The organism is Erwinia sp. PsM31 (assembly GCF_030433775.1).
Lineage (GTDB): Bacteria > Pseudomonadota > Gammaproteobacteria > Enterobacterales > Enterobacteriaceae > Erwinia > Erwinia aeris.
Genome location: NZ_JARUWZ010000026.1, coordinates 1 through 57671, shown reverse-complemented (window position 1 = coordinate 57671; position 57671 = coordinate 1). Strand labels below are relative to the sequence as shown.

The following is a 57671-nucleotide window of genomic DNA, read 5'->3' as shown; positions in this document are numbered from 1 at the left end:
TGTGTCATCACGCTGTCGGCCAGCGCCTGAATGGCCGTATCGCCGTTCTCTACCGCCACTGCTCCATTTTTCACGCAAAGCCCCTTATTTTCCGTTTTGGTTCGGCTGTAAACCGAATTTATTCGCGAGAGAAATAAAGTAGCGCCGGAGGTAGCGATTTTGTAGACCGCATTTTTCCGTTTCAAAGTGGAAATAAGCGCGAAGCCAGGGAAATCCTTCACAAAATGGTTATTTCACTTAACAGAAGAGCAAAAGTGGAAGGTAAATCACAGTACGACAGAAAAAATGTCTGCCTGATCGGCCGATAACGGCGATCGCAGCGGCTATCCTGATGGAAACCATAGGAATTGCTTATGGTAGTGGAGAACGAAATCATTATTTAAATAAAAAAAAGAAAGATTAGCTCTATTTAAGAAATAAAACAGACATAAAGTAAATTCCCAGATAGTGAGAAGCCCCTGCGCGCTGACACAGGGGCAAAATCAGAATTCACGCTTGACAATCAAATAACCGTTAAATTCTATATTACACTCATAATCATTCGCGATGGTAGAGACAAGGAAAATATCCTCTTTTCCCTCCTTATCTTTAACAGTAAACTTAATTATGAGGTTAACAGGATTATCCTGTGAATATATTTCTTTGTTATCGCTTATCGATAAAAGGGTATCGGTTTTATAGGTTTTTTCGGCATAGTATTGTGATAACAAATCAGAGACAGGTTCGTTGAATAGCAATTCCGTGGTTACCTCATCGGGCGGTATGCTCTTAATGTCAATATGCATTTCCTCATGCATTTTATCCATCATTCTTATGGCAGTACCTGATATGGGCGACTTACAATTATTATCAAGCACCGGCGCGGCAAGCGTACAGGTGCTGCAAATAATTAAGGGGAGAAGAAAATATCTCATTCAACAATAATCTCCTTATCCTTTGAATCCCAAATTGCTTTACGGAACCTTGGATCCAGTATGATGCAGCCATTTGAGGCTTCGCCTGGATGCGTTTGACTTTCTCCATGAATTAGAAAACCACTCCGATTACACATATTGTTGCCTTTATCTGGCTCAAGGCGAAGCGTGAATCGACCCGCTTTTTTATGTGTGAATGGAACGCCTGTGATCCGGTATTTACCTCTGGGCAACGGGCCTCTATCGCGCAGACATTCATACTCAGGATTATCTTTATAGCCCGGAGCACCAGCATAAAGCGCGCTGAACTTGTATTCCCCGTTACGCTTAAAGGTCTTCATCATTACATTATACGTCCATGCCATTGTTACTCTCCTTGTTTACCTCACATGTTATAAAGCCTCTTAGCAAGATTACTTAACAGATATCGCTTAAGCGTTTCTATAGCGGCAGCAAAAAATTTAGGCCTCTTATAACCTCAATCAAAAAAGAATTGATTTTGCATAAACCTGGCGTATTATCGATTCAAGGTGGGATTTCTACGCATGCCACTTACGCATCATGAACCCTGGCAACCGACGGGGTTGTGAAGGCTATATGAGGAAGGTTATCTAATTTTTTCTATTTTACCGGCGATTTCATCGCCTCTATATTTATATAGCGGCGCTAGTGTAGGTTTTTATGGTTGGTATTCTTTGCCTGGCGGGATTTCTAAATTGATAGTTACGATAGCTATCACTTTTTGTGCATTTATTTACGGTTTCAGCATCAAAATTCATTAAAGCCCTCCAAAGCAAATATTAATCCATGCAGAAATCTCACTGTGGCGGAGATCTTTTCATTTTAAGGTTTTACAGGGCAGAACTCATCACCATCAGTAGCAGGCTGGGAAGTAAAGGGAGGCGCAGTCTGCGCCACCCTTACATTAGCCACCAGAATTATTGTCCGGCGATTTTCATTTCCGGGATCAGCACGGAGCCGCACTGAATATTGCTGCGAGTTTCGATATCGCTGCCCACCGTGACCATATTGCGCCACATGTCCTTCAGGTTGCCTGCGATAGTGATTTCGCTTACCGGATACTGAATTTCGCCGTTTTCGACCCAGAAACCGGCCGCGCCGCGCGAGTAGTCGCCGGTGATGCCGCTAACGCCCTGGCCCATCAGTTCCGTCACTACAAGGCCGGTGCCCATTTTTTTCAGCAGCTGGTCGAAGCTGTCGCCCTGACCGTTGATGCGCCAGTTATGGATGCCGCCCGCATGGCCGGTGCTTTTCAGGCCCAGCTTGCGCGCCGAGTAGCTGGTCAGCAGCCAGGTTTGCAGCACGCCGTCTTTGATGATGTCGCGCTGTTCGGTACGCACGCCTTCGCTGTCGAACGGCGTAGAGGCCAGGCCCTTACGCAGGTGTGGCTGCTCCTGGATGGTCAGCCATTCCGGCAGGATCTGTTTGCCCATCGCATCCAGCAGGAAAGTGGATTTGCGGTAGACGCTGCCGCCGCTGATCGCGCCGACCAGATGGCCAAACAGGCCTGTCGCCACTTCCGCCGCAAAAATAACCGGCGCTTTCATGGTGGCGAGCTTGTGCGGCGAGAGGCGTGACAGCGTGCGGCGGGCGCACTCTTCACCGACCCACTCCGGCGACTTCAGGTCTTCGATAGCGCGGCCGATGGTGTAGGCGTAATCGCGCTCCATATCGCCGTTAGCTTCGGCAATAACACTGGCTGAAATCGAATGGCGGCTGGATGAGTAGCCCTGGATCATGCCGTGGCTGTTGCCGAAGACCTTCATGCCGATATGGCTGTTGAAGCTGCCGCCTTCGGTATTGGTAATACGCTTGTCGGCTTTGAGCGCAGCCTGCTCGGCCCGCGCCGCCATCTCGATCGCTCTGTCAGGATCCAGATCGGTGGGATGGAAAAGATCCAGATCCGGCGCATCAAAAGCCAGCAGATCGCGATCCGCCACGCCCGCATAAGGATCGGCGGAGGTATAGCGGGCGATATCGACAGCCGCCTGCACGGTACGCGCGATGGCGTCCGGGCTGAGATCGGTCGAAGACGCGCTGCCTTTGCGATTCTGATGATAAACGGTAATGCCTAAAGCGCCGTCGCTGTTAAATTCAACGTTTTCTACTTCGCCGTAGCGGGTGCTGACGCCGATCCCCGTGGTTCTGGTGACGGCGACTTCCGCCCCATCGGTGCTGGCTTTGGCCAGCTCGAGTGCTGTTGCGACCGCCTCTTCGAGGGTTTTACGCTGTTCTGCAACTTGGGAGAGTAATTTCATCGACCTACCATATAATTAACAGAGGGCTTTTCTGGGTATACGCCACCAGATTTCCGGACTCTTCAGGGTTTCAGGTTTACCTGAGTCTAACAGACTCAGCGAACAATTTCGCAGTAGCCTGAGTTTCCTGATAGCATTAGCCTCTTTTTTAGGGAGCCTCCCATGACCAAACAGCCTGACGACTGGCTCGATGATGTACCAGATAACGAAGAAGAAGATGATGAAATTATCTGGGTCAGTAAAAGTGAAATTAAACGTGATGCCGAAGAGCTGAAGCGCCTGGGCGCCGAGCTGGTAGAACTGAGCGGTAACTCGCTGGATAAAATCCCGCTGGATGAAGATCTGCGCGCCGCCATCGAGCTGGCTCAGAAGATCAAGAAAGAGGGACGCCGCCGTCAGCTGCAGCTGATTGGCAAAATGCTGCGCTCGCGCGACGAAGATCCTATCCGGCAGGCGCTGGACAAGCTGAAGAACCGTCACAACCAGCAGGTTGCGCTGTTCCATAAGCTGGAGATGCTGCGCGATCGTCTGGTTGCCGAAGGCGATGACGCGATGGCGGACGTTTTACAGCTTTATCCGAACGCCGATCGTCAGCAGCTGCGCTCGATGATCCGCAACGCCCAGAAAGAAAAAGCGGCCAATAAGCCGCCGAAAGCTTCCCGCCAGATCTTCCAGTATCTGCGCGAGCTGGCCGAAGCCTCCTGAAAACGCTGCGGGTTTGCTTGCCCGCAGCGCCGACTGGCTGGCCCGTTACGCCAGCCGATCCAGCAGCTTCTGATGAATGCCGCCAAATCCCCCGTTGCTCATCACCAGGATGTAGTCGCCCGGCTGCGCCGTTTTAGCAATCATCTCTACCAGCGTATCCACGTCCGCGCTCCAGTGAGCGGGCTGTACGCACGCCTCTGCCACTTCGGCGACCTGCCACGGAATATGGTGCGGCTGCAGCAAAAACACCTCATCGGCCCGGCCCAGCGCAGGCGCTAAATCGTCTTTGCTGATGCCCATTTTCATGGTGTTGGAGCGTGGCTCCAGCACCGCCAGGATACGCGCTCTGCCGCCTACCTTGCTGCGCAGCGCGGTCATGGTCGCCAGAATGGCGGTAGGATGATGCGCAAAATCATCGTAAACCTTAATGCCATTGGCTTCGCCGCGCAGTTCCAGGCGACGGCGGGCGTTGATAAAGTCGTCCAGCGCCTTGCCGGCATCTTCCGGCTTCACGCCTACGTGGCGTGCAGCGGCAATGGCCATCAGGCCGTTATGCATGTTGTGCTCGCCCACCAGCGACCAGTTCACTTCCGCCACGCGCTCGCCGTCCAGCCAGACTTCCCAATGCGAGGCGTCCGGCGTCAGCTTTTTCGCCTGCCAGCGGCCGTTTTCGCCGGTGCTTTCCTGCTCGCTCCAGCAGCCCATCGCTATCACCTGCTTCAGGTTGCTGTCCTGCTCCGGCACGATAATCCGTCCCTGACCCGGCACGATGCGCACCAGATGATGGAACTGCCGCTGGATCGCTTTTAAATCATCGAAAATATCCGCATGGTCGAACTCAAGGTTATTCAGGATCAGCGTGCGCGGGCAGTAATGCACGAACTTTGAGCGCTTATCGAAGAACGCGCAGTCATATTCATCCGCCTCAATCACGAAGAATGGGCTTTTTCCTAAAGTTGCGGAAACGTCGAAGTTACCCGGCACGCCGCCGATGACAAAGCCCGGCTCCAGCCCGCACGCCTGCAGGATCCACGCGGTCATGCCCGCCGTAGTGGTTTTTCCGTGCGTTCCGGCAACCGCAATCACCCAGCGGTCGCGCAGGACGAAATCGTGCAGCCATTGCGGGCCGGAGAGGTAAGGAATATTCCGTTCCAGCACCGCTTCCACACAGGCGTTGCCGCGCGTCATGGCGTTGCCGATGATCACTAAGTCGGGCGCGGGATCGAGCTGGGAAGCATCATATCCCTGAATTAAATCAATGCCTTGCTTTTCTAAAAGCGTGCTCATCGGCGGATAAACGTTGGCATCGGAACCGGTCACTTCATGACCCAGCGATCGGGCCAGCATTGCCAGACCGCCCATGAATGTGCCGCAGATACCGAGGATGTGAATACGCATAAAAGGTCCGTTTACTGAAAGGGTCGGTGCACAGTGTAGCGTCCTCATCGTGCGGAAGAAACGGAATTTGCCCTATGTTCTTTAGCCCTCATTCGGCTAAACTGCCTCGACATACGTTGGCAGTTTGTATCGCAGGCTGCTGTTCAACCGCAGATTCAGGGATTGTGTTATGAAAACGTTAGGCGAATTTATCGTCGAGAAGCAACACGACTTTCCTCACGCCACAGGTGAACTGACGGCGCTGATTTCAGCTATCAAGCTGGGCGCAAAAATCATTCACCGTGACATCAACAAAGCGGGGCTGGTCGATATTCTGGGCGCCAGCGGCGTGGAAAACGTGCAGGGCGAACAGCAGATGAAGCTCGATCTGTTTGCCAACGAAAAACTCAAGGCTGCGCTGAAAGCGCGCGGCATCGTAGCCGGTATCGCTTCTGAAGAAGAAGATGAAATCGTTATTTTTGAAGGCGTTGAAAACGGTAAATACGTGGTGTTGATGGATCCGCTGGACGGCTCTTCCAACATCGACGTCAACGTTTCCGTCGGCACAATTTTCTCTATCTACCGCCGCATCACGCCGCCAGGCACGCCGGTAACGGAAGAAGATTTCCTGCAGCCGGGCAGTCAGCAGGTTGCCGCGGGCTATGTCGTCTACGGTTCCTCTACCATGCTGGTTTACACCACCGGCTGTGGCGTGCACGCTTTCACCTACGATCCTTCGCTGGGCGTTTTCTGCCTCAGCGCGGAAAAAATGGCTTTCCCGGAAAAGGGCTACACCTATTCCATTAACGAAGGCAACTACATCCGTTTCCCGCAGGGCGTGAAGAAATACCTGAAGTTCTGCCAGGAAGAAGATCAGCTGACCCATCGCCCTTATACCTCGCGCTATATCGGCTCGCTGGTGGCGGATTTCCACCGCAACCTGCTGAAAGGCGGCATCTATCTCTATCCAAGCACCGCCAGCCACCCACAGGGCAAGCTGCGCCTGCTGTATGAGTGCAACCCGATGGCGTTTCTGGCCGAACAGGCCGGCGGCAAGGCCAGCGACGGCAAAAACCGCATTCTGGATCTGGTGCCGGAAACCCTGCATCAGCGCTCGCCGTTCTTTGTCGGCAACACCGATATGGTTGACGACACCGAGCGTTTCCTGCGCGAATATCCGGACGCTTAAGGCCGACGGCTATGCAGACAGGGCGATCTTCGGATCGCCCTGTTTTTTTTGCGTGCGCTTTGCCAGCACGTTAAATAATCGGCCAGCGTACTGGAGCATTCTGAAAGCCCAAAAAGGGGGCATACTTTCATATCCAGTTGGCTATAATGAGCGTCACTTGATTTAAGACGATTAAAGGAATTCACCATGAGTTTAAACCAGGTTCCAGCGGGTAAAGATCTGCCAGAAGATATCTACGTTGTTATTGAAATCCCGGCCAATGCCGATCCGATCAAATATGAAGTAGATAAAGACTCCGGCACGCTGTTTGTTGACCGTTTCATGTCTACCGCGATGTTCTATCCGTGCAACTACGGTTACATCAACCACACGCTGTCTCTGGACGGTGACCCGGTAGACGTGCTGGTGCCGACGCCATACCCACTGCAGCCAGGCTCAGTGATCCGCTGCCGTCCGGTTGGCGTGCTGAAAATGACCGACGAGTCTGGCGAAGACGCCAAGCTGGTTGCGGTTCCGCACACCAAGCTGACCAAAGAGTACGATCACATCAAAGATGTGAACGACCTGCCGGAACTGCTGCGTGCGCAGATCACCCACTTCTTCGAGCAGTATAAAGCGCTGGAGAAAGGCAAATGGGTGAAAGTGGAAGGCTGGGACAACGCTGAAGCGGCGAAAGCTGAAATCATCTCCTCTTTCGAGCGCGCGAAGAAGTAAACCGCCGCCCGGACAGTAGATAAAAAAACACCGCTCAGTGAGCGGTGTTTTTATTTATGTCACGCGTGTCAGGCAGGATCCTGGTTATCCCGCAGCAGCCAGTCTCCGCTGGCTATCCGCTGCTTGCCCTCTACCGAACGCTGATAAACGTACAGCCATGCGCTGCCGTAAGGCGTCGGCATCAGCTCGCGCTTATACTCTCCGCCTTTGGTTCTGAGCGCGTCCAGCTCGCCCAGCGTGGAGGCGTCCACCCGGTAGACCTCGCAGTAAACCTGCCCGCTACCCGCGACGACGCCGGGGTAGAGACCCAGATTATATAGCTCGTAGCCGTCGATCTGATGATCGCCCAGCCACTGCCCGTTGGTCATCCAGTGACTGTTGCCTTGCTTGCGTCTCAGGCTGCCGTAGACAATTATTCGCATTGCTAGAACTCAAACTGATAGAGCACATCAAGCGCCTGGTCTACACCAGACACCGCTTCCAAATAAAGTTTGGGCATCAGGCGATAACGTAAAGTTAAGGTCGCCAGTGAATCAAATATGCCAACACCATATTTTACCTGTAGACCCGGCAGCACGTAACCGCTGACCTGAACCTGCTGGCTGTCGCCGACGCCCGCCGTGTCCAGCGCGAGATTACTTACGCCGAAAGTCTCCCCGATTTTACCCACAACCTGCCCACTTTGTGCAAGCCCTAATCCCACCAGCGCCGAGGTTAATGCGCTGCTGTCGCTGCCGGTCGCGTCCAGACCCTGTCCACGCAGCAGATAAGAGAGCGCTTCCTGCTGCGACATAGCCGGATCGGAGAAGACTTCCGCCTTCGGCTCGTCGGCCAGACCGGTAACGCGCACGCCTGCTGTGACGTCATTTTCCGTGGCTTCCGGGTTGCGGATAGCCTCGATGTTGAGGTAAGGCTGGTTGGCCGGGCCAGAGAATTGCAGCTCGCCTTTACGCACGATCAGATCCTGACCGTAGGCATGGAAACGCCCGGAAGGAATGTTGATCTGGCCGTTCAGCCCCAGCCCGCGTTTATCCTGCGCCAGCTTCAGATCGCCGTTCAGCTTCGCTTTCAGCCCAAAGGCGCTCAGACGCACGTCGTTACCGACGTGAATAACCAGGTTGCTGTTGATCGGAATCGAGGTGCTTTTCGGCGCAATCGGCTTGAGGTTTTCATCCAGCAGCACTTCATCCGACGAGACGCCGACGGCGCTTTCCGGCACTTCCTGGACGGTCACGCGCGCCCAGGGAATATCGACGCGGCCGTTCAGGTTAAACGCCTGCGGTGTGGCTTCAAACTCCAGATCCGGCGAAACGTCCATGCGGATCATCGGCGGCACCGTCACGCGGATTTTGCTGCCCTTCGCCGCAATACGCGCCCGCCAGGCGTCCAGCTGCGCCCAGTCCGCGTCGCCGCTGAGCGCCAGCTGCCCCTGAGACGTCTCGATCAGACCCTGTAGGGTAGAACTCATGCCGTTAAAGACCATGTTCAGATTGGCTGAGGTCAGATCGACCGGCATAAAGCTGCCCTGAACATCGACGTTTTTCAGCCCCAGTTGACCAAAGACCTGCGGTTTTTGCAGGCTGCCGCCCAGGCGCAGCGCGCTGTTAAGCACGCCGGCCACTTTTTCGCCCTGCATCAGCGCCGGATTGAGCAGCGTCAGATCGATGTTTTTAATATTAACGTTGCCGGAAAGCCCGCGTTTGTTCTGCGGATCGGCGATCTGCACGTTGCCATCCAGCTGGCCGTTTTTAGCGATGCGGATCAGCCAGTCGAGCTGGGCGCGACCGTTACGCAGCGCCGCGTTCAGGTTCAGCGTATCAAAGGCTACGGGCAGCGTATTGCCGTCCACATCCTGCGCGACCTTCACGCCGTTGCCTTTCAGCGAGACGCGGCCCTGCGGCAAACCGCCGTCTGCTGTCCAGCTGACGTCGGCATCGCCGCTGAAGACACCGCTGAGTTTGGTTTCATCCGTCAGGAAAGGTTTCACCATCGCCAGATCGAAACGGTTGAGCGTCACCTTCGCATGGCCGGACGGGCCGGCTTCGATGGTTTGCGGCACGCACAGTTCAGCGTTGGGGTTTTGCCAGCAGTGCGGGCCAACCGAGACCGTCTGGCTACTGTTGAGATAGTCCAGCGCAATGGCGCGCGTTAAGCGCCATTCCCCTACCGGGGTGTCGAAGCGGGTATTGTTCAGCGTGCCGCGCCAGCGCTGCTGGCTGCGATCGAAGCTGCCGTTCAGCTGGAGCTGGCCGGAAACCGGATCGCCATTGACCGTCAGCTTCAGCTGGTGCGCTTTTTCATCGCCGCTGGCGTCCAGATCCAGCCGGTTAACCGTCAGCGTGTCCTGCTTCAGCCGATCCACGCGCAGCGCCAGCTTGCCCTGGATCTGCTCGCCTGATTTCACGTCGCCCTGTAGCGCGACGCGGGCGATGCTCATCGCCTGCCAGCGGAGGCCGGTAGCGGTTAAATCAGCCAGCAGCTGCGGCGTTTTCAAATCGCCGCGCGCTTTGATGGTGCCCTTCGCCACGCCGCCCAGGCCAGGCAGCGCGTTATCCAGATGCTCAGCGTCAATATTGGCGTCCAGCGACAGCTTGTCGCCGAGCGAGCCTTTAACATCGACATTATTACGGCCCAACACCAGTTTGATGCCGGGAATATCCCACTGGTTGTAGCTGTTGCCGTAAAGCGAGCCGTCAGCGCTAACCGCATTCTGTTTCACGTTGCCGCGCAGCTTCAGTTCAGGTACGCGCATTTGCCAGCTGCCGCCGTACAGGCTGCCGCGCGTGGTGATTTTACCTTCCAGCTTCGCTGGCCAGTCGGGATACTGCCGGGCGGTGTTGATGCCGTTAAGCTGAAGCTCGCTGCGCCAGCTGATCGCCTTGCTCCAGTCCACCAGCGCCGTCAGGTCGGTGGTGCCCTCCAGCGCGGCCAGCCGCAGCTTATCCAGCGAGAACTGCTCCGCGTTACCCTTGCCGTCCAGCGTAAGCGTGGCGGGCGGAATGGCCTGGCCGCGTAGCGCGGCTTTCAGCGACATAACATAGTCCGTCGCTTTGCCTTTTATGCTGAAGTTCAGGTTATCGGCCTGATACTGCGTTTCGCCGGTCAGCGGCCAGCGCAGCTGCGCGCTTTGCATCGTCATCGCCAGCGGCAGGCCCGCTTCGGCCAGCTTCGTTTGCGCGTTCAGCTGCATCCGCACGGGGCCGGAAAGGTTCAGTGCCAGATCCAGCTGCTCACGCAGGCCGCCGCCGACGGTCATTTTGATCTTCTCGCCTTTGATCGGATCGACGTTAAGCGAGCTGGTGAGGTTGAAATTCACCGGCCAGGCATCCGCCAGCTGTGCCTGACCGCTGGCGTTGAGCTGACCCTGCGGCGAATCCACATCCAGCGTTTCCAGACGCAGCAGGCGATCCTGCGTTTGCGCCTTCACCAGCAGACGCGTGATGGCGATATCGGTATCGCCGGTAATGCGCAGCTGCTCGCCGAGGATCTGCTGTACGTTTACATCCAGCGGCATTTTGAAATCAGGCAGATCCGGCAACAGCGGTTTGGCGAACATCGCCTTCAGCGTTTCGCCCAGCGGCGGCTCGTTAGCCTGCGGCTGCTGCACTTTTGGCTGCACCACCTGCTCGTCGGCCACTTTGGCCGCCTTCGGCAGCGCAATCAGCAGGCCCTGAATATGGGTCGGCGTTAAGGTCAGCGCGCGCTGCTGCCAGCTGAGGCCAGAGGTAAAGTCCGCCAGCGAGATCGCCGTGTCGTCTACTTTTACCGTGACGTTATGCAGCGCCAGCTGGCGCAGCGTAATCGGGTACGGCGTGCTGAGATCGCCGGAAGAGGCTTCATCCTCTTTCGCTTCCGGCGCGGGCGGCCCCAGCTTTTTGCTGTCCACCACCACGCTGACGTCGCGCAGCGCAAGGTCATTGACGCAGAACGCGCTGTTTTTCAGGCAGCCCAGCTGCAGGGCCAGATGAAACTCGCCGGCATTAACCGTCACGCCAGGCATCTCATACTGCACGCCTTTTAACGTCAGGTTACGCCAGCCGCCGCTGACCTGTTTGATGTCCAGCCCCGGCACCCAGCGCGCCGCGCCGTTCAGCACCAGATGTAATCCGGTGGTGGTGCCAATTAAAAATGCCACGCTGCCGAGCAGCACGACCAGGAAAATCAGGATGCCAATAAGGACCTTTTTCCAGCGACTCATAATTCAGGCCCCAATCCGATATAAAACTGTACGTCCCGATCTTCGCTGTCGCCGACCGGACGGGCGATATCCAGCTTGATCGGCCCAACCGGCGACTGCCAGCGCACGCCGAAACCGGCGCCGGTTTTGACATTGCTCTGCTTGATGTCGTTGACCGCTTCGCCGGAATCCACAAACACCGCGCCCCACCATTTACCGGTTACGTTGTACTGATATTCCACCGATCCGGTCGCCAGCTTCGAGGCGCCGGTCAGCTTGCCATCGTCGTCGCGCGGCGAAATGCCTTTGTACTTGTAGCCGCGAATGCTGCGGTCGCCACCGGCGAAAAAGCGCAAATCAGGCGGCACGCGTTCAAAATCGTTGGTTTCAATCCAGCCGAGATTGCCGCGCAGCACGAAGCGATGTTTATCCGCCAGCGTGCGGATCCAGACGTTTTGCGCCTGCACCACGGCGAAATCGATATCCGAGGCCCAGGTCGTATCGGAGACATCCAGCGAGTAGCGCTGCGAGTCGCCCCACACGGGCATCAGGCCGCCGCGCGAACGGGTGCGGTTAACGCTGACGCCGGGATAGATCAGCATGGTGGTGTTGGTGACGTTACCCTGGGTAAAGTGATCCAGGCTCCAGTGCAGATTAATGGCGCGCTGCCAGCCCGTAGAGGATTCCCAGTAGCGGGACGCGGCCAGCGTGGTGGAGTCGGATTTGGTGTCGTTCAGGTCGGTTCTTTTCAGGCCGCCCTGCAGCAGGTAATACTGCTCGACCGGGTTTTTCAGCAGCGGGATTTTATAGCTGAAGTCGAGCTGCTGCTCCGGCGCAGAGATATTGGCGCTGGTGGTAAAGCTGTGGCCGTAGGAGTTTACCCAGGGCCTTTTCCAGGTCGCTTTAACGCGCGGGCCGACGTCGGTGGAATAGCCCACGCCCGTTTCGATGGTGTTTTCCGTACGCGGACTGACCACGCCGTGCAGCGGTAATATTTTATTTTTGCGGGATTGATCGAACTGCGGCGCGACCACCACGGAATTAAACCAGCCGGTAGAGGAAAGGCGGCGGTTCAGCTCGGCCAAATCGCGCGAGCTGTAGTAGTCGCCCTTTTTAAACGGCACCAGGTTTTGCAGGTATTCCTCGCGGATCTGCGACCCTTCAAAGGTGACGTCGCCAAAGCGGTAGCGCTGACCGCTGTCGTAATCGATATCCCAGAAAGCTTCGTGCCGCTCGACGGAAACGCCCAGCTGGCGTTTGCGGTAGTCGCCGTCAAAATAGCCTTTGCGCAGCGCCAGATTGCTGAGCGAGCTTTTAAAGCTGTCGTAGTCGCTGTGGTTAAGCACGCCGCCGATTTTGGCTTTGCCGGTGCGTACCAGCGTCTGGTAATCCTCGTCGGTGCGCGCGCCACCGCGAATAATCACCGTTTCGCCCGCCAGCTTCACCGGCGGGCCGGGCGTGACTTTCGTCAGCAGCACCGGACGTCTGCCGCCCGCAGGCGGCGGCTGCAGTTCAAATTCAATTTCCGGCTCGTAGTAGCCCAGCGCCTTAAGTCCTTCCTTAACCGCTTCGCTGACGCGCGCGCGGAAACGCCCATCGGAGGTCACTTCCTCGCTTGCGATGGTCGACAATCTTGCGCGCACGTTTTTTTGTAATTCCCCAGACAGGCCAGTGACCTGCAAACGCACCGTAGCCGCCTGAGCGGCAGGCACGGCTGCGATCAGACCTAACATGCAATAGACATGGATTCGTGGCACGCTAACTCCTGAATTTATTGCCGGCCCGGATTCCAGATGGGCGCAACTGCTGAATCTTGAAAATAGCCCGCTTAAGCATGGCAACTTTTTACGGGTTCAGAGGCTCTTTTTCACTGAAAGGCCGAAATTTGCGTTATTGTGTGCAAAGAATCGCCAGGTTACAACCATGGATCGTGAGGGAATGTTACGCTATATCAGCCTGCAATGCAGACTCGGATAAATCTCACCGCCGGTTCGCCTGCAGCGCCGTAATTGTAAGCAATCCTCACCACAGCTATAATCTCTGGCAGAGGCCGCGCTGCGGCCAGTTAACGTCTTTCTGCCCAAGCCAAATGGCGCAGACATTTTTGGCACGGATAGCCCGGTGCCGCTCACAGGTACAGAAGGTCAGCTGCTCCTCATCTGCTGCCCAGGCCAAAAATGACAGGTAATCAACTTAAGGCCTGCTTTAGCGCATTTTCCTCTGAAAGCGCCTGAAGCGGCCATTTAATGGATGTTTTATGTTAGACAGCTTGCTTGTCATCTTAATGCTGATCGCCATCAGCTCATTTTTTTCACTTTCGGAAATCTCTCTGGCCGCCTCGCGCAAAATCAAGCTGAAGCTGCTGGCGGACGACGGCAACATCAACGCCCAGCGCGTGCTGAAGATGCAGGAAACGCCGGGGATGTTTTTTACCGTGGTGCAGATAGGCCTGAACGCCGTGGCTATTCTGGGCGGTATCGTGGGCGATTCCGCGTTTTCGCCCGTGTTCCGCTCGCTTTTCGATCGCATCACCGGCCCGGTACTGGCGGAGCAGCTGAGCTTTATCGCCTCTTTTACCGTGGTGACCAGCCTGTTTATCCTGTTCGCCGATCTTTTCCCAAAACGTCTGGGGATGATCGCGCCGGAAACCGTCGCGCTGAAAATCATCAATCCAATGCGGATGTGCCTGTTTATCTTTCGGCCGCTGGTGTGGTTCTTTAACGGCGGTGCCAATATTATTTTCCGCCTGTTTAAAATCCCGCTGGTGCGCAAGGACGATATCACCTCAGACGATATCTACGCGGTGGTAGAAGCGGGCGCGCTCGCTGGCGTACTGCGCAAGCAGGAGCACGAGCTGATTGAAAACGTGTTTGAGCTGGAGTCGCGCACCGTGCCCTCCTCCATGACCTCGCGCGAGAACGTGGTGTGGTTCAATCTGCATGAGGATGAGTCGAGCCTGAAGGAGAAGATTGCCAATCATCCGCACTCCAAGTTTCTGGTCTGTAATGACGATATCGACCATATCGTCGGCTATGTCGATTCCAAAGAGCTGCTGCTGCGCGTGCTGGGCAACCAGAGCATGGCGCTTAACAGCGGCGTGCAGATCCGTTCGGCGTTGATCGTGCCGGATACGCTGACGCTCTCCGAGGCGCTGGAAAGCTTTAAAACCGCAGGGGAAGATTTTGCGGTGATCATGAACGAATATGCGCTGGTAGTGGGGATCATTACCCTGAACGATGTGATGACCACGCTGATGGGCGATCTGGTTGGCCAGGGAATGGAAGAGCAGATCGTGGCGCGCGACGAGAATTCCTGGCTGGTGGAAGGCGGCACGCCAATCGACGACGTGATGCGCGTACTGGATATCGACGAGTTCCCGCAGTCCGGCAACTACGAGACTATCGGCGGCTTTATGATGTATATGCTGAGAAAAATCCCTAAACGCACCGACTTCGTGAAGTTTCACGGCTATAAGTTCGAGGTGGTGGATATCGACAGCTACCGTATCGATCAGCTTCTGGTGACGAGGATTGATGAAACCCGACAGGGTGCCGCCGTGCTGAACAAAATGGTCGAAGAATAAAAACAGAAAAGGCGCGAATTTCGCGCCTTCTTTCTTTTGAACCGGCCTGCCGGTTGCTAGTTGAACTCGGTCTGCAAACGCAGCACCTGACGGTTCACTTCTGACATCACGCTATAGTGCTGCTTATCTTTAATGCGTGGGATCAGGATCTTACCTTTATCGAACTCAAATGCGCCTACATCTTTGATGTAGATCCGGCCACGGAATAGTGTTTTGACATATTTGGCCACCTGCAGCGGATTATAGCGCTGGAAAATCTTCATGTTACAACTCCTGAAAGATGATGCGTGCTGCGTCGTTTCCAAGTTCGGTACGAATCTTTGCAGCACAAAGTGGATACACTATAGACCAGGTTTCACTTCTAAAATTCCTAAAACCGAGTTTTTTTACTGTTTTTACACATCATGACAGTAGGCTCTTTCACCCGGCTGCATGAACGCAGTATAAACCTTCGACCTTTACGGAATTGTGCGTTGTGTTGCAAAGATGTTGTATCGCTGCGACAGACGCATCATCCACGTTTATTATTGCAGAAACATGACTAATGAGTTCAATCATGATTTTTCGTCTTTTACTGCTGCTGTTAACGTTGCTGTCGTGCGCCGCCAGCGCCCATAACCTGGTTACAGGCCAGCGCGTGCCGCCTGTCGGCATTACCGATCAAGGCGAGCTGCGTTATCAGCAGGAGCAGTTCAGCTATCGAGTCTGGAACAGCGCCGCGCTGCCGGGCAAAGTGCGCGTTCTTCAGCACATCGCCGGACGCGCCTCGGCCAAAGAGAAAAATGCGGCGCTGATCGAGGCGATTAAATCGGCCCGGTTTCCCCACGATCGCTATCAGACCACCACGCTGGTGAATACCGACGATGCTATCCCCGGCACCGGCATGTTTGTCCGCAGCAGCATTCAGAGCAATAAGAAACAGTATCCCTGGTCGCAGTTTATCGTCGACAGCGACGGCACGGCCAAACGGGCCTGGCAGCTGCAGGATGAAGGGTCGGCGATTATTGTGCTGGATAGCGGAGGAAAGGTGCGTTTCGTCAAGGATGGCGCGCTGACGCAGCAGGAAGTCCAGCAGGTGATTATGCTGGTGCGTCAGCTGTTACGCTGACGGACAGAGGGAGGCGCCGGTGCCGCCTCCCCTGGCCGATTAAAAGATCGAGACGCGGAAGCCCGGATTCAAAAAGGCTTCGCGCGGCGCATAGTCCAGCGTTTTCCCCTGCCAGTCATGCACGTGCGCGCCTGCGGCAATGGCTACGGCGTGGCCTGCACCGGTATCCCAGATATTCGTTGGCCCAAAGCGGGGATAGAGCTGCGCCTTGCCTTCCGCGACCAGACAGAACTTCAGCGAGGAGCCAATAGCAATGGTCTGATGCTCGCCCAGCTGGCTAAGGTAATCCTCCAGCTCGCTGTCGGAATGCGAACGGCTGACCACCACCAGCGGCGGGCGCGCCTCGCGCACGTGGATCTGCGTTTTTACGCCGCCCTCTTCCTTCCAGGCTTTCCCCTCGGCGGCCGAATACATCACGTCCATCACCGGCGCGTAGACCACGCCCAGCACGGGCTTGCCGTTTTCAATCAGCGCAATATTGACGGTGAACTCGCCGTTCCGCTTGATAAACTCCTTGGTGCCGTCCAGCGGATCGACCAGCCAGTAGCGCTGCCAGTGCTGGCGGATCTCCCAGCCCGGCGGATCTTCTTCAGACAAAACGGGCACGTCGGGCGTCAGCGTGGTCAGCCCCTTCAGGATCACCTTGTGTGCGGCGATATCCGCTGCGGTGACCGGCGAATCATCGGATTTTGTGGCAACATCAAGCGGCGCCTGACCATCGTATATCTGCATGATGGCAACGCCCGCGTCTCGTGCCAGCTGGCATATATTCTCTAACATTGTCCACCTCTTGATTTGCTGGCTGGCGCTGGCTATCACTTTGCCAGCGCCAGCGCTCTCTGTTGATCATAGTCGATAGCGAAGATCGAAGGCCAAACGATCCGCCAGCGCTTAATTATCAATAGCATAAATTATTTTACGCCGCAGGGGCTGCTGTTTTTCATCAGGTTGACCCCGCAACGGCCTTAATCGTTCCCGACGGGCCGGGCCATAACAGATAAATATTTGTAGCTGCTCACATAATTATGAGAAAGAAGGTATTAGTTTCATAAAACTTTGCGACGTTAGGGATTACACAAACGCTATTAAGGAGAAACAATGATTAAGTCCGTTGTGACGCCCGTTGCGCTGCTGGTCAGCTGCGCGCTACACGCTGCCACGGTCGATTTCCGCCTGCTGGAAACCACCGACCTGCACAGCAATATGATGGATTTCGATTACTACAAGGATACCCCAACGGAAAAGTTCGGGCTGGTGCGTACCGCAACGTTAATTGAGGCGGCGCGTAAAGAGGCCGCCAACAGCGTGCTGGTGGATAACGGCGACATTATTCAGGGCAGCCCGCTCGGTGACTATGTGGCGGCCAGGGGCTTACAGCAGGGCGAAATCCATCCCGTTTACAAGGCGCTGAACACGCTGGATTACACGGTAGGCAACCTGGGCAACCATGAATTCAACTATGGCCTGGATTACCTGCAAAAAGCCATCAGCGGCGCGAAATTCCCCTACATCAATGCCAATATCATTGATATCCACAGCGGTAAGCCGCTGTTCACGCCTTTTTTGATTAAGGCGACGGAAGTGACGGATCGCGAGGGCAACAAGCATCAGCTCAAAGTGGGCTACATCGGTTTTGTGCCGCCGCAGATTATGGTATGGGACAAGAAAAATCTCAGCGGTAAAATTACCGTGGAGGATATTACCGAAACCGCCCGTAAATGGGTGCTGGAGATGCGCCGCCAGGGCGCGGATCTGATCGTGGCTATCCCCCATTCTGGCCTCTCCAGCGAGCCGTGGCACGCGATGGCGGAAAACTCCGTTTACTACCTCAGCCAGGTTCCCGGCATCGACGCCATCCTGTTTGGCCATGCGCACGCCGTTTTCCCCAGCAAAGATTTTGCCGCGATCAAAGGTGCCGATATCGCTAAAGGTACGCTGAACGGGATACCGGCGGTGATGCCGGGCATGTGGGGCGATCATCTGGGCGTGGTCGATCTGGTGCTTAATAACGATGCAGGCCGCTGGCGGGTAAGCGAAGCGACCGCGCAGGCCCGGCCCATTTACGATACGGCGGCGAAAAAATCGCTGGCGGCGGAAGATCCGGCGCTGCTGAAGGTGATGGCGCCCGATCATCACGCCACGCGTGAATTTGTCAGCCAGCCTATCGGAAAATCGGCAGACGTGATGTACAGCTATCTATCGCTGGTTCAGGACGATCCGACCGTGCAGATTGTGAATAATGCGCAGCGCGATTATGCAGAGCGCTTTATTCAGGGCGATCCGGATCTGGCCAATCTGCCCGTGCTTTCCGCCGCCGCACCGTTCAAAGCCGGCGGCCGTAAAAACGATCCGGCCAGCTATGTGGAAGTGGAGAAAGGCCCGCTGACCTTTCGTAACGCAGCGGATCTTTACCTCTATCCCAATACGCTGGTGGTCGTAAAGGCCAGCGGTAAAGAGGTAAAAGAGTGGCTGGAATGCTCGGCGGGTCAGTTTAACCAGATCGATCCGGCCAGCACTAAACCGCAGCCGCTGATTAACTGGGATTTTCGTACCTATAATTTCGACGTTATTGACGGCGTGAGCTACCGAATCGACGTCACGCAGCCTGCCCGCTACGATGCGGAATGTCAGTTGATTAATGACAAGGCTTCCCGTATCCGCGATTTAACCTTCCAGGGAAAACCAGTCGATCCCGAGGCGACTTTTCTGGTGGCGACCAATAACTATCGCGCCTACGGCGGCAAATTTGCCGGAACCGGCGAGGATCACGTCGCTTTTGCTTCTCCGGATGAAAATCGCGCTGTCGTAGCGGCATACATTACGGCGCAGACCCGGGTGCATGGCGAGGTCAGTCCGCAGGCGGATAACAACTGGCGGCTGGAAAATATTAACGCTAAGGTCCCTCTGAATATCTTTTTTGAAACTTCGCCATCTTCAAAAGCAGCTGAATTTATTAAAAACCATGGCCAATATCCGCTGAAGCAAGCAGGCCAGGACGATATCGGCTTTGCGCTTTACCATATTGGCCTTAACTGACGAATCTTTCATAAAAGAGCCAGCCTGGCATACAAGGCTGGCTTTATTTATTACCAGTGGTAATAAACTTATGCGCCGGTAGAGGATTTCAGGCTATTAATGGAGTCAATACCATATTTGACCAGGCCAACCACGCCCGCACCAATATCGTTAATCGCACCGGAAATGTTTAACTCCAGTATTTTACCAATTCCGCCGCCCAGTTGGGAAACAGCGTCAACGGAAGAAGTTGTTAAGCCACCGGCAGAGGCGCCCTGGTCGATCACAGAACCGATAAGAAAGCCAATACCTTTGCCGATATCAGAAAAAAGCCCGGCGCCTGCAACCGCGGCAATTTCATTGTTGGTCAACTCGCGCATTTATAGTTCTCCTTGATAATAATATCATCAGCATTACTATGGCATTCATTGCCACGTCGAGAACTTATTTCAAAAAAGCGGCGTAGTCAAACCTTCCTTCAGGATCAAAATAATCCAGCAGGGTATTTTCAGAATCGGCTGAATATATTTTCAACGAGTGAGAAAAGGCTATTAGTTAAAGCATCCGCGTTATTTAACGCGTAATAAAATTCATATCAGGCAATATTGAGGAATAACAGGTATCCTGCCGGAACAACAACAATCGTTATCCCGGCAGGATCGGCTGTTACAGAATTTCTAACAGCTCAACTTCAAACACCAGCGTGCTGAATGGCGGAATGGAAGCGCCAGCGCCGCGCTCGCCGTAGGCCAGGTTCTGTGGGATAACCAGCTCCCACTTTGAGCCGACCGGCATCAGGGTCAGCGCTTCGATCCAGCCTGGGATAACGCCGCTGACCGGGAACTCAGCCGGTTCGCCGCGCGCCACGGAGCTGTCAAACACGCTACCGTCGATCAGTTTGCCGGTATAGTGAACGCGAACGCGATCCTGGCGAGACGGAATAGCGCCGTCGCCCTGCTTGATGACGCTGAACTGCAGGCCGGATTCGGTGCTGCTCACGCCGTCACGCTGACCGTACTCTTCCAGGAATTTCTGGCCTTCGGCGGCCATCGCCTGCTGACGCTCGCGACGAACCACGTCGGCACGCTCGTGCACTTCACGCAGCGCGCGGTGAACAACGTCAACGGGCACAGCCGGGGAGTTCCCTTCCAGCGCGTCGCGCAGGCCAGCCAGCAGCGCTTCTGGCTGCAGCCCCTGCAGCCCGGATTCCAGCAGCTGCTGGCCAACCTGTAAACCGATACCGTAGCTTGCTTGTGCTTCTACGCTGTCTAAAGAAGGGGTAGTCATGGATTTTCCTTTACTGGTAATAAAACTGAGGACGAAGCATAACAGCGCAGGCAACAGGGGTAAAACGCCATCTTCTTCAGGTGACATTTTCAGCGTAAAAGGAAACAATAACGCTGCTCCGCTTACGCTATAAAAGCCGCGCGGAGAGTGCGCTATCAGCTATATTTCAGTAGAGGTTAACATGGGCCATATTGCCCGCAGACGAAGGAAACGCCGGCCGGCTTTGTTAAAGCGGTTTATTTTATTCGCGCGAGGATCGCGCAAGGAGGACGACGCCATGCCCGTCACTAAAGCGTCACCAGCATCGAAGTGGTTCAACTGGCTCTGGCACCTGGCGGATTCCGCGCGCTGGATGGATCCGCTGCCGTCTTTCCACCGTCGCGGCATTATCCTGGCCGGGGCGCTGGTTTTGCTGGCTTTTTTGTGGCCTTCGCCGCGACAGCCGGAGCAGACGGAGCGCCCCGTTAACGTTGAGCGCACCACAACAGACGTGCCGCTACAGGCGGAGCTTAGCGGTCGGGTGGATAACAGCCAGCAGCCTAAAGGCGATGCTCAGGGACAGTGGACAAACTACCAGATTGCCAACGGGCAAACGCTGGCGCAGCTGTTCCGCGACCACAATCTGCCGGTAAATGATGTATTTGCAATGGCCCGCGTGGAGGGCAACGACAAGCCGCTGAGTAATTTGCAGGCCGGTCAGGCGGTCAGGATCCGCCAGAATTCGCACGGCGTGGTGACGGGACTGGCCGTAACTACGGAGCAGGGGGAAATTTTATTTACCCGCCAGCCGGACGGCGCGTTTCTGCAGGTTCATTAGCCAAACAAAAACGCCGACGCGATGTCGGCTTTTTACATTACAAACTTGCTCAGAAAACGCTTTTCACAAACAAAAACGCCGGCACAAGGCCGGCGTTTTTAAGCGGTAGAGAAGCGATTAAGCTTCAGTAACCACGTTTACAGTCAGTTTAGCGAAGACTTCGCTGTGAACCTGGAAGTCCACTTCGTGCTCACCGGTAGTGCGCAGAACGCCGTTCGGCAGGCGAACTTCGCTCTTGGCTACTTCAACGCCGGCTGCAGTTACAGCGTCAGCGATGTCGCGAGTACCGATAGAACCGAACAGTTTACCTTCGTCGCCTGCTTTAGACGCGATGGTAACGGTGCCCAGTGCATTGATTTTCTCAGCGCGAGCGTTAGCAGCGGACAGAACGTCAGCCAGTTTGGCTTCCAGCTCTGCACGGCGTGCTTCGAAGAACTCAACGTTTTTCTTGGTAGCAGGAACAGCTTTGCCCTGTGGTACCAGGAAGTTACGAGCGTAGCCCGCTTTAACGTTTACCTGGTCGCCCAGGGTGCCCAGGTTTGCTACTTTATCAAGCAGAATAACTTGCATTACCTTATCCTCTTAAAGTCGTTAATTGACAACAGCCGTTACTGATGACGATCGGTATACGGCAGCAGAGACAGGTAACGCGCGCGCTTGATAGCACGAGCCAGCTGACGCTGGTATTTAGCGCGAGTACCAGTGATACGGCTTGGTACAATCTTACCGCTTTCAGTAATGTAGTTTTTCAGCGTTGCGATATCTTTATAATCGATCTCTTGAACGCCTTCCGCGGTGAAACGGCAGAACTTGCGACGACGGAAATAACGTGCCATTTGGCTAGTCTCCAGAATCTATCAATTCAATCTGCTCGGCATGCAGCACCGTCTTATTCAGCCCATTGCGCCCTTGATGGCTGCTAATGAAACCTGAAACGGTGACCGGCGTGCCGACCGTTATACTTTGAGTAATGGCCTGATGGGCTTTGCCGCTGATAATCACCGGCATGCGACACCAGGCTTGCCGGGTAAAACCGGCCTCCACCTGCATCGATCTGTGCTCAAGCACGAACTGGCAGTGTGGAATACCTGAGGGGCTTACTTTACGCATCGGCGTCTTGCACACGGTGCCAGACAGCGTCAGCCGATTAGCCTCCACGGTCAATTACTCTTCAGAATCCCCAGCATCTGCTTCATCAGAGGTTTCGTTAGCAAAATCTTCACGACGCTCACGGCGCTCGTCTTTCGCTTTAACCATCGGAGAAGCTTCAGTTACCGCGTGCTTAACGCGCATAACCATGCTGCGGATAACGGCGTCGTTGAAGCGGAAGTTAGTTTCCAGCTCATCGATCGCTTCCTGCGGCGCTTCAACGTTCAGCAGAACGTAATGAGCTTTGTGCAGTTTGTTGATCGGGTAAGCCAGCTGACGGCGGCCCCAGTCTTCCAGGCGGTGGATCGTACCTTCTGCACCAGTGATGGTCGCAGAGTAGCGCTCGATCATGCCAGGAACCTGTTCGCTCTGGTCAGGGTGAACCATAAATACGATTTCGTAATGACGCATCGAATTTGCTCCTTACGGATTATTCAGCCTCCTGTCGGGGTCAACCGCGGCCCATGGAAGCAAGGAACGTTATAAGCCGTGACCTGACAACTATCGGGTCACAACCTGAGAATGCGGCTGAAAAATTGACGCGTAATCATACTGGCGGCGGGGGGGAAACTCAAGGTAAAGTCGCGGCCTGATGTAAATTATTTGTCAGCCTGAGCCAGGCTGCGGTGGGAAGCGAAAGGGATCAGGCAATTAGCCTGTTTTTTCGCCCCTAAAGCGCGACGGTAAAAAGCAAGAATTACTAATACACTTTATCGCGAACGGCGCTAAACTTACAGGGTGAAGACAAGACCCTGACGCCCGGCGTCAGATTTGTTACCTGATTGTGGAGTTGAATCATGAAAACCATCGCAATCGCCACCTTACTCGGACTCGCCCTTTCCACCCCCGCCCTTGCCGATACCGACTGTGGGCAGAGCGTAGCCAGCCAGGCGGCGAACAGCTACGTCTATGTAAACCGTATCGATTCGCCAACGGGACAGATGACGGACAAGCCTTTGGTGACGATCCCCGCTGCGCAACGACTGGCGCAGCAGCTGTGATCCCGTCTACAAATGACGTTTGAAAAATGCTGTCGTGGCTTCCAGCGCCGACGGCGTGATGCGATGCCCGATGCCCTGCTCCGTGAGAAACGTCAGCCCGGCATCGAGCTTCGCTTCTCTTAACGCTTTTTCCAGCCGCACGCTCTCTGCCACCGGTACCATCTCATCCGCTTCACCATGCCAAATCAGCAGCGGCCGATCGGCAATTTTCTCCAGCTGCCGACTGATATCATAATCCGCCAGCGGCGCCATTCGCTGAGCAAAAGCCTGCGCCTGCTCGGGCGTATGCACGGCCAGCGGCGGAAACAGCGTGTGGGACAGCGACATATAATAGCCCGACCCCATCAGGCAGGCGACGCTGGTAAAACAGGGGTAGCGCGCCATCGCGCCCAGCGCGGTCATGCCGCCCATTGAGGCACCCGCCGCCGCAAGGCGCGTACCCTCAATCAAATTCTGCTGCCGCAGCGAGGCTATAAGCTGCGGTACTTCATCAATATTGCTTTTCAGGATTTCCCAGAAGTGGGACAGGCGATATTCGCTATCGCCGTTATAGCGCGCGCCGTGCATATCCGCGTCGGGCAGGATCACGCGAAAGCCCGCCAGCGCCAGCGCCACGCCGAAATAGCTATAGACTTCTTTCGACGAGGTAAACCCGTGATAAAAAAGGATAGTAGGCAGCGGCTCGTCTCTTTTGCCTGTCGGCGCGGCGTGCAGGCATTCAATCCCCGCAAAAAATTCCGTACTGACTTCAATCATCACTTTCCCCTTAAGTCGTTGCGCTACAGGCTACAAATACAAATAGCCAGCTAATCATGCTGTTATTTGAGTTTATTGCTTATTTAATTGATCTGCATGCTGAAGCGCTCACTAAATATTTTCTTTTTCCAGCCGTTAACCGTTATGACCCCCCTCTTTTAATACAGGCTATTTTATGAAATTTCTCGCATTTGGGCGCTGGAGCCTCGGCGTTAAGCTGTCGGTAATAACCTCGCTAAGCGTAGCCGCATTATTTTTAGTTTTAACGCTGGCGCTGACCAATAACGCGTCGAATCAAATGCAGGCGTTAACGCTGGAAAATATGGAAAACCAGGTCGACGGCATCGGCGATATGGCCACCATGTTCAACAGCACGCTGAGGGAAGAAGTTGCTAACTATACCGCGCTTTTTCAAAGCTTTTTGCCGAAGCAGTTCTCCATCGATCCTGGCGAACGCGTAACGATTGGTGCCGAACAGGCGCCAGTCCTGCGTGCGGGGCTAAAAACGCTGAATCTGGACGAAAGCCTGGTTGATGATTTTCTGGCGCGCACCGGCGCTATCTCGACCGTTTTCGTGCGTACCGGCGACGATTTCCTGCGCGTGTCGACTTCCTTACGTAAAGAGAATGGCGATCGCGCTATCGGTACCCGACTGGATCGCGCCAGCCCGGCCTGGAAAATGGCGCAGCAGGGCCAGATCTTCCAGGGCGTTGCCATGCTGTTTGGCAAACGCTATATCACGCAGTATCAGCCGGTAAAAGACGCCAGCGGACAGGTGGTCGGCATTCTGTTTGTCGGCGTGGATATTACCAAACAGTACGCGTTGATTAGAGAAAAGGTGCTGGTGAAAAAGCTGGGCGAAAGCGGTCACTTCTCCGTGCTGAGCGATGCCGCAGGCAAAACCCGTGGCCAGTATGTGTTTCATCCTGAACGCGAAGGCCAGCTGCCGGCCTGGCCGGAAGCCACCCGCCAGCTGCTGCTGAGCCAGACCTCCGGCAAGGTAGAGGTAAAAGACGCCAACGGCGAAACGCAGATCATGGCCTGGCATCATCTGCCAGACTGGCACTGGATAATTCTGGGCGAAGTCAATAAAGCCAGCCTGCTGGCGCCGATCCAACATACCCGCAATCTGTTCCTGACGCTGGGCGCCGCGCTGGTTGCGCTGTTCGCGCTGGGCTTTATCACCACCACGCATCGTTGGATAAGCAGGCCGCTACAGCAGGTCATCGAGCTGGCCGAGCACTACTCTGCCGGTAATTTGCAGGCCACGCTGGAAACCCGGCGCCATGATGAAGTGGGCAAGCTGATCGTCGCAATCAACGGTATCGGCGACGGGCTGGATCGTATCGTTTCTCAGGTGCGTGAAGCCGCTCAGGAGATCAGCAGCGGAACGGATGCTATCGCCTCCAGCAGCGAAAACATCAGCGAGCAGATCACGCGTCAGGCGGCCAGCGTGGAAGAAACCTCGGCCAGCATGGAGCAGCTGAGCGCTACCGTGGCGCAAAACGCCGCTAACGTTTCCCAGGCGTTGACGCTGGTAGGCGAAGCGGCGGCGGCGGTCGGTAAAGGCGGCGAAACGGTGACGCGTTCCGTGACGACCATGACCGATATCAAGAGCGCTTCGCAGAGCATTGCCGATATTACTCAGGTAATTGAATCTATTGCTTTCCAGACCAATATCCTGGCGCTGAACGCCGCAGTGGAAGCGGCGCGCGCGGGCGAGCACGGTAAAGGCTTTGCGGTGGTGGCGGCGGAAGTCCGCGCGCTGGCGCAGCGCAGCGCCACGGCGGCCAAAGAGATTGACGGCCTGATTGAAAACTCGCTCAGCAAAGTGGTACAGGGCCACAATCTGTCCGAGCAGACGCGCCAGTCAATGGAGGATATCGTTGGCCGTATCGAGCAGGTGAAAGTGCTGATGAGCGAAATCAACATTGCGTCTAAAGAGCAGTCGGCGGGCATTGGCCAGGTCAATATTGCCATGAACCAGATTGGCCAGGCGACGCACGAAAGCACCGAGCTGGTCGCCACCTCAGAGCTGACCGCGCAAGAGCTGAGCCGCAAAGGCCATCACCTGACCGCTCTGGTGCAGGTTTTCCGCGTCAAGGCATAAAGCATCGGGATAGCTTACACTTCAGGCAGTCCATCAAGAGGAGTGCTTATGTCCAGGTTATCCCTGTTTTTCGTGCTGCTGCTTACGGGCTGTAGCCTGACCCAAACCACGCCGCAGCCGCCCCCGCCGGTACAGGCACAGGCGCAGGAGATCACGCGCGCGCAGAGCATGACGCTGACGCGGCTCGGCACCGTCAGCGTGTCGGTACGCGGCTCGCCGGACGATGCCGCGCGGGCTATTGCCGCTAAAGCCAACGAGGCGGGCGCGAAGTATTACGTCATCCAGATGGTCAGCGAAACGGTCATGCCGGGCCGCTGGTATTCAACGGCGGTGCTTTATGGGCCGTCAGCTAATGCCGGTGGCGCGCAGTAGCAAACGCTGACAGACTTTTTCCGACAGCGGCGCCGGCCCGCGCAGCTGTCGGCACCAGGCGTCGGCTATGCAGGGTTCCAGCTGCCTCATGACCTGCATGCCGCAGGCCAGGTTGAACAGGCTTTCGCAGATTGCACGCGCCTGGGCTTCCTGCGGATGGCGCAGCAGCAGCTTTAACTGGCGCCAGGCACCGTCGAAGTAGCGGCTTTGCCCTTTCACCGCCTCAAACTCTCTGGCCAGCAGCTCCATGGCGGCTGGCTGCTTACTCAGCACGCGCAATACGTCCAGGCACATCACGTTACCGGCACCTTCCCAGATGCTGTTAACCGGCATTTCACGATAGAGCCTCGGCAGCTCGCTCTCCTCGCAGTAGCCGATACCGCCCAGCATTTCCATCGCCTCCGCGACAAAGCTGATGCCGCGTCTGCACACCACGTATTTCGCCGCAGGCGTAAACAGTCGGCTGAAGAGTTTGCCCGCTTCACCGCTTTCCGCCGACCACGCGCCGGCCAGCCGCAGCAGCATCGCCGTCTGCCCTTCCAGCAGCAGGGCCTGCGAGCAGAGCTGCTGACGCATCAGCGGCTGATCGATCAGGCTTTTGCCCTGCACCTGACGCTGATGGCAATGATAAAGCGCAATGGAAAACGCGCGGCGCATCATCGCATGGCTCGCCAGCGCGCAGTCAAAACGGGTATAGCCGCCCATTTTTAAAATCTGCCGGACGCCTTCGCCCTCTTCGCCAATCAGCCAGCCGCTGGCCGCAAAGAACTCCGCTTCGCTGCTGGCATTGGACCGATTGCCCAGCTTGTCCTTCAGCCGCTCCAGATGCACGGCATTACGGCTGCCGTCCGGCAGCAGGCGCGGCAGGAAAAAGCAGGAAAGCCCGCCTTTGGCCTGCGCCAGCACCAGATGCGCATCGCTTTGCGGCACTGAAAAAAACCATTTATGGCCGGTGAGCCGGTATTCGCCGTTGCCCACGGGTTCGGCGCGTGTGGTGTTGCTCAGCACATCGGTGCCGCCCTGTTTTTCAGTCATGCCCATGCCGATAAGCAGCCCGCGCTTGTGCTCGCCCGGCTGCAAATGCGGATCGTAACGGTCGGAAAGCAGCGGCGTAAGCCAGCCGCTAAAAGGCGCAGGCAGATGGGATTTCAGCAGCGGAATAGCGCCGAAAGTCATGGTGACAGGGCAAAGCGTGCCTGCTTCCACCTGGGCGTGCAGGATAAAGCGGGCGGCCCGCGCGACAAAGGCTGCGGGCGGCGCATTCTCCTGCCACGGCAGGTTATGCACGCGGTTGCTGCACAGCCCCTGCATCAGCAGATGCCAGGCGGGATGAAAGCGCAGATCGTCCAGCCGTTCGCCTACAGCATCGTAGCGCAGCAGCTCCGGCGGATAGCTGTTGGCCAGCCTGCCCAGCTCTGACGACTCGGCGCTGCCCAGCTGCTGCCCGACGGACGCCAACAGATCGTTGTCCCAGCCCGCGCCTTCGCGCAGCACGGCCTCGCGCAGCGGCGTATCGGAAAGAAAAAGATTGCTGTTGGTCAGCGGACGGGGCTGATTAAAGACGTGGTGGGTACGGTTCATCCTGACCTCCTTCTGTAGGCACACACTCAGTATGCAAAAGAGGACGGCGCAGGCGAGGAGCAGAGAGGGATTTCGGGGCGCGGATCACGCCCCGGCGTGATTATTTCGCGCGCTGACGCACGGCCTCAAACAGGCAGATGCCGGTAGCAACCGATACGTTCAGCGAGGAAACGCTGCCCGCCATAGGAATGCTGATTAGCTCGTCGCAGTGTTCACGGGTCAGACGACGCATGCCTTCGCCTTCCGCGCCCATCACCAGCGCCATCGGGCCGGTCATTTTGCTCTGGTACAGCGTATGATCGGCTTCACCCGCCGTGCCGACGATCCAGACGTTGGCTTCCTGGAGCATACGCATCGTGCGCGCCAGGTTGGTGACGCGGATCAGCGGGACGTTTTCCGCCGCGCCGCTGGCCACTTTTTTCGCCGTGGCGTTCAGCTGAGCGGAGCGATCTTTCGGCACGATCACCGCATGAACGCCAGCCGCATCGGCGCTGCGCAGGCAGGCGCCCAGGTTATGCGGATCGGTTACGCCGTCCAGGATCAGCAGGAAAGGTTTCTCCAGCTTTTCCAGCAGATCCGGCAGATCGTTTTCCTGATACTGGCGGCCGGCTTTGACGCGCGCCACGATCCCCTGATGCACGCCGCCCTCGACCTGGCTGTCCAGCCACTGACGGCTGGCGACCTGGATCACGATGCCCTGCGCTTCCAGCGCCTTCACTACCGGCTGCAGACGGCGATCGTCACGGCCTTTAAGGATAAACACTTCCTGAAAGCGCTGCGGATCGCTGTCAAGCAGCGCCTGCACGGCATGGAGTCCAAAAACTATTTCACTCATTCACTGTTACTCAACTGGTCGTTACATGCCGCATCCGGGATGCGGCGAGGTTATGCGTCTGCCTGCCTTCAGGATGCGGGCGTATCGGTCTTTTTCGCGGCGCGTTTGGAACGCGTCGCGGCGGCGATTTTACGGCTTTTATCCGACGGCTTGCGCGGTTTTTTCTCGCTTTTCGCGCCGTCTGCCGCACCGGCCTTGCTTTTGCCGTTGCGGAAGGCGCTGTCCGGCTCGAAGTTCACCTTTTTGCCCTGGTCGCGACGGCGTTTGCCGCTGTGCTGGGCGGCGGGTTTCTTCGCCCGATCGCGCTCGGTTTTGCCTTCGCCACGCGGTTTGCGCGCGCTTGAAATCAGCGCGAAGTCAATTTTGCGCTCGTCCATATGTACCGCGTCCACGCGCACTTCAACCGTATCACCCAGGCGATAGGATTTGCCGCCGGACTCGCCAACCAGGCGCTGCCCGATGGCGTCAAAGCGGTAGTAGTCGTTGTCCAGCGTGGAAACATGCACCAGCCCGTCGATAAACAGATCGTTTAAGCGGACGAAGAAGCCGAAGCCGGTAACGCTGGAGATCACGCCGGTAAAGGTTTCGCCCACCTGATCCTGCATAAAGTCGCACTTCAGCCAGTCGGCTACGTCACGCGTCGCTTCGTCCGCACGGCGTTCGGTCATTGAGCAGTGCTGACCAAATTGCAGCATCTGCTGCATTTCATAGTGATAGCCACCGGTCGGCGTGGTGTTGCCCTGCAGCGTGTTGTTCTCTTTCGCCAGCAGATATTTGATAGCGCGATGCAGCAGCAGATCGGGATAACGACGGATTGGCGACGTGAAGTGCGCATAGGACGCCAGCGCCAGGCCGAAGTGGCCGCGGTTTTCCGGGTCGTATACCGCCTGCTTCATCGAGCGCAGCAGCATGGTTTGCAGCATTTCGGCATCGGGACGCGACGAGATCTGCGTCAGCAGCTCGGCGTAATCCAGCGGATGCGGCTTGTTGCCGCCGCCCAGCGTCAGGCCCAGCTCGTTCAGCACGGAACGGAAGCTTTTGATGTTTTCTTCACTTGGACGATCGTGATCGCGGAACAGCGCCGGCTCGTGGTTTTTCTCCACAAAGCGCGCTGAAGCGATGTTCGCCAGGATCATGCACTCTTCAATCAGCTTGTGGGCGTCGTTGCGCGCCACCTGCTCAACGCGCTCGATACGGCGATCGGCGTTGAAGATAAATTTGGCTTCGTCGGTTTCAAAGGAGATACCGCCGCGCTGCTCGCGCGCTTTTTCCAGCACCAGATACATGCGGTGCAGCTCTTCCAGATCCTTCACCAGCGGCTGGTACTGTTCGCGCAGCTCCTGATTGCCCTGCAGGATGCTCCAGACCTTGTTATAGGTCAGGCGCGCCCAGGAGTTCATGACCGCTTCGTAATGCTTGTAGCCGGTCAGCTTGCCGGTGGCGGAGATGGTCATTTCACAGACCATACAGAGGCGATCCACCTGCGGGTTCAGCGAGCAAAGCCCGTTGGACAGCACTTCCGGCAGCATTGGTACCACCTGCGACGGGAAATAGACCGAGGTGCCGCGGTTAACCGCTTCGTCATCCAGCGGCGTGCCCGGACGAACGTAATAGCTGACGTCGGCGATAGCTACCCATAAGCGCCAGCCGCCGCCGCGTTTTCTTTCGCAGAAGACGGCGTCATCAAAGTCGCGGGCGTCTTCGCCGTCAATGGTGACCAGCGGCAGATCGCGCAGATCTACGCGGCCCGCTTTGGCTTCTTCCGGCACTTCTTCCTTCAGCTGGGCGATCTGGCGCTCCAGCGCTTCCGGCCAGACGTGAGGAATATCGTGGGTACGCAGCGCCATTTCGACGGCCATGCCGGTACCCATATTGTCGCCGAGCACTTCCACCACTTTACCGATAGCCTTGCTGCGACGGGTAGGACGCTGCATCAGCTCCACCACCACCACATAGCCCATACGGGCGTTCATCAGCTCTTCCGGCGGGATCAGGATATCAAAGCTCAGGCGGCTGTCGTCCGGCACCACAAAGCCGACGCCGGCTTCGGTAAAGTAGCGGCCGACAATCTGGTTATTACGCGGCTCCAGCACGCGCACTACGCGCGCTTCACGGCGGCCTTTGCGATCGGCGCCCATTGCCTGGGCCAGGATCACATCGCCGTGCATACACATCTTCATCTGCTCGGCAGAGAGATAAAGATCGTCTTTGCTGCCCTCGGCACGCAAAAAGCCAAAGCCGTCACGATGGCCGATAACCTTGCCGCGCAGCAGATCGAGACGCTCCGGCAGCGCATAGCACTGGCGACGAGTGAACACTAACTGTCCGTCGCGCTCCATCGCGCGCAGGCGGCGGCGCAGCGCTTCGGTTTGCTCTTCGCCAGAGATAGAAAGTTCATCCGCCAGCTCTTCACGGCTGGCGGGCTTTTCGCGTTTATCTAAATGGGAAAGGATAAATTCGCGGCTGGGAATGGGGTTCTCATATTTTTCAGCTTCCCGTTCCTTAAATGGATCTTTTGACATAGCGGTTCCTCCGTTGTCATCAGCTGCGGAAAGAGGGTTGCTCAATTCGCAGCAATTGGTAGAGCGGATGGTTGTCGGTAACCAAATCGGCCAGCGTGTAGCCGTCCAGCACGGCGAGAAAACACTGTACGGCCTCGTGCAGCGCCGTTTTCAGGCGGCAGGCCGGGGTGATGTGGCAAAAGTCACTGTGGCAGTTCACCAGCTGGAGCGGCTCCATATCGCGGACGACCTGGCCTATCACGATCTCGCTGGCCGGTTTACCCAACCGGATGCCGCCGTTTTTGCCCCGTACCGCAGCGACATAGCCTGCCCGACTCAGCTGATTGATAATCTTAACCATATGATTACGCGAGACGCCGTAAGCCCCGGTGACTTCCGTGATGCTGGTCATCCTGCCTGCGGGCAGCGCGGCCAGAAAAATCAGCGCGCGTAAACCATAATCAGTGAAACTTGTTAGCTGCACGGTTACCTCAACGGCACGGCGCTAAACGCGCCAGCAATCCGCTCAAAAATGAGTGTGTTGTCAATGATGATAAACCAGCCTTCGCATTCGAGGCCATTTTATTTCAGTAAGCGCTGATAAAGAGAGGGCGGGACGAGAGAGCGGGAGAGGAAATCAGGCCGGATATTGTCCGGCCTGGCTAACATCTTATGCGTCAAAAGGGTCACGCAGGATCATCGTCTCGCTACGGTCAGGACCGGTAGAGATGATGTCTACCGGCACGCCGGTCACTTCTTCAACGCGCTTGATATAGTTGCGCGCCGCCTGCGGCAGGCCTTCCAGCGTTTTCACGCCAAAGGTAGTTTCGCTCCAGCCCGGCAGGGTTTCATAAATCGGCTCAATGCCTTCCCAGCCTTCTGCTGCCAGCGGCGTGGTGGTCACTTCGCGGCCGTCCGGCATACGGTAAGCGACACAGATTTTAACTTCTTTCAGGCCATCCAGCACGTCCAGCTTGGTCATGCAGAAACCAGACAGCGAGTTGATCTGCACCGCGCGACGCACGGCAACCGCATCCAGCCAGCCGGTACGACGACGACGGCCGGTAGTGGCGCCGAACTCGTTACCCTGCTTGCACAGGAATTCGCCGGTTTCGTCGAACAGCTCGGTCGGGAACGGGCCTGCACCAACGCGGGTGGAATAGGCTTTTACGATGCCCAGCACGTAATCCACATAGCGTGGGCCCAGACCGGAACCTGTCGCTACGCCGCCTGCGGTGGTGTTAGAAGAAGTTACGTACGGATAGGTGCCGTGATCGATGTCCAGCAGCGTGCCCTGCGCGCCTTCAAACATGATCAGGTCACCGTTTTTACGCGCGCCGTCCAGCAGTTCGGAAACGTCCACCACCATGCCGGTCAGGATATCGGCAATGGCCATGATATCGTTCAGCACTTTGTCGTAGTCGACCGCTTCTTCTTTGTAGTAGTTCACCAGCTGGAAGTTATGGTACTCCATCACTTCTTTCAGCTTGGCCGCAAAGGTTTCTTTATTGAAAAGGTCGCCAACGCGCAGACCGCGACGGGCAACTTTGTCTTCATAGGCTGGGCCGATGCCGCGACCGGTGGTGCCGATCGCTTTGGCACCGCGCGCTTTTTCACGCGCCACGTCCAGCGCGACGTGATATTCCAGGATCAGCGGACAGGCTTCGGAGATAAACAGGCGGTCGCGTACCGGAAAGCCGCGATCTTCCAGACCCTTCATCTCTTTCATCAGCGCGGCCGGTGAAAGCACCACACCGTTGCCGATGATGCTGGTTACGTTTTCACGCAGAATACCAGAGGGAATTAAATGGAGGACGGTTTTTTCACCGTTGATGACCAGCGTGTGGCCCGCGTTATGACCACCCTGATAGCGAACCACGTATTTCGCACGTTCGGTCAGCAGGTCAACAATCTTTCCTTTACCTTCGTCACCCCATTGGGTGCCCAGTACGACGACGTTCTTACCCATTTCTAAAATCACCGATTGCTTAAAAATGGATTCTACCACCGTAAAACACGTCTTTCAGCTCTTTTAGCACACGTTTGCGTACTTTTTTCCCCGTCGCGCGGTCCGGTGCCGACGGGCGCTTTTTCGTACCGTTATCCGCCGCCGTGGACGCTGACGCTATACCAGATCACCAGGCCGGCGACCACCAGCCCGCCGCCGAAACGACGCAGTAATCGGTCGGGAACCTGCGCCATCGTGAGGATCAAACGCCGCCAGATACGCGGCAGCAGCATCGGGCCAATCCCTTCTAAAATCAGCACTAATGCCAGCGCTAACCAAACATTTGCATTCATAAATGACGATCCGGAAAAAAGAGCCGTAGTATGCCACGGCTTTTTACCGGTTTGGCCGGGAAAATGAAAGAAATCATGTTAAAGCGCTAAAACTGTATTCCCGCTTTCAGCCACCACGAGCTGGCGCTGCTGGCGTGCTCGCTGCGTTGCCCTGAACCGTTATAAAAGCGGGACGAAGGCGCAAACCAGGCGGCGCTGGCCTCTATTCGGATATGCGGCGACGCTCGCCAGCCCGCCACGATATCCAGCGCCGATCCCAGCTTTTTCGTACTCAGACGATCGTATTTAGCCTGCAGCGCCGTACTGTTTTTGACCTGCTGGCCCAGGCGATCCTGACGGTAGTAATGGCCGATAACATCAAGCGAAAGACGGTCAGTGATATTCACACCCACGCCTGCGGTGAGGATATGGATATTGCTTAGTTCAGGATCGAGCGTGTCGCCATAGATTTTATATTTCGCCAGGCCGCCGAACCGGGCCTCGTTCCCCTGTAATCCAGTCTGTCGATAGCGCCTGGAAATGTTATCGCCATCGCGGTCGCCGCTGCCCCAGGCGTAGCCCAGCGTCAGCCGGGGACGTAACGCTATCTGTTTAAAGGTCAGCGTGACGCCGCCGTCCAGCGCATAGCCCCGCAGCGCCTGCCGCGCTTTTTGCCCGCGTACCGCGCCGATATCCAGCCAATGGCTGACCGGTGCCTGCGGAGGCGACCAGGATCGCAGCCCCATGTTGAGCTGCCTGTCGCCTTCTGCGGCGCGATTATACTGCCAGAAGCTATAGCCGCCGACTCGCCACTGTGGGTTGATCCCGTAACGAGAGAACAGCATCAGCAGCGTGGTCTTATCGCCGCGCGTGTGGCTATCCAGCAGGTTTCGCTGCCAGTAATTGACGCGTCCCACGCCTACTGCCGTTTTTAGCGCATCGCCAAAGCGCGCATGGACGCCATCCACGTTTTCATCAACCAGCCATTCCCGCTCGTCGCGCAGCAGCCAGCGCCCCAGCCGCAGTTCGGTTTCCGGCAGCAGCAGGTTATCAACACGCAGCCAGAGCTGGTTGAAGTTCAGCGTATCGGTGGTATTGCCGCCGCTTCCCGTCTGGCGCTTTCGTTTCTGGATCAGCTCCAGCTCGCTGAAAAAAGAGACCGGCTCGTCTTTAAATCCCCGCACGTTCAGCCGCAGCGTCGGCTCGGTTTCTGTTTGATTGCTGCGATCTTCGCCATATCTGAGCTTGCTGTTCTGCAGCGTTTTCGCCTCGTAAATCGCCCGCCAGTGAAAGCTGACCGGCTCTGCCTGCGCCTCGACCGGGTAAAAATGCGGCAATACTATAAGTACAAGCACGCCGCGCCGGATCATCAGCATCCTCTCCGTGCAGCCGCGTGCTTTAGCCGCGCCTCGCAAAGCGCCAGCAGACTGGCCGTTGTGTGGTGACGTTCAGGAAAGAGCAGGCTGATGGCGATATGGCGCGCCAGCGCCAGCGTGGTAAAAATGCTGATATTAGCGATATCCGCTGCGGCCGATCGCGCCAGCCAGGCCGCCAGAAAAGCATCTTCATGCACGGCCAGCGCTTTGTCGTCGCCGTAGTCCCGCAGCGCCTGCTCGCGCAGATGAGCGATATAGTTGCCTGCATCCAGCGATGGCGGCCCCAGGGCGGCAAGATCGAAATCCAGTACGGCAAGCTGCCCTGGCCGTGCGTCCGTCAGCAGCAGCTGGGCGGGATAGAAATCACGATGGAGAAAAAGGCCGGGCGTGGGGCTTAGCGCCAGCGCCAGCTGCTCACAGGCGCGGCTGACGTCGGCTATCCTGGCGGCCCATGCAGGGCGCGTCGTCGCGGCCTGTTTCAGCTGCTGCCGCAGCGTCTCCAGCTCGTCTTTTACCGACCAGCGCTTACCCGCAACGGCCCGCTGCGCGGCGCGGCTGTGCTGTAGCCGGGCCAGCGACGTGCCGACCAGCTCGCCCGTTGCCGCCAGCTGTTTATTATCCGGCGACAGCGCTTCGGTGACGCGCTCACCGGCGATATGCTGCTGGAGCCAGAGATTTTGCGCTTCGAGCACGGCCAGAGGCTCAGGCACGATAATATCGCTGTCACCGCTAAAACCGTTGCGCCACAGCGCCTGCTGGACAAGAAAACCATGCGGCTCGAACCCTTTATAACGGTATTTGCCAATAATGCTCAGTTCGTCCGGCGCTGATGTCCAGCGCCAGGCCAGCACTGCGCGACGACCGGGCTTGTGGGTAACGAGCGTAGCCTCCTCCAGCATGGCGGCGGCAGGCAATCCCAACGCCTGACGCAGCAGCGGCGCTATGCGCGGCTTGCTCAGCAGCCCGGACAGCGTCGCTGCCGGATCGGCGGGCGGCTCGCGCTGCGCCATCAGCTCTCCGGCCCGCTGCAACAGTTCGTCGATATGCTGCGGCCAGCCCGCCGTGCGCTTGCGAAACGGTTCAGCGGCCAGCTGCAACAGCGCCAGCGCCGTATAATCAGCCAGCAGCGGCGGCAGATGGCCGCGCTGCTGACGATATCCCTCATGTAGTGCGGCGACAATCCGCCTGGCCTGGTTTGGCGTCAGCGTTTTCTCAATGACCTGCAGTTCCAGCCTGGCCTGAAAAGCGGCCAGATCGACGGCGGGATGACCGGCTGTGGCTCTGTCCCAGTCAATCAACCGCAGCTGGCTCTCCACGGTGCGTTTGACCACCTGATCGACAGTGAAATCGCCGTGGATAACCACGCGCCGGAACAGGCGACCCGTCAGTTTTTTTGCCAATCCGGTTAACAGTGAGATAAATTTTTCTTGCTGGATGGGCGCCACAACCTTCAGCGTGTTCAGCACCTGCCATGCGTCCCTGATGCCGTCCGGCAGCGGCGCGTCTGGCAGCGATATTTTCAGGCTGTGCAGCCTGGCCAGTTTGCCTCCCAGCAGGAAAACATCCTGCTCCGTCAGGTTGCCGGCCTGCTCCACGCACAGCGTTTCCCCCTCAATCCAGCGGGCGATCAGCAATCGTTGCTCGGGCAGCGCCGCCAGCAGTTCAATTTCGCCGGTGGCGTGCCCCAGCCGGTTGCCTGTCAGCATTGCCTGATAACGTTCATCGCTGGCAAAACGCAGCGTGGCCCAGGGCCGACCGTTGCAGCGCAGCAGCGCCAGCAGCCTGCGTTCCGGCTTATAGCGCAGGATGTTCAGCTCAAGACGCGCCCCGACGGCAATGTCAGGCAGCCAGCTGCGCAGCTGCGCGTCCCGCTCACGCGAGCCATTCAGCAAAGCGAGGCCGGGAAGCGCGCGATCGTGCTGTGGATAGCTCAGGATGATCCCCAGCTCGGGAATAGCCAGCGGGGCAAAAGGATCGCCGTTGTTAATGAGCTTTTGCCGTCTGGGATGCCGCCAGGAAACCTCGAAGCGCGTCAGCGTCAGCGCCTTGGCGGCCAGCCAGCGCCGCTGTCCGTCAGCGAACTGGAGGATCAGCGTTGCGACGCAGCTGGTGGCGGGTTTATAACGGATATAGTCGATTTTAAGCGAGCGCAGCCCGGCAAACGGCGGTAAAGCACGTATTTTTGCCGTCAGCAGATCTTCATCAAATAGCGCCGCCAGCCCCGGCAGGTCGCCGTCTTTCCCGATCGGTTCATGTTTATCCCGTAGCATAGGATACGTCCCTGTTGTTGCTTTGCTGTAGTGCCCACAGACAGGCGTAGCGCCCGCGCCTTTCCAACAGCAGCTCGTGCGTGCCCTGCTCAACGATTTCGCCCTCTTCCATTACGAGGATCCTCTGGGCTCGCGCGGCAAAGGAAAGGTTATGCGTTACGATAATCGTGGTGCGGCCAGCCATCAGTCGGGTCAGCGCGCCGGTCAACCGATGCTTGCTTTCGCAGTCCAGGCCCGTATCCGGCTCGTCCAGCAGCAGCACCGGGCTTTGCCTGACGGCGGCGCGTGCAATCGCGATACGCTGGCGCTGGCCGCCGGACAGCGAGTGTCCCCTTTCGCTGAGCACGGTGTCGTACCCCTGCGGCAGCCGCATAATAAACTCGTGCGCGCCTGCCAGCCTGGCGGCGGCGTAAACCTGTTCATCCGTCACGGCTTTCAGCGCCGCCATGGCAATATTTTCCCGAACGCTCAGGCCGAATAACAGGCTGTCCTGAGGCACATAGCTGATATTTTGCCGCACGCTTTTAATCGTACAGTGCCGAATATCCCGCCCGTCGAGCAGAATACGGCCCGCCTGCGGATCGTACAGCCGCAGCAGCAGGCTAAGCAGCGTGGATTTCCCCGTGCCGGAAGATCCGACAATAGCCAGCGACTCGCCGACGCCCAGGGAAAAGCTGATATGCCGCAGCGTGCCGTGCTGTTGCGAGGCCGAATAGCTAAAGCCGACGTCTTCGCAGCAGATTTCGCCGCGAACGCTGACCGTCTGCGCGTCCGGCCGATCGACAATTACCGGCCGGACATCCATCAGGCTGGTGACGCGCTCGCCTGCGGCCAGCGCTTTGGACAGGCGTCCGGCATATTTAGCGTACTCGCGCACGGGCCGAAATGAGTTTTTAAGGTAGGAGACAAAAATCAGCAAATCGCCGGGCGACATCCGGCTTTTCAATACTTCGCTTGCGCCATAATAGAGGACCGCTGCCGTGGCGAAAGCGATGATCAGATCGGCTTTCCGTTCCAGGCCCGCCAGCAGGCGACGGGACTGTACGTTTTGCCGCAGGCTTTTTACGTCGTCAACCGCGAAACGGCCGGCGGCGACGGACTCCAGCGACAGCGCCTGCACCACGCCTATCGCACCGAGAAATTCAGCGGCGCTGGCAGCCAGCGCCCCTTCCCGCTTGCGCTGATCGCGGCTGACCTTATGCACCTTCACGCTGGTGCGACGAATGCTGAACAGCAGCAGCGGCATCAACAACAGCGACAGCAGCGTCAGTTTCCAGTTGATATAGAGCATCATGCCGAACATGCCGGTCAGGATCAGGATATTCGCCAGCATGGGCACCATCGCCGTAATCATCGCCTCGCGCAGCATGCCGATATCGTTGATCAGCCGCGTGGTGAGATCGCCGCTCTTCGCCTGATGATGAAAGCTTAACGACAGGCTTTGCAGATGACTGAACAGCGCCTGACGAAGCATGCTGATGATGCGATTGCCCGCCATCGCCAGGCCGACGGTGCTCAGGTAGCTCAGGCTGGCTTTGACGGCGGCAATCAGGATGACGCTGCCGGCGCAAAGCAGCAGCAGACCCGCCGCGCTAAAATGGCCAACCAGCGTATTCAGCCTGCCCGTAACCGGCGCGCCAGGCTGCGCCAGCACCTCGTCGATAATAAAGGCCAGCGGCCACGGCTCCAGCAGGCGCATGCCTGTCGCCAGCAGCAGGAAAAGGAGCGAACGCACGATTAAGCCGCGCTGCTGGCGAAGCCAGGGAGCGAAACGGGCAGCAACGGGCAGCCAGGGCAGAGACATTAGCTTGCGCTCCCGACAGGCATTTGCGCCAACCGCAGCGTCTCGCTGACTATTTTATCCCAGCTGTGATGCTCCGTGACGAAGCGTCGGGCGGCTACCCCCAGGCGCTGGCGCAGCAAAGGCTGGTCCACCAGCTGCCGAAGCAAAACGCAAAGCGCCGTGGCATCGCCCGGCTCTACCAGCATGCCCGTGACGCCGTGGTCAATCACTTCGGCAAGATGGCCGACCCGCGTTGCCACAACCGGCAGCTGCGCGGCCATATACTCATAGATTTTCAGCGGCGAAAAGTAGAAGTCCGCCAGCTGCGGATAGGGCGCGACGGCAATGTCTATCCTGTTCAGCCAGTCCGGCACCGTCGCCGGGCTAACGGCACCGGCGAAAGCGACGCCGGAAATCGCTCTCGCCTGCACCGTTTTTTGCAGTTTCTGCCGCTGTGGCCCATCGCCAACAATCAATAGCCAGACGTCAGGACGCTGCAGCTGGAGCAGTACAAAAGCATCCAGCAGCGTTTCTACGTCGTGCCAGGCCTTAAGCGTGCCGACAAAGCCGATGGTTATCGCTCCCCAGCTGGTTTCCGGCTGTGGCGGCGCGATGGGAGGCCGAAAGCGCAACGGATCGACACCGTTAGCAATAATGTGGATGCGTTCAGCAGAACCGGTAAAGTCAGTCAGCCACTTTTTTACGCCGGGCGAAACGGCAATAACCACCGTCGCGCTGGCAAGCAGCTTTTTCAACACCGCCACGGCCTTCTTTTCTGCCACCAGCTCGCGGTAGCGTTTTTGTTCCTCAATCAGCGGCGCGTTGACTTCCAGCACCGTGCGCCAGCCCTGTCGGTGCGCATACGCCAGTCCGGCGAAGCTCCACAGGGAATAGCGTTCATAGACCAAATCAAACGGGCCTTCCGCCTGGAGCGCCTGCTCCAGCTGAGAATTAACGGCCAGCGCCGTTTCAACCCGCGTCAGCGCATTGTCCACCGCTGGCGGATCGAAGGGATCGAGCGAAACAAGTTTGATCCCTTGCAGATCGTCGGGCGGCGTGGCAATGCGACGAGCAAAAAGCACGATCTTCGCGCCCTGTCGGAGAAGCGCGCGCAGCACTTCCTGAATATGGACGGATGCACCCTTACAGCCAAAAACGGGGATCCCGCTATCTGCACAGATGAAAGCAACTCGCATAAATGAAAATCCTTTTTTCATACGCAGAATTTATTTCTGCTGTGGAGTAAATATCTTTTGCATTTCCATGATGTTACGGTCGATGTCGTAGTCGCGAACAATCATCCTGCGCGCCTGCCTTGCCAGCTTTTCACGCATATCCTGCCCGCTCAGCAGCATCACTATCGCATCGGCCAGCCCGATGGCATCATCAGGGTCGACGCACAGCCCGGTTTGACCATCAATGACCAGCTCCGGGATCCCTGCCACGCGTGTGGAAATCACCGGTGTACCCAACGCCATCGCTTCAACCAAAATGGTTGGCAGACCGTCGCGATCGCCGTCCTCGCTAATGGTGCAGGGCGCAACCACCATGGCGCTCTCCTGCATCGCTGCCGCCACCTGCTGGCGCGGTAACAGACCGGTAAAAGTCACCTGTGCCTGTAGCTCGCAGGCCTCGACAGCCGCCTCAAGCGCCGCCCGTTCCGGGCCGTCGCCAATCAGCGTGCAGTGGAACGGAATGCCTCTGGCCTGCAGCTGCGTCAGGGCGGCAATCAGCGTCCGAAACCCTTTTTTAGGCACCAGCCGCCCCACCGCCAGAATAGCGGCCTGCCGCCTGAGCGGGGAAAGCCAGGGAAACTGGCGCAGATCCAGACCGTTATAAAGCCGGCTGACTTTCTGCCGATCGCCGCCGTAACGCTCGCATAGCCAGGCAAGATTGTAATCGGACACGGTTATCACATGGCTGGCGTCCTCTATTTTGCGGGCCAGCCGGATATCCGTGTCATAGCGGTAATAGATGTCTTTTGCATGGGCGGTAAAAGACCAGCTTATGTTGCTGAACTTTGCACCAAGCCGCGCCACGGTAGCGGCCTGGGTGGCAAAATGCGCATGCAGATGCCGCAGTGCGTGCTGTCTGACGGCCAGCGCGAGCGCTATGCCCTGCGCCAGCTCGTGCACCTCGTGATCCCGCTCCTCTGCCAGCCGGGTGGCAAAATCAGGCAGCACCTCCAGTGCCTCTTTTACCAGGCTCCAGAAAAGTTCGGTGTTACGCTGCTTATTCGCCAGGCGAATAACCGGCGCTTTCACCGTGCCGATATCGGGCTGAAAATGCGTTTCCATCACCGGCCCGAGCGCAAAAATCGTCAGGCTGAGGCCCGTACGCTCATGCGCCAGGATTTCACTGACGACAAATGTTTCTGAGAAACGTGGGTAGCGTTTCAGCACGTAGCCCACGCGCAGCGGTTCAGACGCCATCAGACATACTCCCCGATACGCCTGCCGTTGAGTATTTGCCGGACGCTGACGGCTACCTTTTCCAGACCGTCAAAATTCAGCTTTTCACGCGGATTAACAAAATGGCGCGGCTGCTTCAGCCAGTCGCCCAGCCGTTCCTGGGTCAGATGAGCCGGATGCAGCGCGTCAATCAACCCCAGCGCGGCAAGTTTCGTCGCTCTGATCCACTGTTCCTGGCGGGGAGCGATGCGCGGCACAATCAGCGCCGTTTTATTAAAAGCCAGGATTTCCGTCAGGGTATTATATCCGCCCATCGCAATAACGCGGCTGGCGTAGCGCAGCAGTTTTAGCGGTTCCGCCACGAATTCCACCACGGTTTTTTCAGGAAACCCTACGGCCAGTTTTTTTAGCCGTAGCCGCTGCGGCTCGGGCATCATCGTTCCGGTCACTAATACGCCGTGCATCCCGTTGGGCAATACGGTGCTGACGAAGCTTTCCGCCAGGCGAAAGCCATCCTGCCCGCCGCCCACGACGCACAGCGCATAAGGCCGGGCGACAGGCGCAGCCTCATCATCACCAAAGCTTTGAATGCGGCGCGTCGCGTCCAGATAGCCGGTAAAAATCATCTTATTTTTGGTCGCGGCGTCAAAGTGATATTCGCGAGCCAAATCGTAAAGCGCCCTGTCGCCGTAAACCCAAATCGATGAATAAAATTTCCTGAGCGCCGCACTGTTTTCTTGCTTATGCCACTGTTTTTTCACCGCTTCGGGGTCGTCAATAATATCGCGCAGGCCTAATATCAGATGCGTTTTTTTAGCGGCCAGCAGCGGCAGACTGAGATCCAGCTCGCGCATGGCGCCGCGCGGCACGTTATCCACAATCATAATATCCGGTGAGAAAGCGTTGATAGCCGCGTAAATAATTTGCGAGCGAAGCCTGACCAGCGGCTGAACCTTTTTGCCCAACGCGCGGGGGCGATACTTTCCCTCTACGGTCTTCTGCCAGGAAGGCAGGATAAGGCTGTCTGCGCCGGGCGGCAGCATAAAGGCACCGGCTGCACGCACGCCTGAAATAAGCAATATCTCAGCATCAGGGCAGGCTGCTGTTATTGACTGACTGAGCAACATATTTCGGCGTATATGGCCGAATCCCATTGTATCATGTGAATAAAAGACACAGCGGGGATTTCTGGAAGGATCCATTTCCATTCATCCTGTTATTAACGCTATTTTAAGATGGCCGCCCGGTTATTTCACCCGTAAAACTCCCGGCTTATTTAAAAGCGGCAAACGCTTATCATGGTTAAATATTTGCAGCCATTAATCATTTAATAAAATAAGCGTAAAAAAAGGCTACACAAAGCGCGGCAGGCCGTCAACGGCAAGGGGGAAAAAGCGGAATAATCACATTTTTGCGAGAATATTAATTAATAATTAATTAACAAATGCATTACGCTTGCGGCGAGAAATAAAAAAGCCGGGGAGGATCCCCGGCCTGAGTGTGAAGATGCTTAGCGAGTCGCTTTGGAAGGCGACTGCATAAAGCGGAAGAAGTCGCTGTCCGGGCTCAGTACCATTACGTCCTGATTGCTGTTGAAGCTGCTGTCGTAGGCGCGCAGGCTGCGGATAAAGGCATAAAAATCCGGATCCTGACTGAAGGCGTCGGCAAAGAGTTTCGCCGCTTCGGCATCCCCTTCACCGCGCGTCATCAGCGCGGTACGCTGCGCTTCGGCCAGGGTGCGCGTGACCTCATAGTCAGCGCCCGCACGCAGTTTCTCTGCCTCTTCCTGACCCTGTGAACGCTGGCTACGAGCAACCGCTTCACGCTCGGCGCGCATACGATTGTAGATAGCGTCAGACACCTCGGTCGGCAGGTTGATCTGCTTGATACGCACGTCAACGACCTGAATGCCCAATGCCGCCATACTGTTCGGATTCACCGCTGGCTCTTTGCTGCTGGTTTCGCGCTCTACGCGCGCCGCAGCGGAAGCGATAGCATCATCGGCCGCTGGCGTGGCGATCTCGTCATCCTGGCCTGCGCTGCCGGTGTTCAGGGCGTCACGCACGTCGGTAGTCAACCGTCCACGCGAGTCGGTAACGATATCTTTAACGTCCAGACGACCAATCTCAGAACGCAGACGGTCGCTGAATTTACGTTTCAGCAGCACTTCCGCCTGCGAAACGTCGCCGCCGCCGGTAGCCAGATAGTAGCGGCTGAAATCGCTGATGCGCCATTTGATATAGGAATCTACGATCAGATCTTTCTTCTCTTTGGTGACGAAGCGATCGGCCTGGTTATCCATCGTCTGCAGGCGCGCGTCCAGCGACTTCACGGATTCCAGGAAAGGGATCTTGAAGTGCAGGCCCGGCGCATAGACCAGCGGTTTATTTTCATCGTCGCGCAGTACTTTGCCAAAGCGCATAACGATGCCGCGCTGGCCTTCCTGCACCACAAACAGCGATGCGTAAAGCACCACCAGCACCACAATTAATACCACGATTAATGGCTTACGCATCCTTAATCTCTCCCTTCGCGCTGGGTGTCGTTACGCTGAGCATTAACCCGACGCTGATCCATAATGCTGTCCGGGCTGAACGACGAGCCGTTGCTGGCGCGTTCATTGCTGCCCGAGGCTGCCGGCAGATGGAGCAGGCTGTTATTGTTCTGCCCCGCTGACGCTGGGGCGCTCTGGCCGCGCATCAGCTGATCCAGCGGCAGTACCATCAGGTTGTTGCCCTTATCGTTAACCAGCACCTTACGGGTGTGGCTCAGTACGCGCTCCATGGTTTCAATATAGAGACGCTCGCGGGTAATCTCCGGCGCGGCTTTATATTCCGGCAGCAGCTTGGCGAAGCGTGCCACTTCACCCTGCGCTTCCAGCACGGTACGCGTTTTATAAGCGCGTGCTTCTTCCAGAATACGCTGAGCCTGGCCGTTGGCGCGCGGCTGGACTTCGTTGGCGTAGGCTTCCGCTTCACGAACGTACTGCTCGCGGTTTTCACGCGCGGCAATGGCATCGTCAAAGGCGGCTTTCACCTCTTCCGGCGGACGAGCGGCCTGGAAGTTGACGTCCAGCAGCGTAATGCCCATATCGTAAGGACGGATCGTCTCTTCCAGCTCGCGCTGGGTATCGCTACGCACGACGGTACGACCTTCTGTCAAAATGCGATCCATCGTTGAGCGGCCGATTACGCCGCGCAGCGCGCTGTCCGTCGCCTGGCGCAGGCTGTCGTCCGCGCTGGTTACGGCAAAAAGATAGCGTTCCGGGTTGGTCACGCGGTACTGCACGTTCATTTCCACGCGCACCACGTTCTCGTCCGAAGTCAGCATCGTTCCTGATGCAGCCAGTTCGCGTACCGCCTCAACGTTGACGGCACGAACCTGATCAATAAAGGTCGGCTTCCAGTTCAGGCCCGGCTCTACCAGATGGCTGAACTTGCCAAAACGTGTTACCACGCCGCGCTCCGCCTCTTTAATGGTATAGAAACCGCTGCCTGCCCAAATCACTACCGCAGCAACGGCAACGATGCCGATCAGGCGACCGCCGCGTCCCGGCGCCTGCTGGCCGCCGTCGTTTTTACCACCGCCGAAACCGCCAAGCTTTTTGCTTAACTTGCGGAAAATATCATCCAAATCAGGAGGCCCTTTATCGCGCCCTCCTTTGTTTCCCCCGGGGTTGCCGCCTTGATTATTGCTGCTCCCCCACGGGTCGCGGTCCTGTCCGTTATTCCCGGGCTGATTCCACGCCATGTTTCTGCTCCATTTATTGTGTATGCGGTGTTATCCCAGAGCCGGGATACGCGAGTCGGGCGTCAAACAATGTAATCCACCAGCTCCGGTTCCTGTTTACACAGGCGGCGCCAGTCAACGATGGGCATGCGTATCTGTAACCCTACGCTGCCGTCATCTTCATTCCACTCTTTTTCTATCGCCTGCAGCTGATAAAAGCGGCTGCGCAGCCGCCCCGCTTCCGGCGGCAGGCGTAAATCGTATTGGGCTATTTCGCCTGCCAGCCGCTCGGTCAGCGCCTGAAACAGCAGCGGAATGCCTTCGCCCGTTTGCGCGGAAACCCAGACGCGAACCGGCAGGTTTTCATCATTGCGATCGATCCTGGGGATAAAATCTTCCAGCGCATCAATCTTATTCATCACCTGTAGCGTCGGAATGTCGTTTGCTTCGATCTCTTCCAGCACTTCTTCTACAGCTTCAATATTCTCATCCACGCGCAGATCGGCGGCGTCGATAACGTGCAGCAGCAGCGTGGCCTGCCGTGTTTCCTGCAGCGTCGCTTTAAAAGCGGCGACCAGATCGTGCGGCAGGTGACGGATAAAGCCAACGGTATCCGCCAGCACCACTTCGCCTACGTCCGCCACGTCCAGACGACGCAGCGTGGGATCCAGGGTCGCAAACAGTTGGTTGGCGACATAGACCTCGGCAGAAGTAATGCGGTTAAAAAGGGTGGATTTTCCGGCGTTGGTATAGCCGACCAGCGAGAGCGTAGGCACATCGGCCTTGTTGCGCGCCTGACGTCCCTGATCGCGCTGCTTCTCTACTTTCTCAAGCCGGGAAAGGATAAGCGTGATGCGGTTGCGCAACAGACGACGGTCGGTTTCCAGCTGTGTTTCACCCGGGCCGCGCAGGCCGATACCGCCTTTCTGGCGTTCCAGGTGGGTCCAGCCGCGTACCAGACGCGTGGCAAGATGGCGTAGCTGAGCCAGCTCGACCTGAAGTTTACCTTCGTGGGTACGCGCACGCTGCGCGAAGATATCCAGGATCAGGCCGGTGCGGTCGATTACGCGGCACTGGCACAACGCTTCAAGGTTGCGCTCCTGAGCCGGACTAAGGGCGTGATCGAAGAGCACGACAGAAGCGCCGCTGGCTTTAACCGCCTCGGCTATTTCTGTGGCTTTACCTTCACCAACAAAATATTTTGGATGTGGCGCCTTGCGGCTTCCGGTAATTACGCGTAGTGCTTCGACACCAGCGGAAGAGACAAGAGTTTCGAACTCCTGTAAATCTTCCATATCTCTGTCTTGGGAGAAATAGATGTGTACCAGTACGGCCTGCTCACCGGCATCATAACGGTCAAACAAACTTAAAACCTCTCAGAACCTTGTTGAACCTGCTTTACGATGGCCATACTGCCTGGGATCAGAGGCAAAATGCACATTTGCGCTAACTAGCGACGCCCGTTCGCCTTTTCCTGAGAAGAGGCGCGAGTCAGGGACATTGCCAGGACGGGCGAGCCGGCCCGTCCTGAAAGAAGAGCGATTACTCTGCGTCGTCACTTTCCTGCTGGGGCTGCGATGATGCTCCCTGATTACTGCCACCGTGATGATAGTTGCTGCTTCCGCCACCCGCGTTGTTGCTATGATGGGAGACCGGACGGGACGGAACAACGGTAGAAATGGCATGTTTATAAACCATCTGGCTAACCGTGTTTTTCAGTAAAATTACAAATTGGTCAAATGATTCAATCTGACCCTGCAGTTTAATACCATTCACCAAATAAATCGAAACCGGAACACGTTCGCGACGCAGTGCGTTCAAGAACGGATCTTGCAATGATTGCCCCTTAGCCATTCTATCTTTTCCTTATATGCTTGTTGTTTACTACTTAAGAGCTTGCGCTCTGAAATACTGCGTAAAAATTTGCGCACGATAACGCACCAATTGTACACAATCACCCAGCCTTCGCACTAAGAACCTGTAATACCTCTGCCAGCGCCGCCTCAGGTTGTTCGCTATCCAGCCACTGAACATCCTTCCAGCCGCGCAGCCAGGTTATCTGGCGCTTGGCTAATTGCCGTGTTGCGCAAATTCCCCGATAAACCATTTCATCGTAATCGATCTCGCCCTGCAAAAATGACCACATCTGGCGATAACCCACACAACGAATGGAAGGCATGTCCGTATGCAAATCACCTCGTGCAAAAAGTGCCCGAGCCTCCGCTTCAAATCCTGACGCTAACATTTGCTGAAAACGCAGCGCGATACGCTGATGGATGGTTTCCCGCTCACGAGGAGCGATGGCGAACTGCACCACCTCGTACGGCAACGCTTCACCTGCGGTTTTCGTCAGTTCTGTTAAAGTTTTACCTGAAATAAAAAAAACTTCCAGTGCTCGCGAGAGTCTCTGGGGATCATTCGGATGAATACGATTTCCAGCAATGGGATCTATTTCACATAACTGACGGTGAAGCGCTTCCCATCCCTCTTCACTCGCCCTTTGCTCTATACGCTGGCGTACTTCAGGATCGGCCGGGGGCAACGGCGATAATCCTTCCAGCAGCGCCTTGTAGTAGAGCATGGTACCACCAACAAGCAGCGGGATACGCCCGCTTCGGGTAATCTCTGCCATTTCCGCCAGCGCATCGCGGCGGAACTCCGCCGCCGAGTACGTTTCAGCGGGATCGCGAATATCCAGTAAACGATGGGGCGCCAGCCGCAGCTCCTCTGCCGAGGGCTTGGCGGTGCCGATATCCATACCGCGATAAATCAGGGCGGAATCGACGCTAATCAGCTCAACCGGCAGCTGCTGGCGCAAGGCTATCGCCAGCGCCGTCTTGCCGGAGGCCGTAGGCCCCATCAAAAATATAGCCTTAGGCCGGCCAGCCGTAGATAAGTCACTCATGCTTCAGGGCATTCATCGCCAATTCAGTATCAACATACTGTAGTAGTCCGGATGGCGGCGATTTAATCAGCTGCGGGCAAAGTCTTTCGACCTCTGCCAGCAGCGCAATCGCCTGCGAGTGATTCCAGTGCGGACGCTCGGTCACAGCGTGCCGCGCTAACCATTGCGCCACCTGCCTGACCGCAATCTCCGGCTGTTGAGCAAGGTAGCCTAACAGTTCTGGAATCAAGATTTGTAAATTTTGTTGGCGCAATGGTAAAGGTACGGCGCGCAGCGTGATGTGCTGCCCGTCCGCTTCCAGCTCTATGCCCATTTGCTGCAATAACGACGCTAAACGACTGGCAGCTTCGCGCTCCGGCTTCGCCATTTTTATCCTGACCGGGATCAGCAGCGGCTGCGGTTTTAACCCTTCTTCGCCAGGCTCCAGCTGCGCCTGCTTCAGCCAGCGCTCCGCCACCGGCAGCGAAATCAGAGCCAGGCGCTCGCGAGATTCCACCAGCGCAAAGTCGTTATGCAGCACGGTCAGCACGCGGCCAAAGCTTTCGCTGTGACCGCTGAGCGTTGGCTCGGGTTCAGGCTGCGCGCGTGCGCTTTTTGGCTCAACCGGACGCGACGACGCCTCGCGCGCGGCAGGCAATTCAGGCGTTTGCAGCAGCTGGCGATAGAGCGCGCCCTCTTTTTTCTGGTAGCCTGGCTCCTGATGTTGCCAGCCTGCCGCGGCTTTCCCGCCGCTGTTGCCTCCGCCGTTACTTCCGCCGTGGCCGCCAGCATTACCTTCACCATTACTTCCGCCGTTGCCGCCGCCATTACCTCCACCGTTACTGCCAGCGTTTCTGGCCGGTGCAGGCGCGGAAAAATGGTTGCCGCCCGCCGCCTGTCGGTTCTCTGGCTGCCAGCGCTCGGTCGGCGCTTGAGCCGTCACGCCCGGCAGCGTCTCCGCACCGGCTTCCTGCAGCACGCTGATCACGCCCTGATAGATAAAGTCATGCACCAGCCGCGACTGATGGAAACGCACTTCATGCTTGGCAGGATGCACGTTGACATCTACCTGATGCGGATCGATGGTCAGGTAAAGCACATAGGCAGGCTGATGGTCGCCCAGCTTATCCTGATAGGCCTGGCGGATAGCATGATTGATCAGGCGATCGCGCATCATGCGGCCGTTAACATAGCAATATTGCAGATCGGTAACGGCGCGAGCGCCGATCGGATCTGCGACCCAACCCTGTAGCACGAGATCGCCGTGCTGCCATTCGATAGCCAGCGCATGGCTGAGAAAAGCAGTTCCGCAGATTGCGCCCAGGCGGCGTTCACGCTGCTTGCTGTCGCTGACGGCGCGATACTGGCGGATAAGCTTGCCGTTATGGGTCAGCGAAAACGCCACGTCGAACCTTGCCAGCGCAATACGCCGGATCACCTCGTCGATATGGGTGAATTCGGTTTTCTCCGTGCGCATAAATTTCCGGCGGGCGGGCGTATTATAGAAGAGGTCCAGCACTTCAAGCGTGGTGCCGACCGGATGCGCCGCAGGCTTGATGGTCACGTCCATCTCTCGCCCTTCCGCGTAGGCCTGCCAGGCTTCCGCCTGTTCAGCCGTACGCGAGGTCAGCGTCAGGCGCGAAACGGAACTGATACTGGCCAGCGCTTCGCCCCGAAAGCCGAGGCTCATAATGGCTTCCAGCTCGTCAAGCGTGGTGATTTTACTGGTGGCGTGGCGGGCCAGCGCCATCGCCAGCTCGGCTTTGCTGATGCCGCAGCCGTTATCGCGGATGCGGATCAGTTTGGCGCCGCCTTTATCGATCTCGATATCTATTCTTGTCGCGCCAGCGTCCAGGCTGTTTTCGACCAGTTCTTTCACCACCGACGCCGGACGCTCTACCACTTCACCTGCGGCAATCTGGTTGGCAAGCTGTGGCGGCAGTACCTGAATCGGCATAAAAGATCCTTGTTTACGAGGTTGGAATAGTTAACGTCTGCCCCAGCATAACATTTTGCGATTTCATATTATTCGCCTGCTGTATCGCTTTCGGGCTGACGCCATAGTGTGCGGCAATGGCGGTCAGCGAGTCACCGCGCACCACTTTATGCCGCTGCGGCCGGCTGGCGCTCACGCTCTGCGCGCCGGAAGCCGGCACTTTCAGCCGCTGGCCGACCCAAACGACATCCTTCTTCAACGTATTCATCGAACGCAGCATCGCCATGCTGACGCCGTAGTGGTCGGCAATCCCGGAAAGCGTCTCGCCTCTTTTCACCACGTGGCGCGTTACCGCACCGGCATAGCGCGTGCTGACCGGGGCGGGATTAGGCTGAACATCAACCGCCGTTGCGGACTGCAACGGTCGGTTTTCCTCCTTTGGGATGGATTGCAGCGGGTGCGCCAGGAAGTAGTTGCGCAGGCCTTTATAAATCGACTCGGCAATCTTCTGCTGGTAAGCGCTACTGCCGAGCAGTCGCTCCTCCGAAGGGTTACTGATAAAGCCGGTTTCCACCAGCAGCGAAGGGATATCCGGCGAGCGTAATACCCCCAGGCTGGCGTGTTCCGGGCGTCGTTTGTGCAGCGAGCCAACGCGCTGCAGCTGGGCGATAACCTTAACCGCTACGTCATAGCCAACGCGCTGCGAGTGGCCGAACTGCAAATCGAGCACCGCCTGGCTGAGATAGGGATCGGCCTGGCTGTTAGCCAATAGATCGCCCGCGCCGCCCAACAGCTCCGACTGTTTCTCGTGCTGCTCCAGCCATCCCGCCATTTCGCTGTTGGCGCGGCGGTTAGAGAGTACCCAGACGGACGCGCCGGACGCGCTACGGTTCGGCGCGGCATCGGCATGGACAGACACCAGCAGATTAGCGTTCTGCTTGCGCGCCACGTCCGAGCGGCCCATCACGGAGATAAAATAGTCGCCGTCGCGGGTCATCACGCCTTTAAACATAGGATCGGCATTCAGCAACGCTTTTAATTTGCGCGCTATGGCGATAGTCACATTTTTCTCTTTCAGCCCGTTCGCGCCGATAGCACCCGGATCCTGGCCGCCGTGTCCGGCATCTATCGCCACGATAATAGCTTCGTCAACGGCACGCACCGTTCTGCCCGGCACCGCGACTTCGTTGCCGTTGCTGACCGCCGTAACGGCGTTGCCCTTAAACGGATTGTCTGCCGGAACGGGCCGCGAAACGCTGCTGACGGCGGCAGATCGCTGTGCCGGACGCGTGCCGTTGATGGTGAAAACCACGTTATAGGTGCTGCCGTTACGCTGGGTCACGGCGCGCGTTTTTCCCGGCTGCGTCAGCTCGAACACCAGCCGGATGCTCTGTTTATCCTTTGGCGTGCTGGCGCGAATACGCTTCACCATATTATCGCCGCTGAACGTCAACGGCAGGCCTTTGATCACGCCGCTCTGGCGAATATCCAGCACCACGCGTTCCGGATTGTGCAGCGGAAAGAAGCCATACACCGGTTGACCGCCGAAGCTCAGCGTGATCGAGGCCCTGTCGTTGCCGTTTGAAACCTGTATATCCGATAAATTAGCGGCCAGAGTGGAAAACGTACTCAGTAAAGCAGCCAGCAGCAGTCCCAGCTTGATCATTGTCCGTCTTTCTCCATGCGGGCCAGGATCGCCTCGCCCTCTGCCGAGCAGGCCTCAAGCTCTGCCTGACGGGCTTCGCCCTGATAACTGAGACGCAGTTCAATATCCGGCGGCGGAAGAAAGCCCGCGCCCTGCTGCGGCCATTCGACCAGGCAAAGGCTGTCGCCGCCGAAATAGTCGCGGATCCCCATGAATTCCAGCTCTTCAGGGTCGGCCAGCCGGTAGAGGTCGAAATGATAAATGCGACGATCCGGCAGAACGTAAGGCTCTACCAGCGTATAGGTCGGGCTTTTCACGTTGCCCTGGTGACCCAGCGCCTGTAAGAAACCGCGACTGAACGTGGTTTTCCCCGCGCCCAAATCGCCATACAAATAGAGTGTTGCCGCGCTGTGACAGGCGCGGGCCAGGCTGGCTCCCAGTGCGAGAGTGGCAGCCTCGTCGGACAATGCGATAGCGGTCTTCATTCTTTTCTGTTCAGGATCTCTGGGTTAACAAACAGGTACAGCTCGGAAAACAGATCGGTCGCCAGCATCCCGCGCGTGCCCAGACGTTGCGATACGGCTTCCGCCGCAGCGCCGTGGGCCACGCAGCCTGCGCAGGCCGCTTCATACAGCGAGAGCTTCTGGCCTGACAAACTGCCGATAATGCCGGAAAGCACGTCGCCCATGCCGCCGGTCGCCATACCGGCGTTACCGACATCGGCAATCGCCATCTCGCCCGCTTCACTGGCAATCAGCGTGCCGGCCCCTTTCAGGACCACCACGCCGCCGTAGCGTTTAGCCAGGCTGCGAGCGGCAAGTAAGCGGTCACTCTCTATTTCGCTGGTTTTTACATTAAGCAGACGGGCCGCTTCGCCCGGATGCGGCGTAATGACTCGATTTTGACGTTTATCGCCAGCGATTGCCAGCAGGTTAAGCGCGTCAGCATCCCAAAGCATCGGTTTAGACGATTTTTTTACTTTTTCCAGGGCATCTTTACCCCAGTCACGCTGCCCCAGCCCCGGGCCAATCACAATGACGTCGGCCCATTCCAGCGCCTCATCAAGCGCCCGATCGCTTAGCGTCTGTACCATTAGCTCGGGCCGCGCCGTTAACAGCGGTGAGACATTATCTTTGTGAGTAAGTACTCGCACTAAGCCTGCTCCGGCGCGCAACGCGGCTTCGCCCGTCATCCGGATGGCGCCAGCCGTTCCCTGATCGCCACCGATTATCACCAGCTTGCCATGGTCGCCCTTATGAGAAGTGGGCTTACGCGGCGGCAGCCAGCGCGTCAGCACGGAAGCATCGTAGCGCGCCATCGGTGCAGTTTGCCCTGCCAGCCAGGCATCCAGCCCAAGGGCATGGAAATGTAGCTGACCGACGCAATCCCGTGCTTTACCGGTCAGCAGACCCGGCTTAAGCGCGATAAACGTTAGCGTATGGGCGGCGTTAATAACCGCGCCGGGAGTGGTCCCGTTAGCAGCCACTAACCCGGAGGGTATATCTACGGCAAATACCGGCGCGCTGGCCGCATTCGCTTTCTCAATCAGCCGGGCGTATTGGTCGCCAGGGGCGCGGTTCAGCCCGGTGCCCAGTAGCGCATCGATAATAATATCGCTTTGTTCAGGCCAGGGCGTGTCCGCCGCATGGATTTCCCCGCCTGCCGCCAGCCACGCGTCGCGCGCCTGTGTCGCTTCTTCCGGCAGCGCCTTCGATCCTTCGCAGGCAATGACCGTCACCTCCTTCCCTGCCGATAGCGCCAGGCGAGCCGCAATAAAACCGTCGCCGCCGTTATTGCCATGGCCGCACAGGATCAGCCAGCGTTTCTTCTCCGGGTACAGGGCCTGAACGTGGCGGAATGTCGCTTCGCCCGCCCGCTGCATCAGCTCAAACAGCGTGATCCCCAATGCGTCCGCGCCCTCGCGCTCAAGTTGCGCAATCGCCTCTACAGGCCAGACAGAATAGGGTAAACTGGTCGGGTTATTTAGCTGGTTCAGGTTAGTCATGTCGCATCCTCTCGATCTTTCTCAATTCGCCCTGGAAATTAAACAGTGGGGGCTGGAACTCGGCTTTCAGCAGGTCGGTATCTGCGATACCGATCTTAGTCTGGAAGAGCCGCGCCTGCAGGCCTGGTTAGACAAGCAATATCATGGCGAAATGGACTGGATGGCGCGTCACGGTATGATGCGCGCCCGCCCTCATGAGCTACAGCCCGGCACGCTGCGGGTTATCAGCGTGCGCATGAATTATCTGCCCGCTAAGGCGGCGTTCGCCAGCACCCTAAAAAATCCGCAGCTTGGCTACGTTAGCCGCTATGCGCTGGGACGTGATTACCACAAAGTATTGCGCAATCGCCTGAAAAAGCTCGGCGATCGTATCCGTGAGCGCTGCGAAGAGGCTGAGTTTCGGCCTTTTGTCGACTCGGCCCCGGTGCTGGAAAGACCGCTGGCGGCCAAAGCGGGGCTGGGCTGGACGGGCAAACATTCTCTGATCCTGAACCGTGAAGCCGGCTCGTGGTTTTTTCTTGGCGAACTGCTGATCAACCTGCCTTTACCGGTCGATTCACCGCAGCAGGAGCAGTGCGGCCGCTGCGTCGCCTGCCTGACCACCTGCCCGACCGGCGCGATAGTCGAGCCTTACGTCGTGGATGCCAGGCGCTGTATCTCCTATCTGACCATTGAACTGGAAGGCACCATTCCGGAAGAGTTCCGGCCGCTTATCGGCAATCGCATTTACGGTTGTGACGACTGTCAGCTAATCTGCCCCTGGAATCGCTACGGTCAGCTAACGGATGAGGATGATTTCAGCCCGCGCGCCGTGCTTCATGCGCCGCCCTTAACCGACCTGTTTGCCTGGGACGAGGCGACCTTTTTACGCGTGACGGAAGGATCGGCGATCAGACGTATCGGTCATCTTCGCTGGTTGCGCAACGTCGCGGTAGCGCTGGGCAATGCGCCCTGGTCAGAGGAAAACGTGGCGGCCTTACAAAACCGTCAGGGAGAAAATCCGATGCTGGACGAGCATATTACCTGGGCGCTGACCCGTCAGCTGGCAAGGCGAGCGGAAAACGCGATTGAGGTGCAGAGCGGCCAGCAAAAGCGGCTGGTGCGCGTCATAGAAAAAGGATTGCCGCGCGACGCATAAATAACCACGTAGGCTGCCTGCGTCGTTAAGCCACTTTTCCACACGCTGTGCATAAAAATAAAAAGCCGTTGTCATTCAACTGCCACAGAAAGCGCAAGCGATCTCTATAACATTTTGAAATATTAGTTTTTCTTTATAAATCAAAAAGATAAAAAATGTGCGTAACGTCTTTTATTCCTGAATAGCAGGCAGGGGTAGATCGCAACCTGTGGATAACTCTGTTGAAGGTTATTCTGTACAGGCTGAAAAAAGCGAAACCCAGCCGCTAAAGGGCTGTGGATAACTCGATCAGAAATGATAATGATGAATGTTCTGGAGCGGGAAACGAGACTCGAACTCGCGACCCCGACCTTGGCAAGGTCGTGCTCTACCAACTGAGCTATTCCCGCAAAGAGATAATACTAAGAGTTAACCGCGTTAAAATTGTTAACTTGTTGATTTTAAAAGAATTGTTATTCTCTTATGGTCGAACGGGTGCGATTATGAACGTATCATTGAGCAAAAACAAGCTTTTTTCTGCTGTCTGCGGCTAATTGTTGCTGGCGATCGTCGCCTTGCTACGCATCTATGCGTAGGCTGACAGACAGGGTGATAAACGCTCCTCGAATGCAGAGTAAACCCTCGGGCTGCGCGTTTATACCTCATGGAGAGGCCCTTCCCCTTCTTACTATGTTGTTTCATCACTTCGGCTCGTTTCCCTTGTTGGCGTTCCCTGCCGGGCTGCTGCCTGCTCTTAAACCCTACCGGTCATCCTGAACAGGCGAACCGTTAGCTGATTTAACAAAGCCTGCTGTTTAGGGGCAGCCCTCGCCATTATCCTGACCTGCTCCACAGCTGGTCATTAGCACCTCTCATAGATAACCTTCGATAACCTGTTCTTATCCGTATTTCCAGCAGTGACGCCTCCATTAATTTTATTACTTTAAAACTCTTTATAAAAAATATTATCAGGAAGGGTTTGATGACAGTTATCCACTGAAATGCCTTTATAGCCCATGCCAGCAATTTCTCCTTCGTACTCTCTGCGTGTTACAGGAACCGCAGGCTGCCCATGCTGAGTACTGAGCGCAAGGCCGGCTGATGTTTCCCTTTTCCATTTTAACGGCAACAGGCATATCCTGAACGAAAGTAAGCCACCCCCCTAAAATTAATGTCAACATTCTCAGCACAAGCAGAGAGGTTATGAACCACTAACCGCAAAACCCATTAAAATGTTGCTTTATAGTTAAACACTCAAGGCTAATGTTCGCTCGATCATCACGTTATCACCTGAATAAAGTAAACCATCGGCTTGTGAGCAGTCTGAAACTTCTAAAAAAACAATTCATTACCTCGCTAACCATCCCGTTCTTCCTTAAAAAAATCATTAAATATTAGCCAATTATATCTGATTCCTTTTATTTTTCGCTTAGCCTGTTATTTTCTCCTGTCTTAATTAAGGGTCGTCCAACTATTACCTGCCCTCGGTTACATTTGTGGCCCCCTGCCTGCCTTTTTTATGTTCCCATACAAGCAGATACGCTGGATCTCACTTTTTCCAGCCTGACACCAGGCTATGTTAAAAGTTATTAATATCTTCATCATATATAATTTACCCGGCTATTTAATTTACGGCTAAAGTGATTCATCCGACCAGTAAAAAAAAGATTGAATACAGGGGAAGTTGGCCGCACACTTACTTATGACATTTCTTTGTTATTGCAAAGGATAAAAGCATTGACAAAGATACGCGTTCTGGCGTTTACGGTAAGAATTGATAATTAAAAGGTGTTAAAGCATCTCAGCGCCGTCGACTTTTTTTTTAAAAAATTACATTAATTAACAGTAAAACAGACGCGCGCGCCTGACGAGGCAAAAAAATTTCAGGCTCAGCCATGCGCCTGTGGCTGGTTATTAAAAACACATAACAATATCTTCAGGATATGCCACTTATTAAGGACGATAAGCACCATGGATAATAAAGATTCTATTGTTTATTGCATTAACAATCAGATCCATTTTGTTCCTCAGCAGAATAAGCTTATCTCGTGCAAAACGGGAAAAGAGCACGTCACTTACGTTACCGCTTCGCGCTGTTTGCATTTGCTGATTTGCCAAAGCGGGGAAATGGTCTCTCATCATTCCCTGTATGCGGCGGGCTGGGAAAATCATGGGAAAATTGTCACCCCGAATACGCTTTATCAGACTATTTCAAAATTAAGAAAGCAGCTACAGGATGCCGGACTGACGGAAAATATTATTCAGACTCACCCGCGTCGGGGATGGAGTATCAGCGACAAGGTTCCCATTGAGGAAAAAGCGATCGGTGCCATAGCGGATACGATGCTCCAGCAGCAAGGTCTGAAAGGGTTTTGTAGAAAAATTTTTAGCGCTTATCCAAAAAAAATGCTGACTTCCATTGCTCGTTTCCGCTAATCCGCTGTAGCGACGTCCTGTTACAAGCGGGTTCAGCATAACGCATCAGGCAGGGAAGGGTTCCGTGACGTAGCCAGTCCCTGTATTCGTTGTTATTACGCTGCGAGGAGGCGTAAAGAAAGGAAGTGCTGCGCCATCTGTTACTCAACAGAAACGGCCAGGCTGGGTCTCAAAAGCAGGTAAGTTTATAAGATTGTGAAATCAGAAACAGAGGGAAAATGGGATAACTACTGACATCAGGATAGGTTACAAAAAGCATTTTGGGAGGATAATACTGGAGCGGGAAACGAGACTCGAACTCGCGACCCCGACCTTGGCAAGGTCGTGCT

The 57671-nt window shown here is 56.5% G+C and carries 51 protein-coding genes and 1 tRNA gene (1 of these 52 running past the window's edge); 12 read left to right on the top strand and 40 right to left on the bottom strand.

Translation table 11 applies throughout. The features are described from left to right. From QCD69_RS17595 to pmbA, 4 genes are all read right to left on the bottom strand, one after another. Positions 1-74: the start of a glycine dehydrogenase gene (locus tag QCD69_RS17595; RefSeq protein WP_301252916.1), read on the bottom strand. 256 nt of this gene lie to the left of the window's left edge; 74 of the gene's 330 nt are visible here — the first part of the coding sequence; it begins with the start codon at positions 72-74; the stop codon falls past the left edge of the window. Between the two features lie 408 nt (positions 75-482). Continuing rightward, complete coding sequence (locus tag QCD69_RS17590; protein WP_301252914.1) at positions 483-914, bottom strand: hypothetical protein; 432 nt, start codon at positions 912-914, stop codon at positions 483-485. After that, the gene (locus tag QCD69_RS17585; protein WP_125290340.1) at positions 911-1279 is read right to left on the bottom strand and encodes a tlde1 domain-containing protein; all 369 of its coding nucleotides are present in this window, start codon (positions 1277-1279) and stop codon (positions 911-913) included. Before QCD69_RS17585 ends, QCD69_RS17590 begins: the two co-directional genes overlap by 4 nt. 573 nt (positions 1280-1852) lie before the next feature. Further along, complete coding sequence (pmbA, locus tag QCD69_RS17580) at positions 1853-3193, bottom strand: metalloprotease PmbA (protein ID WP_301252913.1); 1341 nt, start codon at positions 3191-3193, stop codon at positions 1853-1855. Positions 3194-3355: 162 nt separating this feature from the next. Here pmbA and yjgA point away from each other — a divergent pair, with 162 nt between their 5' ends. Beyond that, entirely contained in the window at positions 3356-3898 is a 543-nt protein-coding gene (gene yjgA, locus QCD69_RS17575; protein WP_253455830.1) for a ribosome biogenesis factor YjgA, read from the top strand. 45 nt (positions 3899-3943) lie between these two features. Here the strand turns inward: yjgA and mpl are convergent, their stop codons facing one another. Next, positions 3944-5296, bottom strand: a complete 1353-nt coding sequence (mpl, locus tag QCD69_RS17570) for a UDP-N-acetylmuramate:L-alanyl-gamma-D-glutamyl-meso-diaminopimelate ligase (RefSeq protein ID WP_125290337.1) — start codon at positions 5294-5296, stop codon at positions 3944-3946. A gap of 169 nt (positions 5297-5465) precedes the next feature. Between mpl and fbp the strand changes: the two genes are divergently transcribed. Then, positions 5466-6464, top strand: a complete 999-nt coding sequence (gene fbp / locus QCD69_RS17565; protein ID WP_253455834.1) for a class 1 fructose-bisphosphatase — start codon at positions 5466-5468, stop codon at positions 6462-6464. Between the two features lie 186 nt (positions 6465-6650). Then, a complete protein-coding gene (ppa, locus tag QCD69_RS17560) occupies positions 6651-7178 on the top strand; it encodes an inorganic diphosphatase (RefSeq protein ID WP_125290335.1) in 528 nt (175 codons plus the stop codon). A gap of 68 nt (positions 7179-7246) precedes the next feature. Here the strand turns inward: ppa and QCD69_RS17555 are convergent, their stop codons facing one another. The 3 genes from QCD69_RS17555 to tamA are packed head-to-tail and all read right to left on the bottom strand — an operon-like array spanning position 7247 to position 13088. Continuing rightward, positions 7247-7600 carry a gamma-glutamylcyclotransferase family protein gene (locus QCD69_RS17555; protein WP_125290334.1) on the bottom strand — a complete coding sequence of 118 codons (354 nt, stop codon included), beginning with the start codon at positions 7598-7600 and terminating at the stop codon, positions 7247-7249. A 2-nt stretch (positions 7601-7602) separates the two neighbouring features. Further along, positions 7603-11376, bottom strand: coding sequence for an autotransporter assembly complex protein TamB (tamB, locus tag QCD69_RS17550; RefSeq protein ID WP_301252910.1), 3774 nt, complete (start codon positions 11374-11376; stop codon positions 7603-7605). Beyond that, entirely contained in the window at positions 11373-13088 is a 1716-nt protein-coding gene (gene tamA / locus QCD69_RS17545) for an autotransporter assembly complex protein TamA (RefSeq protein WP_301252927.1), read from the bottom strand. The genes tamB and tamA overlap by 4 nt, the downstream gene beginning before the upstream one ends. Positions 13089-13612: 524 nt before the next feature. On the opposite strand from tamA, the gene QCD69_RS17540 reads away from it, so the two are divergent. Beyond that, a complete protein-coding gene (locus QCD69_RS17540) occupies positions 13613-14938 on the top strand; it encodes a hemolysin family protein (RefSeq protein WP_253455841.1) in 1326 nt (441 codons plus the stop codon). 56 nt (positions 14939-14994) lie between these two features. Here QCD69_RS17540 and QCD69_RS17535 read toward each other — a convergent pair whose 3' ends face one another. Beyond that, positions 14995-15201 (bottom strand): DUF1107 domain-containing protein, encoded by a 207-nt coding sequence (locus QCD69_RS17535; protein ID WP_246760837.1) that lies wholly within the window; start codon positions 15199-15201, stop codon positions 14995-14997. Between the two features lie 290 nt (positions 15202-15491). On the opposite strand from QCD69_RS17535, the gene QCD69_RS17530 reads away from it, so the two are divergent. Continuing rightward, positions 15492-16046, top strand: coding sequence for a YtfJ family protein (locus tag QCD69_RS17530; RefSeq protein WP_369895295.1), 555 nt, complete (start codon positions 15492-15494; stop codon positions 16044-16046). 39 nt (positions 16047-16085) lie between these two features. Here the strand turns inward: QCD69_RS17530 and cysQ are convergent, their stop codons facing one another. Next, positions 16086-16826, bottom strand: coding sequence for a 3'(2'),5'-bisphosphate nucleotidase CysQ (gene cysQ, locus QCD69_RS17525; RefSeq protein ID WP_253455845.1), 741 nt, complete (start codon positions 16824-16826; stop codon positions 16086-16088). 318 nt (positions 16827-17144) lie between these two features. On the opposite strand from cysQ, the gene QCD69_RS17520 reads away from it, so the two are divergent. Continuing rightward, entirely contained in the window at positions 17145-19082 is a 1938-nt protein-coding gene (locus tag QCD69_RS17520) for a bifunctional 2',3'-cyclic-nucleotide 2'-phosphodiesterase/3'-nucleotidase (protein ID WP_301252906.1), read from the top strand. A 68-nt stretch (positions 19083-19150) separates the two neighbouring features. On the opposite strand, the gene QCD69_RS17515 is transcribed toward QCD69_RS17520, so the two are convergent. Together QCD69_RS17515 and fklB are read right to left on the bottom strand one after the other, a co-directional pair. Next, a complete protein-coding gene (locus tag QCD69_RS17515; protein WP_253455849.1) occupies positions 19151-19441 on the bottom strand; it encodes a hypothetical protein in 291 nt (96 codons plus the stop codon). 286 nt (positions 19442-19727) lie between these two features. Next, entirely contained in the window at positions 19728-20348 is a 621-nt protein-coding gene (gene fklB, locus QCD69_RS17510; RefSeq protein WP_125290327.1) for an FKBP-type peptidyl-prolyl cis-trans isomerase, read from the bottom strand. A gap of 277 nt (positions 20349-20625) precedes the next feature. Here fklB and QCD69_RS17505 point away from each other — a divergent pair, with 277 nt between their 5' ends. Next, positions 20626-21165 (top strand): OapA family protein, encoded by a 540-nt coding sequence (locus QCD69_RS17505; RefSeq protein ID WP_253455851.1) that lies wholly within the window; start codon positions 20626-20628, stop codon positions 21163-21165. Positions 21166-21282: 117 nt separating this feature from the next. Here QCD69_RS17505 and rplI read toward each other — a convergent pair whose 3' ends face one another. From rplI to rpsF, 4 genes are read right to left on the bottom strand one after another with little or no spacing between them, the layout of a single operon-like run. Beyond that, positions 21283-21735 carry a 50S ribosomal protein L9 gene (gene rplI / locus QCD69_RS17500; protein WP_125290325.1) on the bottom strand — a complete coding sequence of 151 codons (453 nt, stop codon included), beginning with the start codon at positions 21733-21735 and terminating at the stop codon, positions 21283-21285. 38 nt (positions 21736-21773) lie between these two features. Beyond that, on the bottom strand, positions 21774-22001 hold the full coding sequence (rpsR, locus tag QCD69_RS17495; RefSeq protein ID WP_000135199.1) for a 30S ribosomal protein S18: 228 nt from the start codon (positions 21999-22001) through the stop codon (positions 21774-21776). A 4-nt stretch (positions 22002-22005) separates the two neighbouring features. After that, positions 22006-22323, bottom strand: a complete 318-nt coding sequence (gene priB, locus QCD69_RS17490; protein WP_125290423.1) for a primosomal replication protein N — start codon at positions 22321-22323, stop codon at positions 22006-22008. Between the two features lie 6 nt (positions 22324-22329). Next, positions 22330-22725 (bottom strand): 30S ribosomal protein S6, encoded by a 396-nt coding sequence (rpsF, locus tag QCD69_RS17485; RefSeq protein WP_125290324.1) that lies wholly within the window; start codon positions 22723-22725, stop codon positions 22330-22332. A 386-nt stretch (positions 22726-23111) separates the two neighbouring features. Here rpsF and QCD69_RS17480 point away from each other — a divergent pair, with 386 nt between their 5' ends. Next, a complete protein-coding gene (locus tag QCD69_RS17480) occupies positions 23112-23315 on the top strand; it encodes a hypothetical protein (RefSeq protein ID WP_253455853.1) in 204 nt (67 codons plus the stop codon). Positions 23316-23321: 6 nt separating this feature from the next. Here the strand turns inward: QCD69_RS17480 and yjfP are convergent, their stop codons facing one another. Then, complete coding sequence (gene yjfP / locus QCD69_RS17475) at positions 23322-24071, bottom strand: esterase (protein ID WP_253455855.1); 750 nt, start codon at positions 24069-24071, stop codon at positions 23322-23324. A gap of 175 nt (positions 24072-24246) precedes the next feature. Between yjfP and QCD69_RS17470 the strand changes: the two genes are divergently transcribed. Both QCD69_RS17470 and bsmA read left to right on the top strand, forming a co-directional pair. Further along, entirely contained in the window at positions 24247-26181 is a 1935-nt protein-coding gene (locus QCD69_RS17470; RefSeq protein ID WP_301252903.1) for a methyl-accepting chemotaxis protein, read from the top strand. Positions 26182-26229: 48 nt separating this feature from the next. After that, positions 26230-26553 carry a biofilm peroxide resistance protein BsmA gene (bsmA, locus tag QCD69_RS17465; protein WP_301252902.1) on the top strand — a complete coding sequence of 108 codons (324 nt, stop codon included), beginning with the start codon at positions 26230-26232 and terminating at the stop codon, positions 26551-26553. Here the strand turns inward: bsmA and QCD69_RS17460 are convergent. The 21 genes from QCD69_RS17460 to nnr form a co-directional block, all read right to left on the bottom strand. Beyond that, the gene (locus QCD69_RS17460; RefSeq protein ID WP_301252901.1) at positions 26527-28134 is read right to left on the bottom strand and encodes an isovaleryl-CoA dehydrogenase; all 1608 of its coding nucleotides are present in this window, start codon (positions 28132-28134) and stop codon (positions 26527-26529) included. The two genes, bsmA and QCD69_RS17460, sit on opposite strands and share 27 nt — an antisense overlap. A gap of 100 nt (positions 28135-28234) precedes the next feature. After that, positions 28235-28969, bottom strand: a complete 735-nt coding sequence (rlmB, locus tag QCD69_RS17455) for a 23S rRNA (guanosine(2251)-2'-O)-methyltransferase RlmB (protein WP_253455864.1) — start codon at positions 28967-28969, stop codon at positions 28235-28237. Positions 28970-29037: 68 nt separating this feature from the next. Then, positions 29038-31491, bottom strand: coding sequence for a ribonuclease R (rnr, locus tag QCD69_RS17450; RefSeq protein ID WP_253455866.1), 2454 nt, complete (start codon positions 31489-31491; stop codon positions 29038-29040). Between the two features lie 19 nt (positions 31492-31510). After that, entirely contained in the window at positions 31511-31954 is a 444-nt protein-coding gene (gene nsrR / locus QCD69_RS17445; RefSeq protein ID WP_253455868.1) for a nitric oxide-sensing transcriptional repressor NsrR, read from the bottom strand. A 186-nt stretch (positions 31955-32140) separates the two neighbouring features. After that, a complete protein-coding gene (locus QCD69_RS17440; RefSeq protein WP_253455869.1) occupies positions 32141-33439 on the bottom strand; it encodes an adenylosuccinate synthase in 1299 nt (432 codons plus the stop codon). A gap of 131 nt (positions 33440-33570) precedes the next feature. Next, positions 33571-33771 (bottom strand): DUF2065 domain-containing protein, encoded by a 201-nt coding sequence (locus QCD69_RS17435; protein WP_125290314.1) that lies wholly within the window; start codon positions 33769-33771, stop codon positions 33571-33573. A gap of 86 nt (positions 33772-33857) precedes the next feature. After that, the gene (locus tag QCD69_RS17430) at positions 33858-35105 is read right to left on the bottom strand and encodes an alginate export family protein (protein ID WP_301252898.1); all 1248 of its coding nucleotides are present in this window, start codon (positions 35103-35105) and stop codon (positions 33858-33860) included. Positions 35106-35119: 14 nt separating this feature from the next. Then, a complete protein-coding gene (locus QCD69_RS17425; RefSeq protein WP_301252897.1) occupies positions 35120-37396 on the bottom strand; it encodes a phosphotransferase in 2277 nt (758 codons plus the stop codon). Beyond that, a complete protein-coding gene (locus tag QCD69_RS17420; RefSeq protein WP_301252895.1) occupies positions 37383-39200 on the bottom strand; it encodes an ABC transporter ATP-binding protein in 1818 nt (605 codons plus the stop codon). Before QCD69_RS17420 ends, QCD69_RS17425 begins: the two co-directional genes overlap by 14 nt. Beyond that, a complete protein-coding gene (locus QCD69_RS17415) occupies positions 39200-40375 on the bottom strand; it encodes a glycosyltransferase family 4 protein (RefSeq protein ID WP_301252893.1) in 1176 nt (391 codons plus the stop codon). Before QCD69_RS17415 ends, QCD69_RS17420 begins: the two co-directional genes overlap by 1 nt. A 30-nt stretch (positions 40376-40405) precedes the next feature. Then, complete coding sequence (locus tag QCD69_RS17410) at positions 40406-41611, bottom strand: glycosyltransferase family 4 protein (protein WP_301252892.1); 1206 nt, start codon at positions 41609-41611, stop codon at positions 40406-40408. Next, positions 41611-42633 carry a glycosyltransferase family protein gene (locus tag QCD69_RS17405; protein WP_301252891.1) on the bottom strand — a complete coding sequence of 341 codons (1023 nt, stop codon included), beginning with the start codon at positions 42631-42633 and terminating at the stop codon, positions 41611-41613. The genes QCD69_RS17410 and QCD69_RS17405 overlap by 1 nt, the downstream gene beginning before the upstream one ends. Positions 42634-43100: 467 nt before the next feature. Next, complete coding sequence (gene hflC / locus QCD69_RS17400; protein WP_253455887.1) at positions 43101-44105, bottom strand: protease modulator HflC; 1005 nt, start codon at positions 44103-44105, stop codon at positions 43101-43103. 2 nt (positions 44106-44107) lie between these two features. Beyond that, entirely contained in the window at positions 44108-45340 is a 1233-nt protein-coding gene (gene hflK / locus QCD69_RS17395) for an FtsH protease activity modulator HflK (protein ID WP_125290307.1), read from the bottom strand. 62 nt (positions 45341-45402) lie between these two features. Beyond that, positions 45403-46683 (bottom strand): ribosome rescue GTPase HflX, encoded by a 1281-nt coding sequence (gene hflX, locus QCD69_RS17390; RefSeq protein WP_253455889.1) that lies wholly within the window; start codon positions 46681-46683, stop codon positions 45403-45405. A 178-nt stretch (positions 46684-46861) separates the two neighbouring features. Further along, on the bottom strand, positions 46862-47173 hold the full coding sequence (gene hfq / locus QCD69_RS17385) for an RNA chaperone Hfq (protein WP_246760812.1): 312 nt from the start codon (positions 47171-47173) through the stop codon (positions 46862-46864). A gap of 100 nt (positions 47174-47273) precedes the next feature. Next, positions 47274-48224: a tRNA (adenosine(37)-N6)-dimethylallyltransferase MiaA gene (gene miaA, locus QCD69_RS17380; protein WP_301252888.1), complete on the bottom strand. Its 951-nt coding sequence runs from the start codon at positions 48222-48224 to the stop codon at positions 47274-47276. Next, positions 48217-50160: a DNA mismatch repair endonuclease MutL gene (gene mutL, locus QCD69_RS17375; RefSeq protein ID WP_301252886.1), complete on the bottom strand. Its 1944-nt coding sequence runs from the start codon at positions 50158-50160 to the stop codon at positions 48217-48219. The genes miaA and mutL overlap by 8 nt, the downstream gene beginning before the upstream one ends. Before the next feature lie 13 nt (positions 50161-50173). Then, complete coding sequence (gene amiB / locus QCD69_RS17370) at positions 50174-51805, bottom strand: N-acetylmuramoyl-L-alanine amidase AmiB (RefSeq protein ID WP_253455896.1); 1632 nt, start codon at positions 51803-51805, stop codon at positions 50174-50176. Then, entirely contained in the window at positions 51802-52269 is a 468-nt protein-coding gene (gene tsaE / locus QCD69_RS17365; protein ID WP_253455898.1) for a tRNA (adenosine(37)-N6)-threonylcarbamoyltransferase complex ATPase subunit type 1 TsaE, read from the bottom strand. The genes amiB and tsaE overlap by 4 nt, the downstream gene beginning before the upstream one ends. Further along, a complete protein-coding gene (gene nnr, locus QCD69_RS17360; RefSeq protein WP_301252883.1) occupies positions 52266-53789 on the bottom strand; it encodes a bifunctional ADP-dependent NAD(P)H-hydrate dehydratase/NAD(P)H-hydrate epimerase in 1524 nt (507 codons plus the stop codon). The genes tsaE and nnr overlap by 4 nt, the downstream gene beginning before the upstream one ends. On the opposite strand from nnr, the gene queG reads away from it, so the two are divergent. Continuing rightward, on the top strand, positions 53788-54927 hold the full coding sequence (gene queG, locus QCD69_RS17355; protein ID WP_253455902.1) for a tRNA epoxyqueuosine(34) reductase QueG: 1140 nt from the start codon (positions 53788-53790) through the stop codon (positions 54925-54927). The two genes, nnr and queG, sit on opposite strands and share 2 nt — an antisense overlap. A 313-nt stretch (positions 54928-55240) precedes the next feature. Here the strand turns inward: queG and QCD69_RS17350 are convergent. Both QCD69_RS17350 and QCD69_RS17345 read right to left on the bottom strand, forming a co-directional pair. Beyond that, positions 55241-55316: transfer RNA gene (locus QCD69_RS17350), tRNA-Gly, on the bottom strand. Positions 55317-55849: 533 nt separating this feature from the next. Beyond that, a complete protein-coding gene (locus QCD69_RS17345; RefSeq protein WP_301252882.1) occupies positions 55850-56035 on the bottom strand; it encodes a hypothetical protein in 186 nt (61 codons plus the stop codon). An 842-nt stretch (positions 56036-56877) separates the two neighbouring features. Here QCD69_RS17345 and QCD69_RS17340 point away from each other — a divergent pair. Beyond that, positions 56878-57342, top strand: a complete 465-nt coding sequence (locus QCD69_RS17340) for a winged helix-turn-helix domain-containing protein (protein WP_253455906.1) — start codon at positions 56878-56880, stop codon at positions 57340-57342. Positions 57343-57671 lie beyond the last annotated feature (329 nt).

Excerpts from the sequence above, each read along its gene's own strand:
- nnr (WP_301252883.1), bottom strand. The coding sequence starts at position 53,789 with ATGACTAACCTGAACCAGCTAAATAACCCGACCAGTTTACCCTATTCT.
- fklB (WP_125290327.1), bottom strand. The coding sequence starts at position 20,348 with ATGACTACCCCTTCTTTAGACAGCGTAGAAGCACAAGCAAGCTACGGT.
- fbp (WP_253455834.1), top strand. The coding sequence starts at position 5,466 with ATGAAAACGTTAGGCGAATTTATCGTCGAGAAGCAACACGACTTTCCT.
- hflK (WP_125290307.1), bottom strand. The coding sequence starts at position 45,340 with ATGGCGTGGAATCAGCCCGGGAATAACGGACAGGACCGCGACCCGTGG.
- yjgA (WP_253455830.1), top strand. The coding sequence starts at position 3,356 with ATGACCAAACAGCCTGACGACTGGCTCGATGATGTACCAGATAACGAA.
- hfq (WP_246760812.1), bottom strand. The coding sequence starts at position 47,173 with ATGGCTAAGGGGCAATCATTGCAAGATCCGTTCTTGAACGCACTGCGT.
- QCD69_RS17440 (WP_253455869.1), bottom strand. The coding sequence starts at position 33,439 with ATGGGTAAGAACGTCGTCGTACTGGGCACCCAATGGGGTGACGAAGGT.
- QCD69_RS17460 (WP_301252901.1), bottom strand. The coding sequence starts at position 28,134 with ATGAACCGTACCCACCACGTCTTTAATCAGCCCCGTCCGCTGACCAAC.
- QCD69_RS17505 (WP_253455851.1), top strand. The coding sequence starts at position 20,626 with ATGCCCGTCACTAAAGCGTCACCAGCATCGAAGTGGTTCAACTGGCTC.
- bsmA (WP_301252902.1), top strand. The coding sequence starts at position 26,230 with ATGTCCAGGTTATCCCTGTTTTTCGTGCTGCTGCTTACGGGCTGTAGC.
- rlmB (WP_253455864.1), bottom strand. The coding sequence starts at position 28,969 with ATGAGTGAAATAGTTTTTGGACTCCATGCCGTGCAGGCGCTGCTTGAC.
- QCD69_RS17590 (WP_301252914.1), bottom strand. The coding sequence starts at position 914 with ATGAGATATTTTCTTCTCCCCTTAATTATTTGCAGCACCTGTACGCTT.
- QCD69_RS17340 (WP_253455906.1), top strand. The coding sequence starts at position 56,878 with ATGGATAATAAAGATTCTATTGTTTATTGCATTAACAATCAGATCCAT.
- mpl (WP_125290337.1), bottom strand. The coding sequence starts at position 5,296 with ATGCGTATTCACATCCTCGGTATCTGCGGCACATTCATGGGCGGTCTG.
- QCD69_RS17470 (WP_301252903.1), top strand. The coding sequence starts at position 24,247 with ATGAAATTTCTCGCATTTGGGCGCTGGAGCCTCGGCGTTAAGCTGTCG.
- QCD69_RS17480 (WP_253455853.1), top strand. The coding sequence starts at position 23,112 with ATGAAAACCATCGCAATCGCCACCTTACTCGGACTCGCCCTTTCCACC.
- rplI (WP_125290325.1), bottom strand. The coding sequence starts at position 21,735 with ATGCAAGTTATTCTGCTTGATAAAGTAGCAAACCTGGGCACCCTGGGC.
- cysQ (WP_253455845.1), bottom strand. The coding sequence starts at position 16,826 with ATGTTAGAGAATATATGCCAGCTGGCACGAGACGCGGGCGTTGCCATC.
- QCD69_RS17410 (WP_301252892.1), bottom strand. The coding sequence starts at position 41,611 with ATGGCGTCTGAACCGCTGCGCGTGGGCTACGTGCTGAAACGCTACCCA.
- rpsF (WP_125290324.1), bottom strand. The coding sequence starts at position 22,725 with ATGCGTCATTACGAAATCGTATTTATGGTTCACCCTGACCAGAGCGAA.
- mutL (WP_301252886.1), bottom strand. The coding sequence starts at position 50,160 with ATGCCGATTCAGGTACTGCCGCCACAGCTTGCCAACCAGATTGCCGCA.
- QCD69_RS17520 (WP_301252906.1), top strand. The coding sequence starts at position 17,145 with ATGATTAAGTCCGTTGTGACGCCCGTTGCGCTGCTGGTCAGCTGCGCG.
- miaA (WP_301252888.1), bottom strand. The coding sequence starts at position 48,224 with ATGAGTGACTTATCTACGGCTGGCCGGCCTAAGGCTATATTTTTGATG.
- QCD69_RS17515 (WP_253455849.1), bottom strand. The coding sequence starts at position 19,441 with ATGCGCGAGTTGACCAACAATGAAATTGCCGCGGTTGCAGGCGCCGGG.
- tamB (WP_301252910.1), bottom strand. The coding sequence starts at position 11,376 with ATGAGTCGCTGGAAAAAGGTCCTTATTGGCATCCTGATTTTCCTGGTC.
- QCD69_RS17585 (WP_125290340.1), bottom strand. The coding sequence starts at position 1,279 with ATGGCATGGACGTATAATGTAATGATGAAGACCTTTAAGCGTAACGGG.
- rnr (WP_253455866.1), bottom strand. The coding sequence starts at position 31,491 with ATGTCAAAAGATCCATTTAAGGAACGGGAAGCTGAAAAATATGAGAAC.
- QCD69_RS17540 (WP_253455841.1), top strand. The coding sequence starts at position 13,613 with ATGTTAGACAGCTTGCTTGTCATCTTAATGCTGATCGCCATCAGCTCA.
- QCD69_RS17420 (WP_301252895.1), bottom strand. The coding sequence starts at position 39,200 with ATGTCTCTGCCCTGGCTGCCCGTTGCTGCCCGTTTCGCTCCCTGGCTT.
- pmbA (WP_301252913.1), bottom strand. The coding sequence starts at position 3,193 with ATGAAATTACTCTCCCAAGTTGCAGAACAGCGTAAAACCCTCGAAGAG.
- QCD69_RS17555 (WP_125290334.1), bottom strand. The coding sequence starts at position 7,600 with ATGCGAATAATTGTCTACGGCAGCCTGAGACGCAAGCAAGGCAACAGT.
- amiB (WP_253455896.1), bottom strand. The coding sequence starts at position 51,805 with ATGATCAAGCTGGGACTGCTGCTGGCTGCTTTACTGAGTACGTTTTCC.
- yjfP (WP_253455855.1), bottom strand. The coding sequence starts at position 24,071 with ATGATTGAAGTCAGTACGGAATTTTTTGCGGGGATTGAATGCCTGCAC.
- hflC (WP_253455887.1), bottom strand. The coding sequence starts at position 44,105 with ATGCGTAAGCCATTAATCGTGGTATTAATTGTGGTGCTGGTGGTGCTT.
- QCD69_RS17415 (WP_301252893.1), bottom strand. The coding sequence starts at position 40,375 with ATGCGAGTTGCTTTCATCTGTGCAGATAGCGGGATCCCCGTTTTTGGC.
- QCD69_RS17405 (WP_301252891.1), bottom strand. The coding sequence starts at position 42,633 with ATGCTGCCGCCCGGCGCAGACAGCCTTATCCTGCCTTCCTGGCAGAAG.
- tamA (WP_301252927.1), bottom strand. The coding sequence starts at position 13,088 with ATGTTAGGTCTGATCGCAGCCGTGCCTGCCGCTCAGGCGGCTACGGTG.
- tsaE (WP_253455898.1), bottom strand. The coding sequence starts at position 52,269 with ATGAAGACCGCTATCGCATTGTCCGACGAGGCTGCCACTCTCGCACTG.
- QCD69_RS17535 (WP_246760837.1), bottom strand. The coding sequence starts at position 15,201 with ATGAAGATTTTCCAGCGCTATAATCCGCTGCAGGTGGCCAAATATGTC.
- queG (WP_253455902.1), top strand. The coding sequence starts at position 53,788 with ATGTCGCATCCTCTCGATCTTTCTCAATTCGCCCTGGAAATTAAACAG.
- QCD69_RS17425 (WP_301252897.1), bottom strand. The coding sequence starts at position 37,396 with ATGCTACGGGATAAACATGAACCGATCGGGAAAGACGGCGACCTGCCG.
- ppa (WP_125290335.1), top strand. The coding sequence starts at position 6,651 with ATGAGTTTAAACCAGGTTCCAGCGGGTAAAGATCTGCCAGAAGATATC.
- QCD69_RS17435 (WP_125290314.1), bottom strand. The coding sequence starts at position 33,771 with ATGAATGCAAATGTTTGGTTAGCGCTGGCATTAGTGCTGATTTTAGAA.
- rpsR (WP_000135199.1), bottom strand. The coding sequence starts at position 22,001 with ATGGCACGTTATTTCCGTCGTCGCAAGTTCTGCCGTTTCACCGCGGAA.